The sequence below is a fragment of the Streptomyces sp. NPDC030245 genome, from assembly GCF_055572995.1.
On the sequence record NZ_JBVICF010000011.1, the window covers coordinates 214,934 to 271,323 of the forward strand.

Below are 56,390 nucleotides of genomic sequence, written 5' to 3' on the forward strand. Positions count from 1 at the left end.
TCACAGCTCGCCCATCCGCCGGATGACGGGGGCCACGCGCTGCACTCCGTGGCGGTAGGCGCCCCGGGCCGCGCGGCGCACTATCTGCCGTACGGGGCCGGGGTCCTTGCCGGCCGCGGGGGCGCCCGGCAGCGGGGCGCCGTCGGGGCCGAGGTGGTGGCGGGCGAGGATGCCGGGCAGATAGCCGCGGGCGGTGGTGAGGCTGTAGTAGGGCCGGATGGGCGGCAGGCCACCGGCGGCCGCGTCGGCGAGCAGCTCGGTGACGCGCTCGCGTGCCGCGTCGAAGGCGTTCTCGTACGCCCCGTCGGCGGCGACGCCCTGCCGGGCCAGCCACCTCTCGTCGGGCTCGGGCAGGTGGCCCGCGTCCAGCTGGTCCCAGGAGGCGAGGCAGCCGGAGCCCGTGAAGTGGTGGTTGCCGAGCGCCTCGCGCACCCCGAGGTCGGTGAGGACGGCGGTGGGGATGCGGCGGTGCAGGGATTCGAGCGCGGCCGTGGAGCTGACGGTGACGAGGAGGTCGGTGCGGTCGAGGACCTCGCCCATGTGCCCGTAGACGAGGCGGCAGTTGGCGGGCAGGCCGCCTTCGACGCGCTGCGCCAGCTTCTGGTAGGGCAGCTCCTCGATGTGCGTGGTGTGCTCGCCGGGCTTGCTGCGCAGCTTGAGCAGGACTTCACGGTCGGGGTGGAGCCGGGCGTGCTCGGCGAGGCGGCGCAGCAGGTAGGTGCGGTGCGCTGCGGTCTCGGGCACGGAGGGCTGGGCGGCGAAGACGACGGTGTACGGGTCGTGCTTGGCGTAGGGCGCTCCGCCGAGGAACGGCAGTGCGGCCTCCGTCACCGCCGACGCGTCGGCGCCCACTCCTTCGTACACCGCGCGGAAGCGTTCGGCGTCCTGGCGGGAGTTGGCGAGGACGACGTCCGCGCCGTGCCGCAGGAGGAGGCCGTCGGCGAGCTTCTCGTAGACGACGCCGACGTAGCCGGTGACGACGACGGGCCGCTTCCTGGTGGCGCCGGTGAGGAGGGCGTCCTGCGTGACGCGGGCGAGTCCGTGCAGCACCGCCTGGACCGCCCCGCCCACCAGGGCGAGCACGATCACGTCGGGTGCGTCCCGCTCGGTCTCGCGCAGGAACTCGACGGCGGTGACCTCGCGCAGTGAGTCCGCGCGCACGCCGACCTCGTCGAGCTGCCGGGGGGTGGGAGTGGCCCGGCCGCGGAGCAGGAAGCCGCTGAGCCGAGCCTCCGGCACGATGCGGTGCGCTGTGAGAGCGCCCCATTTCCATCGTGTGTCGGAGTCGGCGAGCACGGCGACCCGCAGCGGGTTTCGATGACTTCCTTGCACGTCCCAGACGCTAGGAAGGCATTCCGATTCGCGGCCCAACTCAGGTGCAACAAACGGTTAACAGCATGCCGACGAATGGCGAATCGGCCCGGGAAAAGCCTGTCCGGCAGCCTGGTTAACCATTCCGCCACGCGTCGTTCACCTGGCATACCGCTGCGGGTCGACACGAATCACGGGCCGACACCTAACGTCACCCACGTGGTTAAGCTCTCCGTCATCGTGCCGTTCTACAACGTGCAGCAATACGCGCCCGACACCTTGAGGAGTCTGCGTGCGAACGCACGTGACGACTTCGAATTCATTCTCGTCGACGACTGCTCGCGCGACGAGACTCCGGACATCCTGGAGCGTGCGGCGCGCGAGCTTCCCGGCGCCGTCCACCTCAGACATGAGAAGAACGGCGGGCTCGCGACTGCCCGCAACACGGGCCTCGACGCGGCGCGCGGCGAGTACCTCACCTTCCTGGACGGTGACGACTGGCTCGCGCCCGGCTACTTCTCCCAACTGGTCGCCGCCATCGAGCAGTTGGGCTGCGACTTCGTACGCACCGATCATGTGCAGTGCACCGCGCGGGCCCGCAGCGTGCACCGCGTCCCGCACGGCAGGCGCGGCGTCGTGCTCAATCCGCGCGACGTGATACTGCCCGCCGACCGGTCGACGTCCGTCGACTACGCGTACGCGTGGGCCGGCATCTACCACCGCAGGCTCGCCGACGCGGGGCTGCTGCACTTCACCGACGGTCTGCGCACCGCGGAGGACCGGCCCTGGATCTGGCGGCTGCACCGGGAGGCGGAATCCTTCGCCGCGGTCGGCCTTCTCGGGGTGTTCTACCGGCGCGGGGTCGCCTCCTCTTTGACACAGATCGGCGACGTACGCCAGCTCGATTTCATCAAGGCATTCGACCAGGTCGTACGGGAAACAGCGGCCGACCGGGACGCGGACCGACTCCTGCCGAAGGCCGTGCGCACTTACTGTGCGATCATCTCCCACCATTTGGGATCCATCGAAAGGTTCGAGCCATCCGTGGCGCGGAAATTGAAGTCAATGAGTGCGGCCGCGCTGAAGCGGATGCCGCAGGGCGTTCTCGACGACGCGCTCGACTCCATGGACGTCCAGCGGGCGACCCGCCTGCGCAGGCTGCGCCGGCGTCCGGTGGCGGCGGAGGTGGCCGCGTAATGGCCACGACGCAGATCTTCCTGGCGTCCACCCTGTACGGCGCCGCGACGCTGGCCGCGGCCCTGGACGCCGACCGGTTCGGCCCCGCCGACCGCCGCATCCTCCTGGTCAGCAACAACGCGGCGACGCCCGAGACGACGACGCCCCTCGACGGGATGCCCGGGTTCGAGCGGCTGCGCGGCCGGTTCGACGAGGTGCGCTCCTGGAACGAGGCCATCGCCCCCTTCCACCCGGGCGGCTGGGCCCCGCGCGGCGACGACGTCGTGCTGTGGGAGCGGTACATCCGGATGCTCTGGGGCCTCGGTGACGACGCCGTCGAGCTGGCCGTCGAGTCGATCCAGGTCAACCCCGCGCTCGCCCTCTCGCAGATCTTCACCGGCGTCCCCGTCGACGTCTACGCCGACGGCCTGATGAGCTACGGCCCGACCCGCAACAAGATCGACCCGCTGATCGGCACCCGCGTGCGGCGCCTGCTCCACCTGGACCTGGTGCCGGGCCTCACCCCGCTGCTCCTCACCGAGTTCGGGGTCGCCCCCGAGGTCGTACCGACCGAGGCGTTCCTGAAGGTCCTCGGCGAACTCGCCGAGGAGGACACGGAGTTGGCCGGGCTGCCGGAGTTCCCGGAGAGCGAGGCGCCCGCCCTCGTCCTCGGCCAGTACCTCTCCGCCCTCTCCATCCTCACCCCCGAGGAAGAGGAGGAGCTGCACATTCGCATGGTGCGCGACGCCGCCCAACTCGGCCACACCCGCGTCGTGTTCAAGCCGCACCCGACCGCGCCCGCCCGCTGGTCGCGCGCCCTGGAGAAGGAGGCGCAGGCGATCGGCGTCGAGCTGACGGTGCTCGACAGCCCCGTGCTCGCCGAGGTCCTCTACCAGCGCATGCGGCCCGCGCTCGTCGTCGGCTGCTTCTCCACCGCGCTGCTCACGGCGTCCGCGCTCTACGGCCTGCCCGCCGCCCGCACCGGCACGGACCTCCTCCTCGAACGCCTCGCGCCCTACCAGAACAGCAACCGCGTCCCGGTCACGATCGTCGACGCCCTGCTGCCCGAGCTCACCGACCGGGCCGCCGTCACCGCACAGGAGCCGGGCCTCGGCACCGGCGAGCTGACGAACCTCCTCAAGGCCGTCGGCTTCGCGATGCAGCCGCAGATCTACCCCCGGCTGCGCCCCGAGGCCGAGCGCTATCTCGCCCGGAACCTGTCGGACGCCACCTGGCGCTACTTCAAGCGGCGCCGCCTCACCGCGCTCGCGCTGCCCGGCGCCCTCCCCGCGCAGCTCGCCTTCATCCCGCGCAACGCGGCCGTCCGCAAGGTCGCCCGCCGCGCACGCTCCGTACAGCGCTCGCTCAAGCGGACCGCGCTCGGATGACCTCTCCCGACATAACGCTCCCGAAGCTCTCACCGGGGGCGGAATCCGCCGCGCCGCACGCCCTCGCGGCCCCGCGGCCCGCTCGCGGGAAGCCCCGGCTGCGCGCCCTGGACGGGTTGCGGCTCGTCGCCGCGCTCATGGTCGCCGCGTACCACTACGGCGGCCGCGACGGCGAGATAGCCGAGGCCTGGGGCAGCTCGCCGAAGCAGCAGTTCCCCACGGCCAGCGAGTGGTTCGCCTACGGCTGCCTGGGCGTGCAGATCTTCTTCGTGATCAGCGGCTTCGTCATCTGCATGAGCGGCTGGGGCAGGCCCATGCGCTCGTTCTTCGCCTCCCGGGCGTCACGCCTGCTGCCCTCGTACTGGGCGGCGATCATCCTGGTGACGGCGGTCTTCGCGCTGCCGGCCGTCGCCTACGAGGCCGTCTCGCCCAGTGACGCGCTGGTGAACCTCACCATGCTTCAGCAGCCGCTCGGCGCGGACCGGGTGCTCGGCGTGTGCTGGACGCTCTGGGCCGAGCTGCGCTTCTACGCCCTGTTCGCGCTCTGCGTGGTCATGCCGGGCGTGACCCGTGCGCGCGTCGTGCTGTTCTGCGCGGTGTGGACCCTGGCCGCGGCCGTCGCCGAGGCCGCCGACCAGCCGCTGCTCGACCTCGTCCTGATGCCGGAGTACGCGCCGTTCTTCGTCGGCGGCATCGGCATCTACCTGATCCACCGCGACCGCCGCGACCTCACCGCGTGGGGCATCACGGGCGTGAGCTGGCTGATCGGCCAGCACTACGCCGTCGACCAGCTGTGGCACGCGCCGAACCCGGACTTCTTCTCCTACCGCTCATCGGCCGGGATCATGGCGGTGGTGACGGCGGGATTCGTGGGGGTGCTGCTGATCGCGCTCGGGCACCTGCACTGGGCGAACTGGCGCTGGCTGACCGTGGCCGGCGCGCTGACGTACCCCTTCTACCTGGTGCACGAGCACCTCGGCTGGGTGACGGTGGAGGTGCTGCACCGCCGCCTGGGACTGCCGTCGTACGCGACGCTCGGCCTGACGATCGCCGCGATGCTGGTCCTCGCCCGGCTCCTGAACCGGTACGTGGAGGAGCGGCTGACCCCGTTGATCCGCAACGGCCTCAACCGGAGCCTCACCCCCCGGAACTGACGAGCGTCGCCCCGATCCCCGCCACGACCGCGGCGAGCCCCTCCTCGAAGCCGCGGTCGTGCGACCGGAACATCTCCTCGCCCGCCGCGGCGGCCAGCGGATACGCGGCGAGACGCTCGGCACGCGCCACGAGATCGTAGCCGCCGCCACCCTCGCGGCCGTCGCCGCCGGCCGGGGCCGGGCCCGTGGCCTGCTCCTCGATGACGTACCCGATCGTGTAGCTGTACACGGTGAACCAGGCACGGGCCGCCGCGGCCGGCGCGAAGCCCGCCTCGCCGAGCGCCCGCAGGTGGTTTTCGAGGGGTGCCGCGTACGACAGGTCCGTGTAGCGCGTACCGCTGAACACCTTGGCGCCGTCGCGATAGCGCAGCAGGTGGGCGCGGAGGCCGCGCATCGCGCCGGTGAGCGCCGCGCGCCAGTCGGGGTCCGGGGCGGAGAGGAAGTCCTCGCCCATGCGCCGCATCATCTCGGTCGCCATCTCGTCGAGCAGCGCCTGCTTGTCCTTGAAGTGCCAGTACAGGGCGGGTGCCTTCACGTCGAGGCGCTGGGCGATGGCACGCAGCGTCAGCCCTTCGAGCCCGGTCTCGTTCAGCAGGTCGAGCGCGGTGCGCGCCACGCGGGTCCGGTCCAGTTTCGTCGTAGCCACCTTGACAATTTAACACCGTTAAGCGCACCCTCGTCCGCATGGCACTTAACGACGTTAAGGAAATCGACACCACCGGTGTGCTCATCGTGGGCGCGGGCCCCACCGGTCTCGCCCTCGCCTGCGACCTCGCGCGGCGCGGCGTGCCCGCCCTCGTCGTCGAGCGGGCCCCGGGCCTCTTCCCCGGCTCGCGCGGCAAGGGTCTCCAGCCCCGCACCATGGAGGTCTTCGACGACCTCGGCGTGGTCCGCGCGGTGCTCGCGGCGGGCGGCCCCATCCCCGTCGGGATGGTGTGGCGGGACGGAGAACGGCAGGGCGAACACCGGATGTTCGACGAACCGGAGCCCACGGAGACCGCCCCGTACACCACCCCGTGGATGCTCCCCCAGTGGCGCACGCAGGAGATCCTGCTGACACGCCTGCGGGAGCTCGGCGGCGACGTCGCCTTCGGCGCGGAGGTAACGGAGCTGACGCAGGACGCCGAGGGGGTCACCGCCCGGCTGTCGACGGGCGCGGCGGTACGGGCGGCGTACGCGGTGGCGGCCGACGGCGGCCGCTCCACCCTCCGCGGGGCGCTCGGCATCCCGATGACGGGCGAGACCGTGGACCCGAACCCGGTCCTGGTCGCGGACATCCGCGTCCCCGCGCTCGACCGCGCCAACTGGCACATGTTCCCGCCCGCCGACGACAGCGGCCTCCACACGGCGATCTGCCCGCTGGCCGGCACCGAGGACTTCCAGCTGACGGCCCAGCTGCCCGCCGGGGCGACACCCGACCTCTCCCTTCGGGGCGTACGCGAACTCGTCGCCGCCCGGACGCACCTGAGCGCCGACGAGGTGACGGCGATCCGCTGGTCCTCGGACTTCCGGCCGCGCGCGGCGCTGGCGGACCGCTTCCGCGAGGGCCGCGTCCTCCTGGCGGGCGACGCGGCGCACATCCACTCGCCCGCGGGCGGCCAGGGCCTGAACACCAGCGTCCAGGACGCCTACAACCTGGGCTGGAAGCTGGCCGCGGTGCTCCGGCGCGGCGCGCCCGCGGCGCTCCTCGACACGTACGAGGAGGAGCGGCGGCCCAACGCCGCGCGGATGCTCGGCCTGTCCACCCGCATCCACCGCGGCGAGGCGCGGCGCGGGGCGGACACGCGGCAGCTCGGCATCGGCTACCGCGACGCGTCACTGGCGGTGGAGACGCGCGAGGGACTGCCGGAGGAGGCACTGCGGGCGGGTGACCGGGCGCCGGACGGGCCGTGCGGCGCGGGGACGCTGTTCGACGTGTTCCGCGGCCCGCACTGGACGCTGCTCGCGGTGGGCACGGACGCGGAACTTCCGCCGTTCGACGAGGAGTTGGTCCGCGTGCACGGCATTCCCGCGTACGAGCCGTACGGGAAGGGGCTCTTCCTCGTCCGGCCCGACGGGTACGTGGGCTGGGCGGGCGCGGACGCGCGGGACGGCCTCGCCGCGTACCTGGCGCGGTGCGGCGCCCCCGTCCGAGCCGACTTCCCGGCTTGACCTCAAGCGGACTTGAGGTTTTACGTTCAAGCGCATGTCAGCTTTCACGTATTCACACAGCGACCAGGACCTCGTCGACCAGCCCGTGGGCTACTGGAGTTCGGCGGCGGGCGCGGCCGTCGTCAACCACATCCGCACCATGCTCGCCGAGATGGGCCTCACCCAGCCCCAGTGGTGGGTCCTCAACCAGCTCGTACCGGCGCCGGAGGGCCGTCCGCGGGACGAGGTCGTGGCGGTCCTGAAGGGCTACCTGGAGATCGGCGAGGGCGCCCTGCACCACAACATCGGCGCCCTCCACGACCGGGGCCTGATCACCGAGGACCCCGCGGGCCGCATCGCCCTCACCGACGAGGGCCGCACGCTCCGCGCCCGCGTGGCCGAGCGCCAGAAGGCCGTCCGCGCGGAGATCCACGAGGGCATCACCGACGAGGAGTACGTGCGCGCGCTGAAGGTCCTCCAGCGGATGATCCACAACGTGGGCGGCTCGGCCTGGCACCACTGACGGTCAGGCGGCGCGGGGCCTGCTGAACTCCTCGATCAGGACGGGGTACTGCTCCGCGCCGTGCCCGGCGGCGATCGCGCGGGCGGCCATCGCCTGGATCAGCTTCGGCAGTTCGGCGTTGACGCCCGCGGCCTCGCTCTCCTCGACCATGTGCGCCATGGACCGCGCGTCGGTCTCCAGGGACGCCACCTCCGCGGGGAAGGAGCCGGCGTCGATCTGCTCGGCGTATCCGGGCAGCCACTCGGCCACACCGGCGGCGATCCGCCGTGCGAACGGCGCGTACGTCGCGGCGTCGACGCCGACCGTCCTGAGCAGGGCGGTGCCCTGGAGCCAGGCGTTCAGGACGCTCCACATCATGGCGAGCCCGGCCACGTCGTACAGGGACGCGAGGCCGTGGTCCTCGCCGAGGTGGGTGACGGTGCCGAGCGCGGCGAGGGCCGGCTCGTGCGCCGCGAAGTCCGCCGCGGGGCCGCTGTGCAGGATCACCGCGTCGGCGGTGCCGATGACCGGCGGGACGGCCATGACGGCGCCGTCGAGGTAGCGGGCGCCCCACTTCGCGGCCCACCGCGCGGTCTCCCTGGCCCGGGCCGAGTCGCCCGAGGTCAGGTTGACCAACGTCGTGTCTCGGAGGGCGGTTTCGGCGGGGCCGAGCAGTTCGCGCACGGCGTCGTAGTCGGTCAGACAGACGACCGTCAGGGGACTCGCCCTGAGCGCTTCTTCGACGGTCGGCGCCAAGTGGGCTCCTGCCGCGACGAGTTGGTCCGCCTTGGCGGCGGTGCGGTTCCACACCGTGGTGGGGTGCCCGGCCCTCAGGAACGCCGCGGCGAGTGCGTGGCCCATGAGGCCGAGCCCGATGACGGTCACGGGAAGCTGAGATTTCTTGATCTCGGGTTCGTTGTTCATGACAGCATCGTCAACGTTGATACCGGTATGAAGGTCAAGCGAGGTGCGATGCGGATCGGGGAACTGGCGCGCCGGACGGGCGTCAACGCCCACCAGTTGCGCTACTACGAGGCCCAGGGCCTCCTGGAGGCGGAGCGCGGCACGAACGGGTACCGCGAGTACGACGAGAGCGCCGTGCTGCGGGTGACGCAGATCCGGCACCTGCTGGGCGCCGGACTGTCCTCCGAGGACATCGCGTACGTACTGCCCTGCGCGGACGGAGAGGTCCCGGAGCTGCCCGCGTGCCCCGAACTCCTGGCCGCGATGCGGACGCGGCTGCGCCGCCTCGACGACCAGATGGAGAAGATCGCACGGTCCCGCGCGGCCCTCGCCACGTACATCGACGCGGCCGACCGGATGGGCGGCGACAGCTACGCGCCCCTGACGGGAGCCGCCGTCACACGCTGCTGACCGACAGCTTCACCGCGAAGCCGAGGAACAGCGCGCCCGCCGCCGACGTGGCCCCGGCCGAGAGCCGCTTGCGGCGGCGGAAGGCGGCCGCCAGCTTGGTGCCGCTGAAGATCAGGGCCGTCAGATAGAGGAAGCTCGCCAGCTGGGCCAGGGTGCCGAGCACGACGAAGGACAGGGCGGGATAGGCGTACCCCGGATCCACGAACTGCACGAAGAAGGCGATGAAGAAGAGGATCGCCTTGGGATTGAGCAGACTGATCACCAGGGCCCTGCGGAACGGCCGCTCCCCCGCGGCCGCCTCCCCGGCGTCCGCCGCCCGGCCCCCGTCGGCCCCCTGCTCCCCGCGCGCCCGCCACATGCTCCACGCCGCCCGCAGCATGCCGACCGCGAGCCAGGTCAGATATCCGGCACCGGCGTACTTCACGATCCCGAACAGCACGGCGTTGGCCTGGAGGAGCGAGGCGACGCCGGCCGCCGACAGCGTCATCAGGACGGCGTCGCCGCACCAGACGCCGGCGGCCGCGGTGTAGCCGGTGCGGACGCCGCGGCGTGCGGCGACGGAGAGCACGTACAGCGAGTTCGGCCCCGGCAGGAGAATGATCAGGACGAGGCCCGCGAGATAGGTCGGAAGATCGGTGACACCCAGCATGCCGGGAGTCTCGCACGGGTGTGCGGGATGGGGGCAGGGGTGTCCGTGTGCCGGACGGCAACGATTCCGCCTCCACAACGCGCCCGCATGCCAGAGGTTCGTACGTCAGAACGCGTCCGTACGTCAGAACGCGTCCGTCGGGACATACACCCCCCACACCTCCCGCAGCGCGTCGCACACCTCGCCCACGGTGGCCCGCGCCCGGAGCGCCTCCTTCATCGGGTACAGCACATTGGCGCCCTCCCCCTTCGCCGCCTCCTGGAGCGCGGCCAGGGCGGCGCTCACCGCGGCGCCGTCCCGCTCCGCGCGGAGCCGGGCCAGGCGGGCGGCCTGCCGGGCCTCGATGGCGGGGTCGACGCGCAGCGGTTCGTACGGCTCCTCCTCGTCGAGCCGGAAGCGGTTGACGCCGACCACGACGCGGTCGCCGCTGTCCGTCTCCTGCGCGATGCGGTAGGCGTTCCGCTCGATCTCACCTTTCTGGAAGCCCTGCTCGATGGCGTGCACCGCGCCGCCGAGGTCCTCGACGCGCCGCATCAGGGCGAGCGCCGCCTCCTCCACGTCGTCGGTCATCCTCTCCATGACGTACGACCCGGCGAAGGGGTCGACGGTCGCCGTCACGTCCGTCTCGTACGCGAGGACCTGCTGGGTGCGCAGCGCGAGCCGGGCCGACTTGTCGGTGGGCAGGGCGATGGCCTCGTCGAAGGAATTGGTGTGGAGCGACTGGGTGCCGCCGAGGACCGCGCCGAGGCCCTGGAGGGCGACCCGGACGAGGTTCAGCTCCGGCTGCTGGGCGGTGAGCTGGACACCGGCCGTCTGCGTGTGGAAGCGGAGCATCAGCGACTTGGGGTTCCGCGCGCCGAACTCCTCCCGCATGAGACGGGCCCACATGCGCCTGGCCGCGCGGAACTTGGCGACCTCCTCCAGGAGCGTCGTACGCGCCACGAAGAAGAAGGAGAGGCGCGGCGCGAAGTCGTCCACGTCCATGCCGGCCGCGACCGCCGTACGGACGTACTCGATGCCGTCGGCGAGGGTGAAGGCGATCTCCTGCGCGGGCGAGGCGCCCGCCTCGGCCATGTGGTAGCCGGAGATGGAGATGGTGTTCCACTTCGGGATCTCGGCCCCGCAGTACCGGAAGGTGTCCGCGACCAGGCGCAGCGAGGGACGCGGCGGGAAGATGTACGTGCCGCGTGCGATGTACTCCTTCAGGATGTCGTTCTGGATCGTGCCGGTCAGCCTGCCGGCCGGGACGCCCTGCTCCTCGGCGACCAGTTGGTACAGGAGGAGCAGCACCGCGGCGGGGGCGTTGATCGTCATCGAGGTGGAGACCTTGTCCAGCGGGATCCCGTCGAACAGGACGCGCATGTCCTCGACCGAGTCGACCGCGACACCGACCTTGCCGACCTCGCCGCTCGCGATCGGGGCGTCGGAGTCGTGGCCCATCTGTGTCGGCAGGTCGAAGGCGACGGAGAGGCCGGTCGTGCCGTGCTCGATCAGCTGCCGGTAGCGGGCGTTGGACTCGGCGGCGGTGCCGAAGCCCGCGTACTGGCGCATCGTCCAGGGGCGGCCGGTGTACATCGTGGGGTAGACGCCGCGCGTGTAGGGGTACGCGCCGGGGGCGCCGAGCCGCTCCGCCGGGTCCCAGCCCGACAGGGCCTCGGGGCCGTACACGGGTTCGATGGGCAGTCCTGACTCCGACTCGTGTGTCATGCCTCCAGCTTGCGCCCGCGCACGGGACGCGTCACTCGCGGCAAACCGGGAAACACTTCCAGAGTCGTGAGTTGTCTGGGAGCGCGGGGGGCGTGATGGGCAGGAGCGCGATATCGGCGGGGGCCGTGGCGGTGCTGGTGCTGACGGCGGGGTGCAAGGCGGTGGCGGTGGATCCGGACGGGAAGCCGGGCGGCGCGGACGCCGGAGCGGGCAGGCCGACGGCGGGGCAGCCGGCGCCGTCCTCGACGTCCCGCACCCCGGCGCCACCCACCGCGCCCACCGCGCCGGCCGCGCCCGCCTCTCCAGCCGTGCCGCCCAGGACGCTCATGCGGGCGGGCGACAGTTCGGAGCAGGTGCGGGAACTTCAGGCCAGGCTGCGGCAGATCGCCTGGCTCCACGTGAACCCGACGGGGACGTACGGGGCCGCCACGGTCGCCGCGGTCAAGGGCTTCCAGGCCAAGCGGGGGCTGCCCCGCACGGGTGACACGGACACGGTCACCTGGCAGCGGCTGCTCGGCATGACGCGCGAGCCGACGCGGTACGAGCGGTACGCGGGCGGCGGCATCCCGGCGGCCGCGCCGGACAAGCGGTGCCTGACCGGGCGGGTCCTGTGCATCGCCAAGAGCAGCCGCACGCTGACGTGGATGATCGACGGCAGGGCGGTGTCGACGATGGACGTGCGGTTCGGCTCGCAGTACACGCCGACCCGCGAGGGCGCCTTCACCGTCTACTGGAAGTCACGGCACCACGTCTCGACGCTCTACGACAGGGCCATGCCGTACGCCATGTTCTTCAGCGGCGGCCAGGCCGTCCACTACTCGTCGGACTTCGCGGCCACGGGATACGCGGGCGCGTCGCACGGCTGCGTGAACGTCCGGGACGAGAAGAAGATCGCGAGCCTGTTCGCCCAGGTACGGACCGGCGATCGAGTCGTCATCTACAAGTGACGCGAGTCCGGCTGCGTGGGGACTGGTGACCCCGCGGCACGGTGGCGGAAAAGCGGCGTGGGCGGGATCGGGGGAACGTATCCCGCCCACGCCGAGGGCACGGAGCCGAAGGTACGGGGGGAACCCCCGGCTCGTGCGTGGGCCGATGACCAGTCGGCTCATTACTTACTGCGTCTCCTGCTCCAAAAACGTCACACCCCACGCCGTCGCCCCCGGTTACGAAGGGGGCCGGGCCATGGGAGGCCCGGGTTGCGGGAGGTGGGAGAGGCCCGCGTCAGGGGAGGTGGGGGTGGGCGCTGCGGGACGGCTTGGACGGCTGGGAGGGCTGGTGAGGGGCTGACGGAGTGGACATGGGAGGCGGGACCGGGGCGCCCCCGGTGTCACCGCCCGAGCTGCCGTCCTCGTCGCCGCCCGAGCCGTTCTCCCCGTCGCCGTTCTCTCCGTCGCCACCGCCCTGGCCGCCGCCACCGTTCTGGCCGCCACCCTTGCCACCGCCGCCGTCGCCGTCGCCGTTCCCGTCGCCCTGATGGCCGCCGCCACCCGGACCGCCACCCGGACCGCCGCCCAGGACCCGCCCACAGAACGCCTCCACGCGCGCAGGACCCCTGGCGGCCTCCTCCAAGCGGCGGCGCTTGTCGCCCTGGAGCTCACCGCTGCGGTAGGCGCGGCAGGCGGTGACCACCGTGCGGTACCACGTCCTCGCCTCGTCGCCGCGAGGCGTCCTGTCATCGCTCGGCTGCCGCGGGACGTCGGTGTGCGCGCCGCCCGCCTCGGCCTCCGGCGGCGAGCTCGACTCCGGCTCCCGTGCCGTCGGCTCGTCGCCGGGCGCCGTGCTCGCGTCCGGGACCATGTCCTCGGAGGGCTCACCCGCGTCGTCCGACGGGGAGGGCGAGGCCGTCGACTCCTCCGGTGTGGTGGCCGGGGACGCGGAGCCGGCGGGGCCCGGGTCACCGTGCGTACCGAACGGCGAGGGCAGCACGCCCGTCCCCGCGGCCACGGCGACACCGCCGACCATGCAGGCCGCGAGGGCCGCGGCGATCCCGAACCGGAAGGGGCGGCCCCAGCGGCTGGGGAGCGGCCGACTCCCGGCACGCCCCAGACGTACGGTCTCGCCCGCGGCCGCCTCGTGGGCGGCCGTCGCGTACGGCGCGGTCCTGGAACCGCCGCCCCGCACGGCCCCCGCACGCTCCTCGCGCGCGTCCCGGGCGACCCGGAAGGCAGCCAAGGCCGCGGCCTCGCCCGGGAGTTCCCCGTCCGCGGCAACGATGTCGGGGTCGAGGTGGGCACGGGCACCGGAACCGGCCTCCGCGCCGAACCCTCCGCCGGCTTCCGCCGTCGGTCCCGCCTCGTCGATGTGCCCCTGCGCGGCCAGCGCGGCGAGTGCCCGGGCCAGCCGCTCGGCCTCCGCGCGGTCGTGAGGGCCGATGCCTTCGAGGGGCTCCCCGCGCAGCAAACGCTCCGCCGCGTCGCGGTCCAGCCACTGGTGCTGCTCGTCGGCCATCACATGTCCTTCTGCGTCCGCGTACGCCATTGCGTCACACCGGCGGACGTCACCGCGCAGCCGCGCGGCTCTCTCTGAGGCGGTACGGCGTCGAGCGCGTCCTTGGGGTCCGCGCCCTCCGAACCGAGCAGCTCGGCGAGGCGCTTGAGGCCGCGGTGCGCCGCCGTACGGACGGCTCCGGGGCGCTTGCCGAGGGTCTGCGCGGCGCTCTTCGCGTCGAGACCGACGACGACGCGGAGCACGACGGCCTCCGCCTGGTCCTGCGGGAGCCTGGCTATCAGGGCGAGCGCGTCGCCGGTGGCGAGGGACTCCATCGCCTCGCCCGCGGTGTCCGCGTCGCCCGGCTTCCCGGTCAGCTCCGACTCGTCGCCGCCGACGGCGGGGCGGCGGCCCCGCATGCGTATGTGGTCGAGGGCGCGGTTGCGCGCGATGCGCGCCGCCCACCCTCGGAACCGGTCCGCGTCGCCGCTGAACCGGTCGAGGTCGCGCGCTATCTGCAACCAGGCCTCGGAGGCGACGTCCTCCGCGTCCGGGTCGGCGACCAGCGTGCGTACGTATCCCAACAGCCTCGGGTGCACGGCGCGGTACACAGTCCGGAAAGCGGTCTCGTCCCCGTCCTGCGCCGCAAGCACCGCGGCGGTCAGCTCCGCGTCGTCCCCCAGCACTCTCTCAATCCTGCCACTCGGAGATCTGCGCCCGGCCCCGGCGCGAAGCAGCACGCTACGGGCTCGGACAGGCCTACGTCCATGTTTGTACAACGTGCAACTACCGGGTGACGGAACGCGGTGTGACAGAAAACGCACGCGAGGCGCTGAAGGAAGTACGGACCGCACGCGGTTCGTACCGTGTGCCGGCCGGGGCCTCTCCTGTGGGGGGTGGCGGCCCCGGCCGGGCACGTCCCTCCCGTGGGGGCAGCGAGTACGTTCGCCGTAGGACAGCGCGGACGCGCGCCCAGTGAGCACCCCGCGCCGCCATGTGCCACCGCGGCGCCGACCGGCCCAGGCTCTGCCGGTCGACCCGCCACGCCCCGGCCTACCTCTTGCCTTTGGCCCCGTGCTTCTTCACAGCGTCGGCTTGCGCCTTGCTCTTGGCCTTGCCTCCGGCCTTCTCCCCGCCCCGCGGTTCGCCTTGCGGGCCGCTCTCCTTCTTGTTCTTGCCCCCGGCGCCCGGCTCGGCGGGCTTCTTTTGCTTCTTGTCGGCGTGCTCCTTGCCGAGACCCTTACCGGAGTCCTTGCCGGAGTTCTTGTCCTTGCCCTTGCCTGTGCCGGGGGTCTTGACCATGTCCTCGCCCTTGTCCTCCTCCCGACCCCCTCGTTCCGCCCCGGCCCCGGGGCTCTCCCCCGCGTCAGCCGTGCCGTCCGGCCGGGCGCCGCCCTTGGAGGGTGGGGAGAGTGGGGACGACGGGGCCGGGCGTGGGTGTTCGTTCGGGGGTGGGGGGTCGGCGATTGTGCCTGCGCCTGCCAGGGCCACGCCGCCGAGGAGGCCGCCCGCCAGGACCACGCCCCCGGCCGCCCGCAGCGACACCCGGCCCCGGCGGGTCTCGCGGGGACGCCAGTCGTCCCGGCGCCGCGTCCTCGCCCGGTCATGGGCGCCCTCGTCGCGGGCCGCCCGGAACGCCGCGACCGCCTCCCGCTGCGCGTCCGCGTCCACCTCGGCGTACGCGCCGGCCCGCACGGCCGCCTCGAGCAGCTCGTGCGTGGCCGTCAGGGGAGGGTTCTGCTTGCCGCCGGGTCCGGAGGCGTCGTCAGCGTTCATCTCGACTCCCCCAGCGTGCCGGCGCCGTCATCCGTCACACCGTCGAGGCCGAGCCGCTCCCCCAGCTTCCGCAGCCCGCGGTACGCGGCCGTCCGCACCGCCCCCGGGCGCTTGCCGAGGACGCGCGCCGCCGTCGGGCCGTCCAGGCCGACGACCACCCGCAGCAGCACCGCCTCCGCCTGGTCGCGCGGCAGCGTGGCGACCAGGGCGAGCACCCGTTCCGTCGAGATCGCCTCCAGGGCCGACGCCGGTGTGCTGTGCGGGCCCGGCAGTTCGAGCACGTCCTGTTCGAGCGCGGTGGGGCGCGGTCGCGCCCGCTGGCGGCGCAGGTGGTCGAAGGCCCGGTGCCGGGCGATCGTCGCGGTCCAGCCGCGGAACCCCGCCCCGTCCCCGCGGAACCGCCCGAGGTCCCTGGCGATCTCCAGCCACGCCTCGGCGGCGACGTCCTCCGCGGTCTCGCCGTCCGTGCCGACGAGGCCGCGCAGATAGCCCACGAGCCCTGGCTGGACAAGGCGGTACGCGACCGCGAACGCGGCCTCGTCGCCCTCCTGGGCCGCTGCTACGGCCCTGCCCAGCTCCTCGTCGTGCGCCTGTGCTCGACGGGGTCCCCCACCCTGGCCCAACCCGCTCCCATCCGGCCGTCTCGGCACGGTGCACCGCGCCCGTGCCCCCCACGGTCACCAGCGTCACCGGGCGCGGAAATGTCACAGCGCGTCGGCGAACGGCCGTCCGCCGGCGATCTCACACCTCGAAGAGGCCTCCGCCGCCCTCGGGGCGGATCTCCGAGATGTCGATGGTCTGTGCCGGCGCCGGGGCCACCGCGGAGACCGGCTCGCCGTACTCGGACAGCCGCATCCGCATGGTCTCGCCGTCCTCCTCCGTTTCGAGCCCGACGAGGTACGGCCTGCCCGCCGCGGCCACGTACACGGACGTCTCGCTGCCCTCCTTGTGCTCGACGAGCGGGGTGACGTCCTCGCCGTAACGCCGCGTCTTGGGCAGGGCCTTGACGACGTCGTCCGGGCCGGGGCTGCCGGGCATCGCGCTGGTGATCTCGTCGAGGTCGCAGCTGTTCACCGGCATCGAGGGACCGGCGGAGGCGCCCGTCGGGATCCTCAGGTACTTGCCGCGCACCAGCGCCGTCCGCTCCTGGACCCGCGCCGCGGTCTCGGGGTCCCGGCCCGCCGCCATGTCGCGGATCGCCTGAAGCGACTCGTCGCTGAAGCGGACGTAGGTCGAACCGCCCCCGATCATGATGAGGTCGCCGCGCTGCATCGGGCCCGCGTCGAAGGTGCCCGTGCAGTTGTTGTCGCGGTCCATGTGCAGCGACACCTTCTGCCGGCCCTTCGGGGTGGGCATGTCGAGGGCGATGCGCACCGATTCCGCGTCGCGGAGCAGCTTCAGGGCCTCGACGGAGAGCTCCTTGCCGCGCGCCTCGTCGGCGGGCACGACGTCTTCCAAGGTGCCGCCGGCGTACGTCACTTCGCGCTCCGTGCCGCAGGACGTGAGCCCGCCCGCGACCGCGCCCACGGCGACGCAGAGCGCGGCGCCCCGCACCCACCGTCCGCCGGCCCCGGCACGGCCCGCCGCACGACCCGTCACGCGTTCCCCCACCCGATCCCCCGCCCGAATACCCATGCCACAACTGTCACATCCCCCAGCGCGCCCGCCCGCCCCGGTGTCACACCCTCCGCATGCGGGATACATCACGCGACAAATCGCCCGCCCCACTACAACCCTTTGCCCTCGCGACCAGTCATACGGACTTGGTTCATCTGCGATTCGTTGAGGAGTGGCGCAATTGATCCCGCGCAAACCGCGTCAAAAGGCGCGTGAGAAGGCGCGTTCCACGCATGCGTACAGGCCGTTGAGTCACAAACGCAGGGCATGGCTGACGCTCGGGGCCGTCGTACTGGGCGGCGCGGGTGCGGTGACGTACGCGACAGCCGGCCCGAGCAACGGGGAGGGCCCCGGCGCCGACCCGCGCGCCCAGCGCCCGGCGAGCGTGCACGACCTCCCGCTGAACGCCGACGGCGCGACGAAGAGCGCACTGCCCCGCACGTCGACCGAGCAGTTCTCGCTCCTCGGCGTCTCCTGGAGCGGTGCCGCCGCGGAGTGGGACGGCACGGCGCAGGTGCGCACGCGCGCCATCGGCTCCGGCGCGTGGAGCGGCTGGCGGTCGCTCGATCTGGAGCCGCACTCTCCGGAGAAGGCCGAGAAGGCCGAGAAGGCCCTGCGGGGCGCGTCCCGTCCCCTCTGGGTCGGCCCGTCGGACGGCGTGGAGGTCCGCGTCGTCGCCGCCGACGGTACGGCAAGCAACGCGCTGCCCAAGGGAGTTGAGGTCAACCTCGTGGACCCGGGCGTGACGCCCAAGGAGGCGCGGAACCCGTCACTCGGTGGCCGCACCGCGGCGAAGGGCGCCGCCACCGCGATGACCCCCGCGGCCTTCGCGGCCGACGGCGACACCCCCGCCCCCACCACCCGGCCGACGCCCCCGCCGTCCACGGTCACCCGGCCGCCCGTGATCGGCCGGGCGGCCTGGGGCGCCGACGAGTCCGCCGTCAAGGGACCTGCGGAGTACAACGACAAGGTCAAGGCCGTCTTCGTCCACCACACGGCCGGCACGAACGACTACAGCTGCGCCCAGTCCGCGTCGCTGGTCCGCGGTCTCATGACGTACCAGGTGGAGACCGAGGGCCACAACGACCTCGGCTACAACTTCCTCGTGGACAAATGCGGCCAGATCTTCGAGGGCCGCGGCGGCGGCGTCGACGTGCCCGTCCGCGGCGAGCACACCGTCGGCTTCGACGGCGACTCCACGGGCATCGCCGTCCTCGGTGACTTCGAGGGCGACCCGGCGACGGGCCGGCCCGCGGGCAGGCCGTCCCGCGCCGCCCTGGAGTCGGTGGCCCGCGTGGCGGCCTGGAAGCTCGGCCAGTACGGGGGCGACCCGGCCGGCAAGGTCACGCTGACCGCGTCCGACGACACCGGCGTGTGGAAGAAGGGCGAGCAGGCCTCGATCGACACGATATCCGGCCACCGCGACGGCGCCACGAGCGTCTGCCCCGGCAAGAACCTGTACGCCAAGCTCGGTGAGATACGCCGGTACGCGGGCAGCGCGGGCCGCAACGCGGCCATACCGACGGGCGACTACAACCGCGACGGCATCACGGACCTGATCGCCGGCACCCCGAAGGCGTCATCGGGCCGCGGCCGCGTGACGGTCGTGCCCGGCGGCCTCGACGGCCCGGTCGGCGCCTCCAGGATCTCGCTGACGCAGACCAGTCCGGGCGTCCCCGGCAACTCCGAGGCCGGCGACGACTGGGGCACGGCCACCGCGTGGGGCGACCTGAACGGCGACGGTCACGCGGACCTCGTCATCGGCGCCCCCGGCGAGGACGACTCGTCGGGCAACAAGAACCGCGGCGCCGTCACGATGCTGTACGGCCCGGAGTTCACGTCCGGCACGGACATGCAGCTCTCCGCCGACTTCCACTACCCCGGCGCCCGGTTCGGCGCGGCGGTCGCGTCCGGCGACTTCAACGCCGACGGCAGGGCGGACGTGTTCGCGGCGGCGACCGGCACCGGCGGCTCGTGGGCCGCGCGGCTCGACGCCGACCACGCCTCGGGCGGCAGCCTCACCCCGGGCGACACCGCGATCGCCTATCCGGACGCGACGTCCGGCGACTTCAACCGCGACGGCTACGCGGACGTGGCGCTGACCTACCGCGACCAGGCGGGCAAGGGCAAGGTCGCCTGGTTCCGCGGCGGCCGGTCGGGGCTGAGCCGGGTCGGCGTGCTCTCCGTCCCGGGCGGCCGCTCGGTCGCCGCGGGCGACGTCAACGGCAACGGCTACGACGACCTCGTCATCGGCCAGCCGTACACCTCCGAGTCCGGCGCCCACGCGGGCGGCCAGGTCACGGTGGTTCCCGGCACCTCGACGGGGTTCACGACGACCGGCATGAAGACGGTCCACCAGGCGACGTCCGGTGTCGTCGGCGCGGCCGAGGCGGGCGACGCGATGGGCTGGTCGGTCGCGGCCGGCGACTACAACGCCGACGGTTACGCGGACGTCCTGACCGGCGCCCCCGGCGAGGACATCACCCGCTCAGGCACCAACCGCAAGGACGCGGGCACCTCGCTGCTCCTGAAGGGCTCCTCGTCCGGCCTCACCGGCACGGGTGCGCAGGCCTTCTCCCAGGACGAGCCCGACGTGCCGGGCTCCACGGAGACGGGCGACCGGCTCGGCACCTCGGTGACGCTGGCCGACCTGTCCGGCTCCGGCCGGGCGGACCTGGCCGTCGGCGCCGAGGGCGAGGACACCGGCGACGGCACGATCCTCCAGCTGGACAGCACCGCGACGGGCGTCCACGGTGGCAGCGGCGTCTATTACGGGCGTGCGCTGCTCGGGACCCCGGCGGGCGCCGGGCTTGGCCAGGCCCTGACGCCGTAGCGGTCCCGTGCACGGCGGCGTGGCGCCGCTCCCCGGCCGGTCCGGGGAGCGGCGCCTCACGTCTCGCTGGGCACCCTGCACCCCTCGGGCTGCGCCTTGTCCTCGGGCCAGCCGATGCCGACGTACTCCAGCTTCTCGGTACGGGGGTTCAGCTCCACCACGGCCACGGGCTTGTTGTAGGCGTTCCCCGCGTTGGTCAGACAGATCCAGCCGCTGGTCCCGCGGACGCGGTTGACGGCTTCGAGGCGCTGCCACATGTCGGAGACCCGTTTCAGCGGGGACACCGCGCCCTCGGTCTGGGCGTTGGCCAGCAGCACGGCCTTGGCGATGGTGCGTACGCCGTCGTGCACCAGCATGGTGCGGGAGTCCTCCAGGCGGACGTCGCCGATCTCCCCCGCGCGCCCGCTCCGGATCAGCGCGCGCAGCGCCTCCATCTCCGCCCGCGGCTCGGTGAGATGGGCCTTGCGCTCCCTGGCCCCGCCCTGTCTCGCCAGCTCCCGGTCCCAGGCGTCGGGGTGGCCCGGAGCGGCGTACTGCACCTTGACGACGGGTTCCTTCCCGCCGCCGCGCAGCCGCTCCCAGTCGTCGTCCTTCATGTACCGGTTGAGCGTGGCCGCGCCCGATCCGCTGACGATCGTGTACTTCTTCCCCTCGCACTGCACGTCCGCCAGTTTGAGGGCGAAGAGCCGCAGGTGGACGGGGCGGCCCGCGAAGTAGACGTACCGCGCGGTGGACTGGCAGATGTTCTGGGCGATGAGGGTGAAGTCGTTGCCGGTGTCCCCGGGGTCGGTGATCGAGGGGGACTCGAAGGGCTGCTCCTTGGGTCCCGGCGGGCCCTTCTCGTCACGGCTGAAGGCCGCGGCGAGCGAGTCGTTGTAGATGTCGTGCGGACGCTTGTCCCTGACCAGGACGGTCTGTGCGTCCGTGAGCTCGCCGTGGAAGTTGGCCAGGGCGGCCGCCTGCTGGCGGTTGGTCGGGATGATGCGGGCGAGGCCGGGATAGGGGTCCTTGCCGGTGCTCTTCTCGGGGTTGGCGAGTTCGTCCGCGCTGACGCGGGCGGCGAGGACGGGGATGTGCAGCTCCTCGGTGAGGCGGGTGATGGCCTTCTTCGTGGCGTCCAGGCTGAGGTTGAAGCCCGTGACGGCCCGGAGGTTGTCGCGCTTGTCGGCCGCCATGGCCGCCAGCTGGTCGACGACCCTCTCCTGCTGGGCGTATCCGTCGCCGGGGTTGGCGAGGACGAGGCGCAGCAGCGGGGTGGTCTCGTCGCGGTTGGCCCGGTACTGGGCGAGATACGCGCCCTGCACCTCGCTGCGGAGCTGTACGCGCTCGGCGGCGAGGTCGGGCTGGAGCGGCAGCATCAGCGCGACGGTGACGTGCGGCTTGTCGCCGACGAACTCCTCGTTCTCCTTGGCGATGGCCCGGGCCACCGCGTCGATCTCCGGCGTGCCGAAGGCGTACCCCGTGCCGTTGACGCCGATGCACTCGCCGCCGTGGCTCTCGACGCCCTTGGCGCAGCTCTCGGGTTCGCCGATCGGCGGCATCAGCCAGTACAGGAGCGCGGCCGCGGCCGCGAGGCCGGCCAGCGTGAGGATCCTGCGCATCCAGTTGGCCAGGAACGTGTTGTACAGCCAGTTTCCGAACCGTCTCACCGCTGCCCTCCCTCTAGAGCCTGTGTCGACCGGACCCGTGTCGGCCGGAGCCGTGTCAGCCGAACCCGATGTGCTCCGTGCACACGCACCGCTTCAGCGGCTGCTTGTCCTCGGCCCTGTCCCCCCAGTCGCGTGCCATGCGGATGAGGTGGGCGGCCCCCTCCGCCGCCCTGGCCACGTCGGCGCCCTCGGGCCCCTGGTCGCGCACCGCCTCGTCGGCGATCTTCGCCAGTTCCTCGCTGAGCTCCCGCAGGGGTCCGCGCAGGACGCCGGGCACGGTCTCCTCCAGGGGCCGCGTCCGGTCCTCGGTCAGCCACACCGCGTGCAGCAGCCGGTCGATCCGGCGCCGCAGGGTGTCGCCGCGCACGTGCGTCTCGCCGAGGGCGCGGGCGTACCGGTCGTCGTCGGCGCCGATCAGTGGCGCGTCCGCGATGGCGAGCAGTTCCTCGCACCACTCGGCGGCGGGCCGGGTGCGGAAGGAGTCGGCCAGGTAGCGGGTGACGAGCTCCGCGCCGTCGGAGGCGAGGAGGTGGTGCGTCCGGTGCGCGCCGGCGGTGACGAACAGCGGGTCGGGGTGGCGGTCGCCGAGGTCCCGGTAGTGGCCCTGCAACAGCGCGTGGTCGGCGTGCCAGGCGGCGCCGTCCGGGCGCAGCCGGTGGAGGCGGCGCGTCAGCAGGCGGCGCAGGCCGAGGTCGCCGATGAAGTGCCGCGGGCAGCGGGGCCAGCCGGTGTCCTCCAGGAGCTCGACGATGCGGTACGCGTTGAGCTGCTCGGTCCGCCCTTCCTGCACCGCGCGCATCAGGGTCTGGGCGCACTCCACGTCGTGTGCGACCGACAGGTGGGTGAGCAGGTCGAGCCAGTGGCCGCGGTGCTCGGGCGGCAGCTCCTCGGGCCGCTCGCGCACGACGAGTTCGTCGATCAGCACGTCGGCCACCGGGTGGTCGGCGACGGGGCGGCCCTGCTCGTCCTCGGCGGCGGGCACCCGGGCGTCGAGGAGCGCCCAGTCGGTGCACTCCTCGGGCGTCGGGAAGGCCGTCGACACCGCCGCCGCGGTCGCCTCGCCGAGCCGGGTCACGAACAGCGGGCGCCCGCCGCTCAGCCGGTGCACACCGCTGTGGATGCGGAGCCGGACCGCGTTGTCCGGCTGCTCGTGGCCGCCCCGCAACCGGCTGAGCTCGTCCTTCTGCCGGTCGCGGGTGAGCACGGGCATGCGTACGAGGAGGACGCCGCGCCACAGGGGCGCGTGGTCGGGGACTCCGCCCGGCGGGCGGTGCCACGCGGGGAGCACGCCCGTGAAGGGCTGCCAGCTCACCATGCCGTCGTGGCTGCTGCCCGCCCGGTGGAGGAACCGGCCGCCGTCCTCGCGCCGCGCCGTCGCGAAGATCATCAGCCGGTCGTGGTGCCCCCGCTCCCGGTCCTCCAGGGCCGGTTTCAGCAGCCGTCTGCCGAGGGCGCCGTCCGCGTGGTCGAGGAGCAGCGCGGGCCGCCCCACCCGCGACATGCGCCCGCGCACCCCGTGGTAGGCGGCGTCGATGTCCTGCCGCAGCGCCCGGAAGAGGAAGCCCTCGGCGATCCGCCGGGCCTCGCCGCCCTGCTGGAAGTCCTCGCCGAGCGCGCGCAGCCCGGCCTGCGCGCCGCCGCCGGCGCCCGGGTACTCGCCGTAGCAGGCCGCGAGGGCGGCCCTGCCCTCCGTCGAGAGGCGGGCGAACAGCCCTTCGAGGAGGGCGTTGAGGAAGGGTCCGGCCAGCGGGCTGGTGACGAGGCCCGCCAGATATCCCAGGTAGTTCCTGGCCGTGCCCTTCAGCACTCCGCGCCAGAAGGAGCCGGGCGGCAGGATGCCGTCGAGCCGGCCCACCTCGTCGACCAGCGGTGCCGCCCGGGCGAGCCGGTCGCTGGCCGCCACGGCCGCGAGGCCCGCGTACAGGCGTGGCACGGTGATCCCGCCGCCGTCGCCGCTCCAGTCGCCGTACTGAAGGGCGATCTTGCGCAGCACCTCGGTCGCTTCCGAACGGCTGCCGGGCCGCTCCTCGGCCTGCTCGCGGCAGTCGGTCAGGGCGCAGTCCACGTGGGCGACGGGGACCCGCGGCCCGAACTGCGCGCGTATGCACCGCAGGAGGCGGCCTTTGCCCATGCCGGGTCCGCCGACGAGGAGGACGACGGGAAGGTCGGGGCCGTAGAGCAGGTCCCGTTTCCGCCCGGCCGCGGTCCTCCCGAGCAGCCGGGCGATCAGGCCGTCGTCGTCCAGGAGCTCGTCGAATCCGAGTTCGTCAGGCACGGGCCTCCCCGCGGCCGGCACGGCCGGGTCTGCGAATGATGGCTCGTCAGGTTAGCTGTGCGGCACGGGTTTTGGGGAGAGTCCGCCACCGGCCACCGGCCACCGGCCGCCGGATTCCGGAAGACCCCGACGTTCCGACGAGCGGCGCTCCGCGCCCGCCGCCCCGGTGACGTACCGCGTCACCGGCGCGGCCCCCGCGCCCTGCGCGACACCACCGCCCGCAGCACCCGGCGGCCCTCCGTGGAGACGTCGAGCGCCTGGCGCAGGCCCCCCGCGGGGCCCGCGCCCTTGTTGGCGAGGAGTTCCAGGATGCGTATCTGGCGGCGGAGCTCGGCCGCGACCAGGGGGGACATGCCGTCCGTGCGGCCCTCGCGGCGTGCCGCCACCGAGCCGGTGCCGGTGGGCTCGGTGTCCAGCAGGCGGTGGACCTGGAGCGCGGCGACGGAGCAGCCGTCGGCCCACTCGCGGACATCGGCCCCCGCGTGGGCCTCCGGGACCGCGTCGAGCATGCGCCGGGCGAGCGCGGCCGCCTCGCCGGACATGCCGGGCAGCTGTTCCGCCGTACCGGCCGCGGCGTCGAGTGCCGAGCGCGCGTCGGCCAGCGGCCCGCGCCAGTCGCCGCCGTCGGCGAGCCTCGCCCACAGGGGGCGCAGCAGGTCGTCGTCCCCGCCGAGCACGGGAACGCACCGGTCCAGGCAGGCGAGCCCGCTCGCCGCCAGACCTCTCCCGTCGGCCTGCGCGATCAGCTCCACCAGGCTCATGCTGTACGTCTCCCCCGTCACGGACCCTGCACTGCCCCTTACTGCGTGCACCGGCCCGGGAACGTCACTGGGGGACGACGCCCAGTCGGTCGAGGAAGCGGAAGAAGAGCTCTTCCGCGGAGGGCTCCGCCTTCGCGTTCAGTACGTCGAGGAGGGGGCCCGCCGGCACCGTCCTGCCCGATTCCGCGGCCCAGGCGACGGCTCGGTGCGCGGCGTCGCGCGGCTCAAGGAAGTAGTCCTCGACGGTCAGCTCCGTGTCGCCCAGGTACCCGGCCATCGCGCGCCGCGCCAGGCACGTGGTCCACGCGCCGCTCTCGGGCGCCGCCGCCTCGACGATCACGCAGGCGCTGTCCAGCACATATCCGAAGAGGGCGGGGGCGCCCGTCTCCCGGGCCAGCGCGTTCATGCTCCCGACGTCCCGGGCGCCGTCGCCGCCCGGCACCTCCCACACCTGCCAGCCGTCGGGCCGCCGGTCGAGGAGGGTCAGCTCGTCCCGCAGGCCCTCCGCCGTCGCGAACACGGAGAGCTCCGCGAGCGGCCGCTCACTCCTGCCGACGACGTAGTACCCCCAGTAGCCCATGCCCGTCCCCCCACCGCGTTCCGCCCGCCCCGTACCGCAATTCTGCCGTTCGTGGCCGAATACTCCACAGCGATCGACAAGTTCGCCACCGGAAAGCAGCATCGCGGCCGCCGGGTCGGCTAACCGACCGTATCGGCGAGTTTCACGAAGTCGGACCAGGCCATGGCGGGTTTCCTGGCGTCCCAGAGCTTCTGCGCGGTGGCCCGCAGCGGCATGCGGATGCCTTGGGCGACCTGCTCCTGGTTCTGCGCCCCCGCGAGGTCGCCCCACACCGCGAACGAACCGCCGAGGATCTGGTCGTCGTACTTCTCGCTCACCGGCCGTGTGCCGCGGACGACCAGCGGGGTCCACTCCTCGTAGATCCGCTGCCCGGTCGGGTAACGGAAGGTGTTGGGCTGCCCGAGGACGTAGTAGAGGTACTCGTCGTTGTAGTTGACGAGCTTGCGGCCGGCCTTCAGGTACTCGTCGGGCTCGCGCGCGCCGATCTCCTTGCCCGTCCAGTAGGCGACCTCCAGATCGGCGGCGGCCTGTGCGGTCCCGCCGCGGAAGAACCCGTCGTTCCAGGCCTTCGGCTTCTTCTCGTGCTTGCGCACCGTGCCGGCCCGGTCGTTCAGCCAGCCCGTCGCCAGGTCCTGCACGCGGCCGCCGGGGCCGTACCGCTCGCGGGCGGCGGCGGCGAGCTGCGGGTAGGAGGCCTCGGGGTCCTTGACCGTGAGGGCCTGGTATTCGTCGGCGCCGAGGTGCCAGTACGCGCCGGGGAACAACTCCGCGTACTCGTCGAGCAGCTCATCGACGATCTTCGCCGCCGCCGGCTTCGAGATGTCGACGGCGCCGCGCGTGGCGACACCGCGCGCGTTCCGGAGCTGGAGGGAGGGGTGCTCGCGGATGACCGCGCCGAGGTGTCCCGGCGAGTCGATCTCGGGCACGACGGTGATGTGCCGGCTCGCCGCCAGCTTCAGGACGCGGCGGACCTGGTCCTTGGTGAGGTGGTCGGAGGAGACGACCTCCGGGTGCGAGTCCGACTCGATGCGGAACGCCTGGTCGTCGGAGAAGTGCAGGCCGAGCTGGTTGTACTTCAGGTCGCCGAGCTCGCGTATACGGTCCTCGATCCACTCCACGTCGAAGTGCTTGCGGGCGATGTCGAGCATGAAGCCGCGCTGCGGCTTGGCCGGACGGTCCCGCACGACGCCCTCGGGAGCGGTCCTGCCGCCGCTCACCTCCTGCTTGAGGGTGCGGGTCCCGTAGAAGACGCCGGCCTCGGCGGGCGCGGCTATCCGGACCCGCTCCCCTTCGACGGAGAGGGCGTACGACTCGGGGCCGCCCCCGTCCTCGCTCTTGCCCTGGTCCTTGTTCTTGTCCTCATCCGTGAGCGCCAGCTCCACGTCGCCCTTGCCGGGCCGCGCGTCTCCCCCGTACCGCAGCTTCAGCTCACCGGCGAGCAGCCGCGCCTCGTCGGCGAGGCCGTCGTCCCGTATGACGACGCGGCCCTTGCCCTCGGCCGGGCGCCAGCCGGGGCCGCGCGCCGCGGTGCGCTCGCGCACGGCGGGGATGGTGGCCGGGGCCTTGGAGAGTTCGTAGCTCTTGGTGGGGCTCGGAGCGACGGAGGGGGCGGTCCTCCTGTCCGGCGACGGGCGGTCCGCGGCCCCGTCGCTCTCACCGCCCGGCCAGACCGCTACGGTCAGCACGACGGCCCCGGCGACCGCCGCGCCGCCCGCCGCGGCTATCGGCCCGCGCCTCACCGGTCACCTCGCGGCGCCACCGTCCCCGCACCACGTGGAGGTGTACCCGCACCTCGCGGCGCAGTTCCCGGTGCCGTACCTGAAGTCAGCGTCAGAACCAGAGCCATAGATCCACGCTACGACGCGTTCTCACACCCGGCTCGTCCACACTGTGAAGCGAAACTCTCCCATTCGGGTGAAATTCGCTCATCCTTCGGACACCTCTCCGCATATCTCGATAGCGTTACGACACCCCCACGCCCTTCCCCTGCCGCCCCCTGCCCAGGAGCGCACCCTGCCCCCGCACCAGCCGACCCGGCTCGACCTGCTCAACACCGCCACGCCCACAGCCGCCGAGGCCGCGCTCCTCACCTGCTGCGGCAGCCGGCGCTGGGCCCGCCGGGTCGCCGCCCACCGGCCGTACCCGGACGTGGACGCGCTGCTCGCCGCGTCCGACGAGGCGGCGTACGACTTGTCGCCCGCCGACCTCACCGAGGCCCTGGCCTGCGAACCCCTCGATCCGGAGCTCCCGGGCCAGGCCGTGGGACACGCCACGGCCGCCGGACACGCCACGTACACCGCGGCCCACACCGCCCTGCGCGCCGCCCGCGCCGCGTACGAGAGCCGCTTCGGGCACACCTTCGTGATCTGCCTCGACGACGTCGCCCCGGACGAGGCCCTCGACCACCTGCTCGCCGGCATCCGGTCACGCCTCGGCAACGATCCGGAGGACGAGCGCGCCGTCGCCGCCGAGGAGACACGCCGGCTCGCCCGGGGCCGCCTGGCCCGCCTGGCCCGGGAAAGAGCCACCTCACACGCCGCCCGGGGCAGTCGCCCGCAAACGCACCCCGATAGCCCGTACGTGCCTGTTTGATTGCCTGTTTGATCACACCTGCGGACCCGGGGCAGGGCTACCGACAACTCGTCGATACGATGACGGGCGGCCGGTGGACCGTACCCGGCCGGGCTCGTCCGACACCGAAGCCGGCCGGCCCCAACCCCCGCTCCCGGAGGAACTTCCGTGCCGGCTGGAACGCTGTACCGCGGCCGGGAAGGAATGTGGTCCTGGGTGGCTCATCGAGTCACCGGCGTCCTCATCTTCTTCTTCCTGTTCGTGCATGTGCTCGACACCGCTCTCGTCCGCGTCTCCCCGGAGGCGTACGACGATGTCGTCAGCACCTACAAGACGCCGATCGTCGCACTCCTTGAGTACGGCCTGGTCGCCGCCATCCTCTTCCACGCCCTCAACGGCCTGCGCGTCATCGCCGTCGACTTCTGGTCGAAGGGTCCCCGCTACCAGAAGCAGATGCTCTGGACCGTCGTCGGCATCTGGCTCGTCCTGATGGTGGGGGCGCTCTACCCCGTCCTCGGCCACGCCGTCCGCGAAGTCTTCGGGAGCTGACGCCAGACATGTCTGCTGACACCACGCTCGACAAGTCCGCGACGTCCGGAGTGGGCCCCGTCGAGGGCGCCTCCCTCTACGACGTCGACAACCCGGCCCCGGTCATCGAGGCGCCCCGCAAGCGCACCGCCAAGACCCCGCGCTCGACCCGCGGCAACTTCGAGATGGCCGCATGGCTCTTCATGCGCCTGTCCGGCGTCGTCCTGGTCGTCCTCGTCCTCGGCCACCTGCTGATCCAGCTGGTGCTCGACGGCGGTGTCTCGAAGATCGGCTTCGCGTTCGTCGCCGGCCGCTGGGCCTCGCCGTTCTGGCAGGTCTGGGACCTGCTGATGCTGTGGCTCGCGATGCTGCACGGCGCCAACGGCCTGCGCACGGTCATCAACGACTACGCGGAGCGCCCGAACACGCGTCTGTGGCTCAAGGGCCTGCTGTACACCGCCACGGTGTTCACCATCCTTCTGGGCACGCTGGTGATCTTCACCTTCGACCCGAACATCCGCTAAAGCCGAGGCGACTTCCGTGAAGATTCACAAGTACGACACCGTCATCGTCGGCGCGGGCGGCGCCGGCATGCGCGCCGCCATCGAGGCGACGAAGCGCAGCCGCACCGCCGTGCTCACCAAGCTCTACCCCACGCGTTCCCACACGGGCGCCGCGCAGGGCGGCATGGCCGCCGCGCTCGCCAACGTGGAGGAGGACAACTGGGAGTGGCACACCTTCGACACGATCAAGGGCGGCGACTACCTGGTCGACCAGGACGCCGCCGAGATCCTGGCGAAGGAGGCCATCGACGCGGTCCTCGACCTGGAGAAGATGGGCCTGCCGTTCAACCGCACCCCGGACGGCACCATCGACCAGCGCCGCTTCGGCGGTCACACCCGTAACCACGGCGAGGCCGCCGTGCGCCGCTCCTGCTACGCCGCGGACCGCACCGGCCACATGATCCTCCAGACCCTCTACCAGAACTGCGTCAAGGAGGGTGTGGAGTTCTTCAACGAGTTCTACGTCCTCGACCAGCTCATCGTCGAGGTCGACGGCGTCAAGAAGAGCGCGGGCGTCGTCGCGTACGAACTGGCGACCGGCGAGATCCACGTCTTCCAGGCGAAGTCCGTGATCTACGCGTCCGGCGGCACCGGCAAGTTCTTCAAGGTGACCTCGAACGCGCACACCCTCACCGGTGACGGCCAGGCGGCCTGCTACCGGCGCGGTCTGCCGCTGGAGGACATGGAGTTCTTCCAGTTCCACCCGACCGGCATCTGGCGCATGGGCATCCTGCTCACGGAGGGCGCCCGCGGTGAGGGCGGCATCCTCCGCAACAAGGACGGCGAGCGCTTCATGGAGAAGTACGCGCCGGTCATGAAGGACCTCGCGTCCCGTGACGTCGTGTCCCGCTCCATCTACACGGAGATCCGTGAGGGCCGCGGCTGCGGTCCCGAGGGCGACCACGTCTACCTCGACCTCACGCACCTCCCGCCGGAGCAGCTGGACGCGAAGCTCCCGGACATCACGGAGTTCGCCCGCACCTACCTCGGCATCGAGCCCTACACGGACCCGATCCCGATCCAGCCGACCGCGCACTACGCCATGGGCGGCATCCCGACGAACGTCGAGGGCGAGGTCCTGGCGGACAACACCACGGTCGTCCCGGGTCTGTACGCCGCCGGTGAGGTCGCCTGCGTCTCCGTGCACGGCGCCAACCGCCTCGGCACCAACTCGCTCCTCGACATCAACGTCTTCGGCAAGCGCGCGGGCATCGCCGCCGCCGAGTACGCGGCGAAGAACGACTTCGTCGAGCTCCCGGAGAACCCGGAGGAGCTGGTCGTCTCCCAGGTCGAGCGGCTGCGCGACGCCACGGGCACCGAGCGGGTCGCCGAGCTCCGCAAGGAGCTCCAGGAGACCATGGACGCCAACGTCATGGTGTTCCGCACCGAGCAGACGATCAAGACGGCGGTGGAGAAGATCGCGGAGCTCCGCGAGCGCTACCTCAACGTCTCGATCCAGGACAAGGGCAAGCGGTTCAACACCGACCTCCTGGAGGCCATCGAGCTGGGCAACCTGCTCGACCTCGCCGAGGTCATGGCGCAGTCCGCGCTCGCCCGCAAGGAGTCCCGCGGCGGTCACTACCGCGAGGACTTCCCGAACCGCGACGACGTCAACTTCATGCGCCACACCATGGCGTACCGCGAGGTCGGCGACGACGGCACGGAGACGATCCGTCTCGACTACAAGCCGGTCGTCCAGACCCGCTACCAGCCGATGGAGCGTAAGTACTGATGGCTACCCCGACCCTCGACAAGGTAGACGCCAAGCCCGAGGCGGGCTTCGCCGACTCCCCGTACATCACGATCACCCTGCGCGTCCGCCGCTTCAACCCCGAGGTCTCCGCGGACGCCACCTGGGAAGACTTCCAGCTGGAGATCGACCCCAAGGAGCGTGTCCTCGACGCCCTCCACAAGGTCAAGTGGGACCTGGACGGCACGCTGACGTTCCGCCGCTCCTGCGCGCACGGCATCTGCGGCTCGGACGCCATGCGGATCAACGGCAAGAACCGTCTCGCCTGCAAGACCCTGATCAAGGACATCAACCCGGACAAGCCGATCACGGTCGAGCCCATCAAGGGTCTGACGGTCCTGAAGGACCTGGTCGTCGACATGGACCCGTTCTTCCAGGCGTACCGCGACGTCATGCCGTTCCTGGTCACGACGGGCAACGAGCCGACGCGTGAGCGTCTTCAGTCGGCCGAGGACCGCGAGCGCTTCGACGACACGACGAAGTGCATCCTCTGCGCGGCGTGCACGTCCTCGTGCCCGGTGTTCTGGAACGACGGCCAGTACTTCGGCCCGGCCGCGATCGTCAACGCCCATCGCTTCATCTTCGACTCGCGTGACGAGGCGGGCGAGCAGCGCCTTGAGATCCTGAACGACAAGGACGGCGTGTGGCGCTGCCGCACGACGTTCAACTGCACGGACGCATGCCCGCGTGGCATCGAGGTGACGAAGGCGATCCAGGAGGTCAAGCGCGCGCTGATCACGCGTCGCTACTGACGTCACCCTGATCTTCCTGGTCCGACCGGGCCCCGCTCCTTTCCGGGAGCGGGGCCCGGCTGCGTTCCGGCGCCTCCGACAAGATCGAAGGGGCCGACGGCGGCAAGGAGCCCAAGGCGTCGGCGAGTGCTCGGCCGGACGGCGTGAAGCGGCCGGAGGTGAGGCTTCCCGGGTCGTTCGAGGCCGACTTCGTGGGGTGGCACAACAGCGACCCGAAGAAGCAGGCGATCCTCGACGACGGCAGGGAACGCCTGAAGGCGGAGTACGCGGCCGTCATCGACGCCGACCCGCAGGCCGGAGCGGTGAGCTTCTACACGTCGCAGCAGGCGCTGAAGTCCTCCAGGACGTACATCAAGGGGTACGTGGACAACAACCACACGCTGGTCGGCAGCGCGAGGGTGTTCAACCCGCAGGTGAGCCTCTCCGACGCCGGTGGCGTGCTCTTCTACTGCGTGGACGAGAGCAAGGGCTACACCGAGGACCGCGGGACGAAGAAGCGGACCGGCACCCCCGACGACGTGAACCCCGTCCTCCAGTACCGCACCACTCTGAAGAAGACGCCCGAAGGGGTCTGGAGCACCGTTTCCCTGGAGACGGAGCGCGGAGGGTGCGACAAGTGACGGGGGTGCTGAAGCGGTCCCTCCCGCTGCTGGTCACGGCGGCTCTGGCGCTCGGCGCCTGCCCGGCCACCGCGTACGCGTTCGGCGAGGACGCGGACCACCCGCCCGCCGGGCGTCCCACCGGCCCGTCCGGCGGCGCTTCCGGCAACTCGCTCACCGCGGGCGTCGGCACCAACGTCACGGTGAAGCAGGTCAGCGGCGGCAAGGGCGGTGCGTCGCACAAACCCGTCATGGCGGTCGACCCGAACTGGAAGCCGCCGTCCTGCTGGTACGAACCGGTGGCGTCCCCGGCGCAGTTGAAGGACAGCGTCGAGAAGCTCAAGAAGGGCGGCGACCTGGTCCATGTGACGCCCTCGCTCAGCTGGGGCGAGCAGCTCATGGTGGACCACTACGAAAAGGGCAAGGACCAGTCCGACGGCGCCAAGGGCTACAAGAACTTCAACATGGGCAAGGACGGCAGGTTCTGGCGCGGGGTCATGAACCCCGACGTCGAGGACACCTTCGAGGCGCGGCAGTGCGAGACGAACCTGTTCTGGCAGGACGCCGCCACGATCCCCGACATCGAGAACGCGCCCACCCCGGAGATCCTGGCCGGCTACGCCTACAACAAGGTCAAGGTGCCCGACACCAAGGTCGAACTGAAGCCCGCGGCCAAGTCGACCGTGAACCTGCCGACCTGGGTGTGGCTGGACAAGGGCGCGTTCGAACCGGTGAAGGTCCGCGCCGAACTGCCGGGCACGGGCCTGTGGGCCGAGACCACCGCCAAGCCCGTGAGCCTGCATCTGGACCCCGGCACGTCGGACGCCGAGACCTTCCCCGCCGACGGCGAGTGCGCGGTCGACGACGACGGCAGCATCGGCACCCCGTACACGAAGGGCTCCTCGAAGGAGGACCCGCCGTGCGGCATCAGGTATCTGCGGCCCACGGGCGGCGAGCCGTTCCGGATGAAGGCCTCCATCACCTGGCGGATCACCTGGGAGGGCAACGGCGGCGCGGGCGGCGACCTGCCCGACGGCACGTTCGACGGCACGCAGGACGTCACCGTCCAGGAGGTGCAGTCGATCAACCGCTAGTACCGACGGCTGGACATTGGGCGCCGGGGGGCGCGCCTGCGCCGGTGTGGCGTCCGCCGACCTACCCTGACGGAATGTCAGACAACCAGTCGGTCGGCCAGTCCGCTGACCAGCCCGCAGACCCGTCCGCCCAGCTGCTCGGCTTCGACAACGTCCTGTTCCCCGTCGGCGACCTGGGCGAGGCCGTCGGCTTCTACGAGCGGGCCGGTTTCCCCGTCGCCTTCCGGCTCGACGAGATCGGGCTCGCCATCCTGAAGGTGGGCAAGGAGACACCGGGCGTGCTGCTGCGCGTGGAGGACGGCATCGTCCCGCGTACGCCGGCGTGGCCTGCGCCCCGCCTCTGGCTGGAGGTCGGGGACGCCCGCGCGAAGGGCCGGGCGCTCGCGGCCGCGGGGGTGCCCCTGCTCGCCGAGCCGTTCTCCGTCGCCACGGGATGGACCGTGGAGATCGCCGACCCGTGGGGCAACGTCGTCGGCTTCGCCGACTACCTCAAGCGCCCGGAACTCGCGCGGAGCTTCTGAGACGGCGGGGACGGCACCGTCAGAGCGGGGGCGGCGCCGTCAGCGCCGGGACGGCGCCGTCAGAGCTGGCTCAGGATCGTCGGGTCCGTGATCTTGTCGTCCCTGGCCAGCAGCATCGCCTTGCTGAGGATGACCGCCAGCGTCCGGTCGCCCTCGAAGGGCAGATATCCGGTGCCGTTCACGGACGCCGTCGCCCCCGCCGGCGAGGGCACTATGCAGACGTATTGGTCCGAGGGCGTCCGCAGGATGTTGCCCGACCCCAGGTGGATCTTGTACGTGTGCAGCTCGCCCCGCACGTGCAGGAACCGGCCCTCGACCGTGCACCGGTCGCCTATCGCGAGCCGCGGCACCAGGCGGGCGACCAGTTCCCGGCGCGTCTGTGCGCCCGGCCCGAGTTCCCCGAATCCGTACGCCGTCCAGTACTCGCGGAAGCGGCCCGCGGGGCCGCCGTCCTGCCACGTGGGGTCGTTGCCCACGCTGGCGACGCCCACGAACAGGTCGACGTCGCGCAGGACCTCGCTCAGGACCAGCTCCGGTATCTCCGCCAGGGGCAGCGGGCCGACCGGTTCCTGTCCGTCGGAGAGCCACATGCGGTACTCGCCGCCGCCCGCGTGCGCGGAGTTCCCCGGGGCGTCGATCGGGTAGAAGCGGACCTGGTCGGTGCGGACCCGCAGATAGCTGCCCGCGTCGGTGAGGTCCTCGGTCCAGTCGTTCCCGCCGATGCCCTCGATCCAGTACTCGGCGCGCAGCCCCCACCGCGGCAGCTCCCGTACGGCGGGCGGGTACTCGTCGTCCACACACAGGCGCAGCTTGTTCCGCCAGCCCCGCGCCGCGGCCAGCGAGTTGAACTGGTGCTGGCGCAGGACGTGCGCGGCGAAGCGGTTCGAGTACGTCCCCGTGGCGCGCTCGGCGTCGGTGAGGAGGTACACCTCGCGGTGGGCCTGCTTGAAGGGCTGGGTGATGCCGTGCCGCTCCAGCCAGTCGCGCCAGGCGACGATCTTGGCGGGCTCGTGGCCGACGGGGTGCCAGAGCCCGACCGTCGAACCGCCCTTCACCGGGGTGTCGGTGAGGGTGCGGAGCTCCCCGTCGGCGTACCCGCAGGGGGTGCCGTCGACGGTCCACAGGAGGCGGCGGGCGACCGTGCCGACCAGGGGATGGTCGAGGAGTCGCTCGCGCCACGCGTCGTACGTCCACTCGCGGCGGGCCAGGAACTGCCGGTCGAGCCGCTCCGCCTGCGCCGAGAGCATCTTGTCGATGTCCTTGACGGCGGTCTTCAGCTCCTTGAGGTCGTCCGCGTGGTCGCGCCTGACGGCGGCGGGTGCCGCCTTGACCTGCTTGCCCGCGCCGTTGCGCCACCGGAGTACGGCCTTCGTCCCGGTGACCGTCAGCTCGGCCTCGCAGTCGCCGAGTCTGCGCAGGGTGCGTCCGACCTCCGTCAGGCCGTACGCCGGGACGGCCAGCTCCTCGACCTCGTCACGGCTCAGCCCGAGCGCCTCGGCGCGCGCCTCCAGGCCGGTGTTGATCACCTTGAGCGTGGTCTTGTAGGTGACCCGGGAGGCGAGGCGGGACAGCTCGGCGAGGGACGCCTCCCCCTCGGCGCGGGCGAGCGCGACCACGCCGGCGTTGGCGACCTTGGGGCTGCGCGGGCCGAGGCCCTGGACCTTGCGCAGGGACGTCTCGACGAGGGCGCCGAGGGTGCGGGCCGACTCCGGGTGGGGCGGGAGCAGCGCGAGGGTCCAGGCCAGGCCGCGGATCGCGTCGGCGTTGAACGGGTCGTACTCGTCGTTCGGCGCGATGCCGTAGCCGTAGGTCAGGAGTGGTTGGGTGCGCGGCGCGCCGACCAGCGCGAGCCACGTCACCAGCGTGTGCCGCACCTTGTCGGGGTCCAGGGCATCGATCAGATCGCGGGCCGTCTGCTCCCACTTGGTGCTGGGCTTGCCGGTCTTGGCGGTGAGCGCGTGCCGCACGAGCGCGTGCCAGGTGTCGTCGAGGCCGGTCAGGTCCTCCAGGACCCGGTCGGACCAGGGCTCGCCCGGGTTGAGCAGCGGCTCCGACAGCGCAGCGACCACCCGCTTCAGGCGGGCATCGCCATGCCAGTACTGGACGAGGAGGGTGCGCCGCAGGGCCGCGACGGCGAGCGCGGGCGGGGTGCGGCCCGCCGCCGTCTCGGCCTCGACGAGCGCGAGTGCCTCACGCGTCGACCGCACGCAGTGCGCCGAACCGAGCTCCTCCAGGCGCCGGGCGCGCTCCGCCGAGAGCGGGTCGCCCGGCAGGTCCTTGCCGATGATCGCGAGCAGCGTGAGGGCGTTGGTCCGCGTCGGCGACTCCAGGTGGTACGGATTGCTGAGCTCTATGAGGGAGTCCGTGATCCGGCGGCGCTGTTCCCGCGGCAGCCCCTGGACGGCGGCGAGGACCTTCTCGCCGTCGTGGCTCCACTCGTTGCCGTTGGTGATCGCCGTCTTGAGGAGCTCCTCGGCGAGGCCCCGCATGTCGCCGTCGGCGACGAGCCGCTCCACGTTCCGCACCCGGTCCGGGTAGTTCCTGGCCATCAGCCACCCGCCAGCGGGACGAGCTTGAGGAAGGTGACCTCCGTGCCGGGCGCCAGGTCGACCTCCGCGTCAAGGTCCTCCACCTGCCGCTCACCGACCAGCACCAGGAAGCCGTTGCGCCCGAACGCCTCGACGGCCTGCCGGAACTGCCGCTCGGGGTCTATGCGGCGCGGGGTGCGCAGCGCGTATCCGTTCAGTGTCTGTTCCGCGTCCGTGGGCCGGACCAGGCCGCGGAAGACGCCGGGCGTACGCGCGTTGTACTCCGCGACCTCCTGGAACACCCTGCGCCGGATCACCTCGCGCAGCGCGAGCCGCTCCTCCGCCACCTCGATTCCCCCGCCGGTACGGCGCTCCCCCGCTGTCGTCTCATCGACGAACGTCACCATTCCCATGCCCTCGACAGTAGGGCCGACCACTGACAACGGCCGCCCGCTCAGCCCCGCACCAGCGCCCACACCGTCTTGCCGTACCTGCCGCGCCGCCACACGCCCCACGCCTCCGCGATCCCGTCGAGGAGCCGCATGCCGCGGCCGCTCTCGTCCTCCCAGGCGTCCGACGTGCTCAGCTCGGGCTCCGACGGGCTCTCGTCGGACACCTCGATGAAGCACGAGCCGTCGGCGAGCACCGTCACCGCGACCTCGAACTCCCCCTCGGTCACGCACCCGTGCAGAATCGCGTTGGTTGCCAGCTCCGACACGAGGAGCACGGTGTCGTCGAGCGCCCCGCGGCCCGCTGTCTGCCCCCAGGCCGACAGGTGGTCGCGCACGCGTGTACGGGCGAGCGGCACCGACGCGGGGTGCGGCGGCAGCCTGAAGGCATGACGTCTCAGCAAGTCCCCGCTCCCCCATCCGCCTCCGTGTCCCCTCCGACGCCTCAATGCTGCGCGGCGGAACCGCACGGTGTCACTGCGGCACCTCAGGGCTCACCCACCTTTGGCCAGTTCTGCACCCCGCGCTCCGGGAAGGAGGCGTGCCGGGGATGTCGTGCGCGGCTCAGGCCTGCCTGGACGCCAGTTCCACGACCGTGATGTCCGAGGGCGCCCCGACGCGTACGGGCGGCCCCCAGGCGCCCGCGCCGCGCGTCACGTAGAGCTGCGTGTCGCCGTACCGCTCCAGGCCCGCGAGTGTCGGATTGGCCAGGTCCGCGACGAGGTTGCCCGGCCACAGCTGGCCGCCGTGGGTGTGGCCGGAGAGTTGCAGGTCCACGCCGTGCTCGACGGCGTCGTGGATGACGACGGGCTGGTGGGCGAGGAGCACGGAGGCCCGCGAACGGTCCCGGTCGCCGAGCGCCTTGGCGAAGTCGGGGCCCTTGCCCTCGTCCTCGCCCGCCACGTCGTCGACGCCCGCGAGGTCGAACCCGGGGAGTTCGGTACGGGCGTTCCGCAGCGGGCGCAGACCGAGGTCGCGTACGTGGTCGACCCACTGCTCGGCCCCGGAGAAGTACTCGTGGTTGCCCGTGACGAAGTACGCGCCGTGCTTCGCCCGCAGGCCGGCGAGCGGCGCGGCGGCGGGGCCCAGGTCCTCGACGCTGCCGTCCACCAGGTCGCCGACCACGGCGATCAGATCGGGCTGCGTGGCGTTGACGGTGTCCACCACGCGCTGCGAGAAGCCGCGGCCGAGGATCGGCCCGAGGTGGATGTCGCTGACGACGGCGATCCGGAACCCGTGCGCCCCGCGCGGCAGTTTCGCCAGCGGCACGGTGACCCGCTTCACCTTGGGGCCGCGGAGCACGCCGTACGTTCCGTGGCCGACGGTTCCGGCCGCCACGGCCGCGGCGGTGCCGCCGACGACGCGGGAGACGAAGAGACGGCGGGAGGGGGCGGGAGCGGCGCGCGCTGGTTCGGGTTCCGGTTCCGGTTCGGGCCCCGGCTCGGGCTCGGGCTCGGGCTCGGGCTCGGGAACGCTTTCGCGTTCCGCCCACCGCCGCAGCAAGGGACGTACCAGCTCCCCCACGAGCAGCGCGAGCAGCAGGTAGAGCGAGACGGCCAGCCACATGAACCCGGGCCAGGCCAGCACCCGCTGGAGCAGGAACGGCGCTCCGGAGCGCTCGGCCACGAGCGCGCCGAACATCAGCAGGGGCCCCGCGACGAAGAGCACCGTGCCGGCGCGCCGGGCGGGTCCGGGCCCGGCCGTGGTGTCCCGCACCAGGCGGCGCCACGCGTACCAGTGGAGGGCGGCGAAGGCCGCGAGGACGGCGAGGCCCACGAGGACCGTGAGGACGACCACGGCTATGACGTTCTCCGCAGAGCACGGACTCCACGGAACCCGATGACCCCTACCACCGTCCCCAAGACAAAGGAGACAACGGCAAGCGTCAGGTGCACCCAGAAGTACCCGGTCGGGTTGTCCGCGTCGTCGAAGGCGAGCCCGCTGCCGTCCTTCCACAGGTTCTTGACGAAAGTGATCCAGATGAACCAGCTCCACACCCCGAAGGCGAGCAGGAACCAGGAGACAGGGCGGCTGAGCTTCATGCGTTCAGTATCGCCAGCTCTCCTTCCGAACCGCCGCCGGGGTGGGGACGACGGGACACAGCACACCTCGGGAGCGGCCCCCACAGCCCCGCCCTGTACGTTCTCGTCCGTGCCTGCCGTAAAAAAGACCGCCATGTTGGTCGCTTCCGCCGCATTGCTGACCCTGTCGACCGCGGCGCCCGCGCTGGCGGACGGAAAGCCGGGAGACGACAAGGACCAGCCGAAGCCGCCCGCCAAGATGTCCACCGTGGGTGGTGAGCTGCTCGGCGAGCCGGGCACCCAGGTGAAGCTCAAGCCGGGCGCCCCGGTGCTGCCCAAGGACCTGACGGGGCGTTCCTGGATCGTCTCGGACGCCGAGTCCGGTGAGGTGCTTGCCGCGCACAACGCACACTGGCGGCTGCCTCCGGCGAGCACCCTCAAGATGCTCTTCGCGGACACGGTCCTGCCGAAGTTCCCCAAGTCGCAGAAGCACAAGGTCGCGCTCTCCGACCTGGAGGGCATCGGCTCGGGCAGCAGCATGGTCGGCATCAAGGAGAACGAGACGTACTCCGTCCACGACCTGTGGCTGGGCGTCTTCCTGCGGTCCGGCAACGACGCGGTGCACGTGCTGTCCGCGATGAACGACGGCATCCCGCAGACCGTCAAGGACATGCAGAAGCACGCCGAGGAGTTGCAGGCCCTCGACACGCACGTGGTCTCCCCGGACGGTTACGACGCCAAGGGGCAGGTCTCCTCTGCGTACGACCTGTCGCTGTTCGCGCGCTCCGGACTTCAGAAGAAGGACTTCCGCGAGTACTGCTCGACGGCCACGGCCCAGTTCCCCGGCGAGACGAAGAAGATCAAGAAGGGCAAGGACAAGGGCAGGACGAAGCGTGAGTCCTTCGGCATCCAGAACACCAACAAGCTGCTGACCGGTGCCCCCGGAGTCGAGCCCTACAAGGGCATCGCGGGCGTCAAGAACGGCTACACGTCGAACGCGGGCAACACCTTCACCGGTGTCGCCGAGCGCGACGGCAAGGTGCTCCTCGTCACCGTCATGAACCCCTCCTCCGGAGAGGCCCACGCGGTCTACAACGAAACGGCGCGCCTCTTCGACTGGGGCTTCCAGGCCGTGGGCAAGGTCGACCCGGTGGGTGAGCTCGTCGCTCCGAGGGGCGCCGCCACGGGTGGCGCAGGCAAGGGCGCCCCGGGCAGCGGCGGCGAGGGTGCCGTCGAGAAGGCGGCGCACTCCTCCGAGAGCGGGTCGAGCGGGATGGGCATCGCGCTCGGCATCGCCGGTGGTGTGCTCGCGGTGCTCGCCGCGGGTGCCTTCGTGCTCAGGCGCCGGATGCCGCTGCCGGGGCAGGCGGGCCGGCGGGCGTCTCAGGACTGACGCAGGGGTTCGGTCGTGGAGGCAGCTTCTACGGAGGCTGCCTCTTCGTCGTTCTCGCCCGCTGTACGTGCCGCTTTCCGCGTCGCCGTCCAGGCGGCGCAGAACAGCAGCAGCTTGGCGGTGAAGTTGATCCACAGGAGGAGTGCGACGGGCACTCCGAAGGCGCCGTACATGTTCTTCGCGGCGACGCCCTTCATGTAGCCGCCGAGCAGCAGCTTGAGCAGTTCGAAGCCGGCCGCGCCGATCAGTCCGGCGGTGACGAGCTCGCGCCGGTGCGGCTGCACGCCGGGCAGCAGCGTCAGGACGTAGAGCAGCAGCAGGAAGTCCGCGAGGACGGCGATGGCGAACGCGACGACCTGGAGCAGCACGGTGCCCCAGCCCTTCTCGTCGATGCCGAGGAGGTCGGCGGCCCAGCCGACGGCGGTCGAGGCGAGCCCGGACGCGGCGAACGACGCGAGGCCGACACCCCCGAGCCCGATGAGCACTCCGGCGTCCTTGGCCTTGCGCAGGACGGGGTTCTCCTCCTCGTCCGGCAGCTCCCAGACGGCCCGCAGGCACTCCCTGATCGAGCCGACCCAGCCGATGCCGGTGAAGAGCAGCAGGGCGCCCGCGACGAGGCCGACGGTGCCCGCGTTGGCGACGAGCCCGTCCAAATTCAGCTGGTCGGAAATGCCGGGGACCTGTTCGGAGAGCTTGTCCTCCAGCGTGTTCTGCTGCTTCTTCGACAGTGTGGCCGCGGCGATCGCGGCGGCGACGGTGAGCAGGGGGAAGAGCGCCAGGAAGCTGATGAACGTCATGGCGGCGGCGAGGCGCGTCCAGTGCACGTGGTCGAGCCGGTCGTACGCCTGCCACGCGTGCGTGCGCATGCCCTTCTCGACGAGGGGCCCGATGCCGGGGAGTTTCTTCAGCCAGTCCATGACGCCTCCGTGCCTGTGGTTCTGCCTGTTGTCCTGCCCGGTGAGCGGAAGACCAAGGTCCGGGTACCCCAGAACCGCAGGACAGTGGCGAGTGCCATCCCGATTCCGGCGCCCGAGACGGTGTCCGCCCGCTGCGAGGTGAGACCGAGGCCGTAGTGGGAGACGGCGATGCACAGCAGCTGGACGAGGGCGCCCGCGATGTTGACGGCGAAGAACACCCCGTACTGGCGCAGCCGCGAGACCCCCGCGGTCCTGCTCCGGTAGGTGCCGAGCGCGTTGCCGGCGTACGCGACCGAGCAGCCCGCCACGAAGGAGAGGGCTTTGGCGGTCAGCGGGTCGAGGCCCACGGGTCCGCGCAGCCAGACGAACAGGCCGAGGTCGGCGGCGTACGCGCAGAGCCCGACGGCGGCGAAGCCGAGCAGTTCGGGTCCGAGCGCCCGCAGCCGTCCGCGCGGGGAGTGGGCTGCCGCGCGCGAGGAGTGTGCTTTTGCGCGTAGGGAATTCAAACTCACCAGTCCGCGACCGCGAGCCCGTACATCGCCAGCCACACCAGGCCGATCACGGCGAGCGCCCGGTCCCGCAGGACGACGTCCTCGGGTTCGCCCGCCGTGCCCCGGTCGGCGAAGACGGCGTAGCGCAGGATCGCGAGGATGAAGGCCGCCATGGACAGCTGGCGCCAGGGCAGCAGGCTGCCGTTGGCGGTGCCGCCCTCCTCCATGGCCCACAGGCAGTAGGCGAGAACGGCGACGCCCGCGGCCAGTTGCCAGACGAAGCGCAGGTAGCCGGTGGTGTATTCGGTGAGCAACGCGCGTGTGGCGCCCAGTTTCGCCGAGCTCGCCGACATCTGGACGGCTTCGGAGTAGCGCTTGGCGGAGACCATGAAGAGCGCGCCGAAGCCGGTGGTGATCAGGAACCAGCGCGAGAGCGGGATCTCCAGTGCGAGGCCGCCGATCATGGCGCGCATCAGGAAGCCGGTCGTGACGATCGTGAGGTCGACGACGAGGACGTGCTTGAGGCTGACGCAGTAGGCGAGTTGCATGCCGACGTACGCGGCCAGGAGCGCCGCTGTGAGCGGCGTGCACAGGACGGCGGCGGCCACGGGTGCCAGGACGGCCAGGAGCCCTCCCACGGCGTAGGCGACGGGCACCGGGACCTGCCCGGCGGCGACCGGCCTGCGGCACTTGGTGGGGTGCGCGCGGTCGGCGTCCGCGTCGCGCGCGTCGTTGATCAGGTAGACGGCGGAGGCGGCCGCCGTGAACAGGGCGAAGACGGTGGCGACTTGGATGAGGGCGTGCCGCGAGAAGAGCTCGCCGGCGGCCGCGGGAGCCGCGACGACCAGGACGTTCTTCACCCACTGCCGGGGGCGCGCGGTCTTCAGCAGGCCGAGCGGCAGGCCGATGGTGGTCGGGCGCTGGACCGGGCGGGGCCGCTCGAGGACGGTGGAGATACGTTCAGGCATCGCTGCCTCCGTTCATCCAGGCGGCGCCCACGCGCGCGGTGAGCGCGCCGAGCGCCGCGCCCGCGGCGACGTCCGAGGGGTAGTGGACGCCGACGACCAGCCGGGAGACGCACATCGCGGCGGCCAGGGGCGGTACGAGGCGGGCGCCGACGGGGCGCAGGGCGCCGTACGCGACGGTGGCCGCGGCGGCCGACGTGGCGTGCGAGCTGGGGAAGGAGTGCCGGCCCGCGGTGCGCACGAGGGGCTCGACGCCGTGGTGGCCACCGGGGCGCGGGCGGCGGACGAGCCGCTTGACGCCCATGCTGGCCAGGTGTGCGGTGGCGGTGAGCGCCGTGCCGCGCAACCACGCGCCGCGGCGCTCCCGGTCGACGGCGGCGCCCGCGAGGCCGGCCGCGATCCAGAGCGCGCCGTGCTCGCCGGCGCGCGACAGGGCGCGGGCGGCGGCCGCCACGCGCGGGTCGGTGCCGCAGTCGTGGAGGGCCGCCAGCAACCGGTGGTCCATGTCGTGCATGTCGCCTCTATTTCGAAGACGTTCGAGAGCCGGGCATCTCAACTCTTATAAACAACATGCTCATAATCGGGTCAATGTAGGATGACACTCCCTCAATCACCCATTTCGGTGAGGACCGGGACTGTTGGAACGAACCGTTCGCATACCGGCGATACGGTCACCTTCATGCCTGCCGACTCACCCGCCGATTCCCCCGCCCGCGCCTCGGTCCCCACGGCGCCCGACGTCTCCGTCTCCGGCTGGGGCCGCACCGCGCCGACCACCGCCCGGCTGGTGCGCCCCCGCACCATGGAGGAGGCGGCGGCCGCGGTGCGCGACTGCGGGGAGCGCGGCGGCATCGCCCGCGGCCTGGGCCGGGCCTACGGGGACGCCGCGCAGAACGCGGGCGGCGCCGTCTTCGACATGACGGGCCTCGACCGGGTGCGCCTCATCGACACCACGGGGACGTCGAGCACCGGCGCCCCGGTGGCCACGGTCGTCTGCGACGCGGGCGTCTCACTGCACCACCTGATGGAAGTCCTGCTCCCCCTCGGCTGGTTCGTGCCGGTGACCCCGGGGACCCGCTACGTGACGGTGGGCGGGGCGATCGGCGCCGACATCCACGGCAAGAACCACCACGTCTCGGGCTCCTTCTCCCGGCACGTCCTGTCGATGGACCTGCTGACCGCCGACGGCACGGTCCGCACGGTCGAACCCGGCAGCGCGCTGTTCGACGCGACGGCCGGCGGCATGGGCCTCACCGGCGTGATCCTGTCGGCGACCGTGCAATTCCTGCCGGTGGAGACGTCCTTGATGACGGTCGACACGGAACGCGCCACGGACCTCGACGACTTGATGGCCCGCCTGACCGCCACCGACCACCGCTACCGCTACTCGGTCGCCTGGATCGACCTCCTCGCGCGCGGCGCCTCCATGGGCCGCTCGGTCCTCACCCGCGGCGACCACGCCCCCCTGGAGGCCCTGCCGGAGCGGGCACGCGCGCGTAGAGCCCCTCTCGCGTTCCGTCCGGGCCGGCTGCCCGCCGCCCCTTCCTTCCTGCCGGAGGGGCTCCTCGGCAAGGCCTCGGTGGGGCTCTTCAACGAACTCTGGTACCGCAAGGCGCCCCGCTCCCGCACCGGCGAGCTCCAGAAGATCTCCACCTTCTTCCACCCCTTGGACGGCGTCCCGCACTGGAACCGCGTCTACGGCCGCGGCGGCTTCGTGCAGTACCAGTTCGTCGTCGGCTACGGCAAGGAGGAGGCCCTGCGCCGGATCGTGCAGCGCATCTCGGAGCGCGGCTGTCCGTCCTTCCTCGCCGTACTGAAGCGCTTCGGAGAGGGCGATCCCGGCTGGCTCTCCTTCCCGATGCCCGGCTGGACCCTCGCCCTGGACATCCCGGCGAACCTCCCCGGGCTCGGCGCCTTCCTCGACGAGCTCGACGAGGAGGTGGCCGCCGCCGACGGGCGCATCTACCTCGCCAAGGACTCACGCCTGCGGCCCGAGATGCTCGCCGCGATGTACCCCCGGCTCGACGACTTCCGCGCCCTGCGGGCCGAGCTCGACCCGCGTGGGGTGTTCCGCTCGGACCTCTCCCGCCGCCTCGCCCTCTGAGCTCTCCGAGCCCTCTGAGCCCCTCTGTGCCCCTTAGGAGACCGGTACTCATGAAAGACGCCTTCGGCACCCCCCAGTCCCTGCTCGTCCTCGGCGGCACCTCCGAGATCGGCCTCGCCACCGCGCGGCGCCTCGTCGCCCGCCGCACCCGCACGGTGTGGCTGGCCGGGCGCCCCTCCCCGGACCTGGAGAAGGCCGCGGCCGGCCTGCGCGACATGGGCGCGGACGTGCGGACCGTCGCCTTCGACGCGCTCGACCCCGAGTCCCACGAAACGACCCTCGGCAAGGTCTTCACCGAGGGCGACATCGACATGGTGCTACTCGCCTTCGGCATCCTCGGCGACCAGGCACGCGACGAGGACGAGCCCGTCGCGGCGGTACGCGTCGCCCAGACGAACTACACGGGCGCGGTCTCCGCGGGGCTGGTCTGCGCGCGGGCGCTCCAGTCCCAGGGGCACGGCTCCCTGGTGGTGCTCTCCTCGGTGGCGGGCGAGCGCGCCCGCCGGTCGAACTTCATCTACGGCTCCAGCAAGGCCGGGCTCGACGCGTTCGCCCAGGGTCTGGGCGACGCGCTGCACGGCACCGGCGTGCACGTGATGGTCGTCCGCCCCGGCTTCGTCCGCTCCAAGATGACCGCGGGCCTGGAGGAGGCGCCCATGGCGACCACCCCCGATGCGGTGGCGGAGGCCATCGAACACGGCCTGCGGCGGCGCTCGGAGACGGTGTGGGTGCCCGGGGCGCTGCGGCTGGTCATGTCGGCCCTGCGGCACGCGCCGCGGCCCGTGTTCCGGCGACTGCCCCTCTAGGAGCTCTTCGGCGGTTCGTACGTGGCGATGGTGGGCAGGGTCTGCGGGTTGCCCCACTGCGTCACGTAGACCTTGCCCACGCCGACGAACTTCCTCGTGCCCGGCACCGGCACGATCGGGTCGAGCCAGAGCTGCTGCTTGGCACCGGACTTGATCTCACCCTTGGCGGGCAGGCGCGGCCAGGACAGCTTGGTGCACCTTCCCTCCGGAGTGCGGTACCTGCGTACTCCGAAGAGGAGCCCTCCGTCCTTCCCGTGCGCGGCGACACTCCTGGAGAGGCACGGGTCCTGGCCGGCGCCCTTCTGCTCGTGCCAGCGGGAGCCGTCCCAACGCAGCAGGATGTGCTCGATGGCCGGCTCCTCCTCGCCCTCTCCGTGGTTGAAGTCGTGCGAGCCGTAGGCCCACGCTTCTTTGGGAGAGACCGCCTCCACGCCGTCGAGGGAGGCGCCCGGCTCGGGCGGCACGGGCTCGGGGAAGCGGTACTCGGGCGTCCGCGTGAGCGTCCAGGTCCTGCCGTCCCAGCGCATCGCCGCGGGCTGATTGAGTTCGCCGCCCTCGCCGCCCACTCCCGGACCGCTCGTGCGGAAGCCGACCGCCCACAGGTCGTCCCCCGACGTGCCGTCGAGCGCGTTCGCGACGGCGGGCAGCGCGTGACTGGTCCAGCGGCTGCCGTCCCAGTGCTGTGCCTGCTTCTCGCCGAGCAGCACCCACACGTCGTCGGGGCCGAACACCTTGGTCTCGCTGAGCATGCCGCTCCCCGGCGGCCGTGGCACGCGCCGCCAGCGGGTGCCGTCCCAACGGGCCGCGCCCACCGCGAAGTCGTCACCCGCGCCGAACAGCCACACGTTGTCCGGGCCCGACGAGTCGAGCCGCGGATGGAAGATGTTCCCGTCGAGCTCGGCCGGTGGCTTCCGCCGCCGCCACTCGCCGCCTTCGTAGTGCAGCAGGTACTGGCCCTCGGGGTCGCTCATGTCGCCGTTGCGCGACTCCCAGCCCGCCGCCCAGATGTCGTCCTCGGAGGCCGCGGTGACGGTGGTCACTTCGCCCCTGGTGGTCTTGTCGACGTAGGCGAGCTTCCAGGCGTCGCTCTTGGCGCCGCCGGTCCGGGCAGGCTCCCTGTCATCGCCGGCACAGCCCGCCGCGGCGAGAGCCAGCACGGTCAGGATCACGGCGGTCCTCTTCATGACTTCTCCTGGCGCTTCAGGGTGACGATGACGGCTTTGGACGGGGCGAAACCGCTCTGGAGGACGTCCACCGTGCCGAAGCCCAGCACCTCGTCCGAGCCGGGCACCGTGATGATCCGCTTCAGCCAGAGCTGCTGCTGCGCCTCGGGGCGTACGCCTCCGCCCTCGGGCAGCCTCGGTTTCCTGATCCTGGTGCAGGCGCCGCCGGTGGTCAGGTGCCGGTTGCCGTTCATGAAGAAGCCGCGGTCGCCGTCCCGTGCCACGGGTTTCCGGTACGCGCACGCTCCGGGGAAGGGCTTCGCGTCCTTCCAGCGGGAGCCGTCCCAGCTCAACTCGACGTCCTCCGCCGCCGGGTCGCGGACCTCCTCGCCGTCGTACCCGCGGTAGGAGTGCCTTCCGTAGGCACGCACGTACGTCCTGGACGCGGCGTCGACCCCGGTGAACTCGGCGAACGGCTCGGGCGGCACCGGGTCGGGGAAGCGGTACGTCGGCGTCCTGGTGAGCGACCACTTCTCGCCGTCGAAGTGCATCGCGGCGAGCTGCCCGACCTCGCCGCCCGGCCCGCCGACACCCCGCCCCGCCGTGCGCGAGCCGACCGCCCATACGTCGTCCCGCGCCGACCCGGCGAGGGCGGCGACCCTCTCCGCGGGCATCGGCGTCGCCCTCCACCGGTTGCCGTCCCAGTGCGTGACCTCGCCGTCGCCCCGGAGCACCCACACGTCATCCGCGGTGATGACCTCGATGTCCTCGATCGGCCCGGCGGGGGCGTCCTTCACGGGGCCCCAGCGAGTGCCGTCCCAGAGCGCGTATCGCGGCCTCTTCGGCTCCGGCCCGCCGCCTGCCACGGTGTGCAGCCGGATCCCCGCCGACCCGAGGTACTCCAGCCGGGAGAGGTGGGGAGCGCCGTCGACCGGCATCGGCTCCCGCGTCCACTTCTCGCCGTCGAAGTGCAGCAGATGGCCCTTCGCGGACCGCCCGTCGGTGTGGGCGCCGTCACTCCCGAGAGCCCATATGTCGTCCGGAGCCATGGCTGCCCCGTCGATCAGCTCGCCGGGTTCGTCGTCGATGCGCTCGTACGTCCAGGAGAGCCCGGCCGCACGGGGCGCGGACGGCCGCGTGTCAGCGGCCCCTTCGGACTCCTGTGCCCCACAGCCGGCCGCCACGAAGGCGAGCACGGCGACTGCTGCCGCTGCGTTGCGCATGATCCCCCAGCACGGTCGGCCGGGGCACCCCGGTCAGCGAGCGGGCAGCGTACCCCGCGCCGACGGGGCCGAGGCCTGAGGGGGCACTACGGGGCCGCCGAAGACGAAGTCGCGCAGCTTGCGCCAGACACCGTCGGAACCCTGCTCGTACAGGGCGAAGCCGGTGCACGGCCACTCGGCCTCGTACTCCGAGAGCTCCTCGTACGCCCGGTCCATGGCCTCTTCGGAGATGCCGTGCGCCACCGTGACATGCGGGTGGTACGGGAACTGTAGTTCGCGTGCCATCGGCCCTGACGCGTCCCGGACCCGCTCCTGGAGCCAGGAGCAGGCCGAGGCGCCCGACACCACCTGCACGAAGACGACGGGCGACAGCGGACGGAAGGTGCCCGTCCCCGAAAGGCGCATCGGGAAGGGGCGGCCCGCCGCCGCGACCGAGAGCAGATGCGCCTCGACCGCGGGCAGCGCCGACGCGTCCACCTCGGTGGGCGGCAGCAGGGTCACATGGGTGGGGATGCCGTGCGCCGCGGGGTCCCCGAAGCCCGCGCGCCGCTCCTGGAGCAGGCTGCCGTGAGGCTCCGGGACCGCGATCGAAACACCGATCGTTACGGTCCCCACGTCGTACTCCTGTCGTCGTGTCCATGGGCAGGGGACGCCGCCCGGTGGGCAGCGCGGTGCAAACTGTGGTGCTCGGTCGTCCGGTGACTCAGTGCTTGGCGGGCAGGAAGCCCACCTTGTCGTACGCCTGCGCGAGGGTCTCGGCGGCGACGGCGCGAGCCTTCTCCGCGCCCTTGGCCAGGATCGAGTCGAGCGTCTCCGGGTCGTCCAGGTACTGCTGGGTGCGGTCCCGGAAGGGGGTCACGAACTCGACCATGACCTCGGCGAGGTCGGTCTTCAGCGCACCGTAGCCCTTGCCGGCGTACTTCTGCTCCAGTTCGGCGATACCGGTGCCGGTGAGCGTGGAGTAGATGCTGAGGAGGTTGCTGACGCCCGGCTTCTCCGCCACGTCGTAGCGGATCACCGTGTCGGTGTCGGTGACGGCGCTCTTGACCTTCTTGGCGGTGGCCTTCGGCTCGTCCAGGAGGTTGATCAGGCCCTTCGGCGTGGACGCCGACTTGCTCATCTTGATCGACGGGTCCTGGAGGTCGTAGATCTTCGCCGTCTCCTTGAGGATGTACGCCGACGGCACGGTGAACGTCTGACCGAAGCGGCCGTTGAAACGCTCCGCGAGGTCACGGGTGAGCTCGATGTGCTGGCGCTGGTCCTCGCCGACCGGGACCTCGTTGGCCTGGTACAGCAGGATGTCCGCGACCTGGAGGACCGGGTACGTGAAGAGGCCGACGGACGCGCGGTCGGCGCCCTGCTTGGCGGACTTGTCCTTGAACTGCGTCATGCGGGAGGCCTCGCCGAAGCCGGTGAGGCAGTTCATCACCCAGGCGAGCTGGGCGTGCTCGGGGACGTGGCTCTGGACGAAGAGCGTGCAGCGCTCCGGGTCGAGGCCCGCGGCGAGGAGCTGGGCGGCGGCGAGCCGGGTGTTGGCGCGCAGCTCGGCGGGGTCCTGCGGGATCGTGATCGCGTGCAGGTCCACCACCATGTAGAAGGCGTCGTGGGACTCCTGGAGCGCCACCCACTGGCGGACCGCGCCGAGGTAATTGCCGAGGTGGAACGAGCCGGCGGTGGGCTGGATTCCGGAGAGCACACGAGGTCGTTCAGAGGCCATGGCGCCCATTCTCTCAGGTGACTCTCATAGCTCGGAAACAGGTGTGTGACGGGTGGGGTCCGATCGGCCCCGGCCGATGCGGCAAAGGAGTTACCGAGGGCGACCAGGGGTGACCCTCTGTCATCGGCCGGGCCGGGTGGCTCAGGCGGTGGGCAGGCCCGGTGCCGGGTGGACGGACATGAGGTCGGCGACCTCGGACCTGATCTTCGTCAGGGCGTCCTCGTCACCGGAGCGCGCCGCGGCGACACCGCGGTCGATCCATTCGGCGACGGTCGTCATGTGCTCCGTGCCGAGCCCGCGCGAGGTGAGGGAGGGGGTGCCGATGCGGATGCCCGACGGGTCGAACGGCTTCCTGGGGTCGTACGGCACGGTGTTGTGGTTCACGACGATCCCGGCCCGGTCGAGGGCCTTCGCGGCGGTCTTGCCCGGGACGTCCTTGGCGGTGAGGTCCATCAGGATCAGGTGGTTGTCCGTGCCGCCGGAGACCAGGTCGAAGCCGCGGGCGAGGAGGGCCTCGGCGAGCGCCTTGGCGTTGTCGACGATCGCGTGGGCGTAGGCGCGGAAGGAGGGGCGGGACGCCTCGTGGAGGGCGACCGCGATGGCGGCGGTGGTCTGGTTGTGCGGGCCGCCCTGGAGGCCGGGGAAGACCGCCTTGTCGATGGCCTTGGCGTGCTCCTCGCGGGCCATCAGCATCGCGCCGCGCGGGCCGCGCAGGGTCTTGTGGGTGGTCGTGGAGATCACGTCGGCGTGCGGCACCGGCGAGGGGTGAGCGCCGCCCGCGATCAGACCGGCGATGTGCGCGATGTCGGCCACCAGGACGGAGCCCGCCTCGCGGGCGATCCCGGCGAAGGCGGCGAAGTCGATGGTGCGCGGGAGGGCGGTGCCACCGCAGAAGATCAGCTTGGGGCGCTCCTTGAGCGCGAGGTCGCGGACCTCGTCGAGGTCGACGAGGCCGGTGTCCTGGCGCACGCCGTACTGCACGCCGCGGAACCACTTGCCGGTGGCGGAGACGCCCCAGCCGTGCGTGAGGTGGCCGCCCATCGGCAGGGCCATGCCCATCACGGTGTCGCCGGGCTCGGCGAAGGCGAGGTAGACGGCGAGGTTGGCCGGGGAGCCGGAGTAGGGCTGGACGTTGGCGTGGTCGACGCCGAAGACGGCCTTGGCGCGGGCGACGGCCAGGCGTTCGACGGGGTCGATGTTCTGCTGGCCCTCGTAGTAGCGGCGGCCGGGGTAGCCCTCGCTGTACTTGTTCTGAAGGACGGTGCCGGAGGCCTCAAGGACCGCGGTGGAGACGTAGTTCTCGCTGGGGATCAGCCGCAGGGTGTCGGCCTGGAGCTGCTCCTCGGCGCCGATCAGCGCGGCGAGTTCGGGGTCCTCGGCGGCGAGGGCGGGGTGGTGCGAGGCGGAAGCGGAAGGGGGAGTCATGGCGTCCTCCGGGGCGAGCGGTCGGTGTCCGGTCGTGGTCCCGGGGTGCCCAGGCGGGCGGCACCTCGAAGGTTCTGCCTGGCACGGCTTCATCGGGGTCGGTTCCCCGTGCGCCAGTCACCGTGCTGTCAGGGCCAGCCTAGCGGGCACGCCGATCCGGCAGGTTTCTTCGTCCGCGATGCGAGCGACGATAGGAATTGGGCGCCACATCCGCCCCACGCCGCAAGACGAACGGAGACCCCGTGTCGAGTACGCCATCTCCCCGCACGTCATCGTCGTCATCGCCGTCGCCCTCGTCCCCCGCGTCGGCCGCCGGTTCCGGCCTCGGACCGACGAGCGAGCGGCTCATCGCCTCGGCCGAGGCGCACAGCGCGCACAACTACCATCCGCTGCCCATCGTGGTCGCCTCCGCCGAGGGCGCGTGGATGACCGATGTCGAGGGGCGCCGCTGTCTCGACATGCTCGCCGGGTACTCCGCGCTCAACTTCGGGCACGGCAACCGCCGGCTGATCGACGCCGCCAAGGCGCAGCTGGACCGGGTGACGCTGACGTCGCGGGCGTTCCACCACGACCGGTTCGCCGAGTTCTGTACGCGCCTTGCCGAGCTCTGCGGCAAGGAGATGGTGCTGCCGATGAACACGGGCGCGGAGGCCGTGGAGACGGCCGTGAAGACCGCGCGGAAGTGGGGGTACCAGGTCAAGGGCGTGCCGGACGGGCGGGCGAGGATCGTCGTCGCCGCCGGCAACTTCCACGGCCGCACCACCACCGTCATCAGCTTCTCCACGGACGAGGAGGCGCGGGCGGACTTCGGTCCGTACACACCGGGCTTCGACATCGTGCCGTACGGCGACCTGGAGGCGCTGCGGGCCGCGGTCACCGACGACACCGTCGCCGTGCTGATCGAGCCGATCCAGGGCGAGGCCGGGGTGCTCGTGCCGCCGGCCGGATATCTGCCGGGGGTGCGGGAGTTGACCCGTGAGCGCGGGGTCCTCTTCATCGCGGACGAGATCCAGTCGGGGCTCGGCAGAACGGGACGTACGTTCGCCTGTGAGCACGAGGGCGTGGTGCCGGACGTGTATCTGCTGGGCAAGGCGCTCGGGGGCGGCGTGGTGCCGGTGTCGGCCGTGGTGGCGGATGCCGATGTGCTGGGGGTGTTCAGGCCGGGTGAGCACGGTTCGACGTTCGGCGGCAACCCTCTCGCCTGCGCGGTGGGGCTTGAGGTGGTCGACATGCTGTCGACGGGTGAGTACCAGCAGCGCGCCACGGAGCTGGGTGAGCACCTGCACGCCGAGCTGGGGCTGCTGACCGGCGCGGGCAAGGTGACGGAGGTGCGGGGGCGCGGCTTGTGGGCGGGCGTCGACATCGCCCCGTCGTACGGCACGGGACGGGAGATCTCCGAGAGGTTGCTGGAGCGGGGGGTGCTGGTGAAGGACACGCACGGGTCGACGATCCGCATCGCTCCGCCGCTCGTGATCAGCAAGGAGGACCTGGACTGGGGGCTGGACCAGTTGCGGGCCGTGTTGAGCTAGCTGCCGGGCGGGGCGGGGGTTACCCCCACCTGGACTGGGCGGTTGGCAGGATCGTCGCGGGTGTTCTCATCCGGAAGTGTGGAGTCCGGCGGGTGCCGCCGGATTCCCCACGCTTCCACAGGAGTTGACTCGTGCGTGAGCAGGCATGGCAGAGGTTCCGTTCTTCCGGTCGACAGCAGGGCGGTGGGTGGCAGGGTGGTCGGCGCAGAGCCGTGTCGACCGCGACCGCGGTGGCCATCAGTGTGGGTGTGGGCGCCATGACGGTGGGGGCTGCGGCTCCGGTGCCGTCCGCGGCACCCGCCGCATCCGCGCCCGTCGCCTCCAGGCCGGACCCGGTCCAGCAGGGCCTCAATGCGCTGGTGCGCGACGACGGCCTGCCCGGAGCGCTGGCGAGCGTCGAGGGACGCGACGGACGCAGCCGTGCCTACACGGCAGGGGTCGGTGATCTGGCCACCGGCGCGAAGGTGCCCCGGGACGGTCGGGTGCGGATCGGCAGCAACACCAAGGCGTTCACCGCGGTGGTCATGCTCCAGCTGGTCGGTGAGGGGAAGGCCGGCCTCGACGACCCGGTCGACACCTATCTGCCGGGCGTCGTGCGCGGGGAGGGGATCGACGGCGACCGGATCACGATCCGGCACCTGCTCCAGCAGACGAGCGGGCTGCCCAATTACACGAAGCACGACCTCCAGCCGCGCTACTACGAGCCGCGGGAACTGCTCGACATCGCGCTTCAGTACAAGGCCGACTTCGAGCCGGGGAAGGGCTGGGCGTACAGCAACACGAACTACGTACTGGCCGGGATGATCATCGAAAAGGTCACCCATCGCACCATGGCGGAGGAGATCGACCGGCGCATCGTCAAGAAGATCGGGTTGCGTCACACCTATTTCCCCGCCCCTCACGACGCGACCATCCGCGGACCTCACCCGAAGGGTTATCTACAGGAAGCGGTGGGTGCACCTCTGCGTGACATCACGGAGCTGGAACCCTCCTGGGCCTGGGCGGCGGGACAGATGATCTCCACCAACTCCGACCTCAACCGGTTCTACGGCGAGCTCCTGCGCGGCCGTCTCATCCACAAGGAACAGCTCGACCAGATGCGCACCACCGTCCGCGCCGACTACTTCGGCCGTGGCGCCCGCTACGGCCTGGGACTGGTGAGCAGGCCGCTGTCGTGCGGCGGCGTCTACTGGGGTCACGGCGGCAGCTACCCGGGCTACGAGACCCGGGGCGGCGTCACCGACAAGGGCCGCGCCGCGAACGTCGCGGTGACCATGCAGCCGAACGACAAGACGGTCATGACCCGGGTGGACGGTGTCGTGGACAAGGCTCTGTGCCGTTGACCCGCGCGGGCGGCCGGAGCTCTCCCCCGGGCTGCCCCGCCCGGTTCAGGGGTGGGCTCCCTGGTCGTATGCCGTGCGGAACGCGGTCTCACCGAGGGCGGTGCGGGCGCGGTGGGCGGCGCGGGTGACGTCCGTGCGTTCCGCGGGAGGCAGGGGTGCGCCCTCCGCCTCGCGGATGCGGGCGGCCGTGCCGAGGAGGCCTGCGGCGTGGGTGTGGTCGCCGGCCAGGGAGCGGGCGCCCGCGAGGCCCTCCAGTGCCAGGGCCACCGCCCGCTCGTCGCCCGTCGTGCGGGCCACGGCCAGGCCCTCGCGGTGGAGGGTCTCCGCGCGCGCCGCGTCGCCGCGCTGTTCGGCGACGTAGCCGAGCTGGGCCAGGATCAGGGCCGTGCCGGAGTCGACGCCGAAGCGGCGGTTGAAGTCCAGCCACGGCAGGAGGAGTTTCTCGGCCGCGTCGAGGTCACCGCGGCGGCGGGCGCCGATGGCGAGGCCGGTCTCGGCGAACTGCTGGGCGGGCCGGTGCGACTGCTGGGCGGCTAGGTCGGCGGCTCGTTCGTGGAAGGCGGTGGCGGCGGGGTCGTCACCGGTGAGGAGGGCGATGCGGCCGAGGCGGGAGAGACGGAAGGAGAGGTCGGTCCAGAGCTGGAGCTCCTCGGCGCCGCGCAGCCCGTCGCGCTGGAACCGGGCGGCTTCCTCGTAGTCGGCGGCGATCTCGGCGAGGATGCCGAGCTGTTCGGACGCCTGCAACTGTCCCCAGCGGTCGCCCAGTTCGTGGAACAGCTCGGCGCTGCGCAGGGCGTCGCGGCGCAGGGCCGCGAGGTCGCCGCGGTAGAGGGCGCGGGTGGCCCGGGTGGACAGGGTGGCGGCCTCGCCCCAGCGGTCGCCCGCGGCCCGGAACTCCGCGAGGAGTGCGTCGACCCGGGCGGCCTCGTGAGGCGTGTGGTCGAACCCGCACCGCGCGAAGGCGAGCAGCCAGCGGGACCGGGCGTCGGCGAGGGTGGTCTCCGCGCGCTCGCACGCGTCGTGGTGCGCGCACTCCGGCTCCCCGGCCAGCAGGGCGAAGGCGGCGTGGGCCGAGGCGGCGGCGGTGCGGGCCGGGAGCAGGGGGTCCGTCTCGTCGTGCCGGGGCGTCGTGGGCAGGCGCAAGGCCCGGTCCAGGGAGCGCATCGCTTCGCGGAGGCGGCCCCGGAGGAACCAGTACCAGGTCAGGGCGTTCACCAGGCGCAGGGCCGTCACGGTGTCGGAGTCCGTGGCCGCCCAGTTCAGGGCGGCACGCAGGTTGACGGTCTCGTGGTCGAGCCGGCGCAGCCGGCTCCGCTGGTCGGGGCCGCGCAGGGCCGCGGCGGCGCGTTCGGCGAAGGCGGCGAAGTGGCGGGCGTGCCGACGGCGGAGCTCGGTGGTCTCGACCGCGTCGTCGAGGCGTTCGAGGCCGTACGCGGTGACGGATTCGAGCATGCGGTAGCGCATCTCGGGGGCGTCGGTCGCCGTCGGCGCGAGGAGCGAACGGTCCACGAGGCGGGTCACCAGGTCGAGGACGTCGTCCTCCACCTCCGGCGGGGCCTCCGGGGTGGTCTCCGCCTCCCTCTCCGCCTCCGTCCGCGTCAGAACGGCTTCCGCGTGCGTGAGGGTGAAGCCGCCGTCGAAGACGGCGAGTTGCCGCAGTGCGCGCTGCTCCGGGGCCGTCAGGAGTTCCCAGCTCCAGTCGATCGTCGCGCGCAGGGTGCGCTGGCGGGCGGGGGCGTCGCGGCGTGCCTGGTTGAGGAGGCGGAAGCGGTCGTGCAGGCGGTCGGCGAGTGCGTGCACGCCGAGGGCGCGTACGCGGGTGGCGGCGAGTTCGACGGCGAGCGGGATGCCGTCGAGGCGGCGGCAGATGAGGGCGACGGACTCGCGGTTCCCGTCGTCCAGGGCGAAGCCCGGGGCGGTGGCCGCGGCGCGGGCGGCGAAGAGCCGCACCGCGTCCTCCTCGCCGAGCGGGCCGACAGCCTCCACGGTCTCGCCGGTGAGGGCGAGGGGTTCCTGGCCGGTGGCGAGGATGTGCAGGTGGGGGGCTTGGCGCAGGAGTTCGGCGGTCAGCTCGGCGACGGGGCCGAGGACGTGTTCGCAGTTGTCGAGGACGAGGAGGAGACGGCGACCGGCGAGGGCTTGCGCGAGTCGTACGACTGGAGTGTGCGGGGCATCGGACGGTGCGGCGGCGATCGATACGTCCGTCGGTGCGTCGTCGCGGATGTCCAGTGCGGCTGCGACCGTTGGGGCCACCTCGTCCCGGGTGCCGGCGAGTTCGGCCAGCCAGATGCCGTCGGGGAAGTCGGCCGCCAGGCCTGACGCCGAGGCCAGGGCGAGCCGTGTCTTCCCCACGCCGCCGGGGCCCGTGAGGGTGACCAGGCGTCCGGCGGTGATCAGGTCGCGTATGCGCGCGATCGCCTGGTCGCGGCCGATGAGAGGCGTGACCTGCGCGGGCAGGTTGGTGAGCGGGCGACTCACGGGCGTGGCCTCTGCGCTCGGTACCGCGACCGCGCCTTGGGGCCCCTGCTCCGCTTCCTGCCGCAGTATCGCCTCGTGCAGATCGGCCAGTTCGGGGCTCGGGTCGATGCCGAGTTCGTCGGCGAGACGCACTCTGAGGTCGCGGTAGGAC

The 56,390-nt window shown here is 72.1% G+C and carries 51 protein-coding genes and 1 riboswitch (1 of these 52 cut by a window edge); of the genes, 21 read left to right on the top strand and 30 right to left on the bottom strand.

Features of this window, described 5'->3' with window-relative positions; translation table 11 throughout:
• On the bottom strand, positions 1-1,332 hold the full coding sequence (locus ACZ4Z4_RS28370; RefSeq protein WP_468333245.1) for a DUF6716 putative glycosyltransferase: 1,332 nt from the start codon (positions 1,330-1,332) through the stop codon (positions 1-3).
• A gap of 198 nt (positions 1,333-1,530) precedes the next feature.
• Between ACZ4Z4_RS28370 and ACZ4Z4_RS28375 the strand changes: the two genes are divergently transcribed.
• Genes ACZ4Z4_RS28375 through ACZ4Z4_RS28385 form a run of 3 tightly spaced genes read left to right on the top strand, consistent with a single transcriptional unit; the run spans position 1,531 to position 5,029 of the window.
• Entirely contained in the window at positions 1,531-2,508 is a 978-nt protein-coding gene (locus ACZ4Z4_RS28375; protein ID WP_468333248.1) for a glycosyltransferase family 2 protein, read from the top strand.
• Entirely contained in the window at positions 2,508-3,875 is a 1,368-nt protein-coding gene (locus ACZ4Z4_RS28380; RefSeq protein WP_468333251.1) for a polysialyltransferase family glycosyltransferase, read from the top strand. The genes ACZ4Z4_RS28375 and ACZ4Z4_RS28380 overlap by 1 nt, the downstream gene beginning before the upstream one ends.
• Complete coding sequence (locus ACZ4Z4_RS28385) at positions 3,872-5,029, top strand: acyltransferase family protein (protein ID WP_468333254.1); 1,158 nt, start codon at positions 3,872-3,874, stop codon at positions 5,027-5,029. The genes ACZ4Z4_RS28380 and ACZ4Z4_RS28385 overlap by 4 nt, the downstream gene beginning before the upstream one ends.
• Here ACZ4Z4_RS28385 and ACZ4Z4_RS28390 read toward each other — a convergent pair.
• The gene (locus ACZ4Z4_RS28390; protein ID WP_468333501.1) at positions 5,013-5,684 is read right to left on the bottom strand and encodes a TetR/AcrR family transcriptional regulator C-terminal domain-containing protein; all 672 of its coding nucleotides are present in this window, start codon (positions 5,682-5,684) and stop codon (positions 5,013-5,015) included. The genes ACZ4Z4_RS28385 and ACZ4Z4_RS28390 overlap by 17 nt on opposite strands.
• A gap of 29 nt (positions 5,685-5,713) precedes the next feature.
• On the opposite strand from ACZ4Z4_RS28390, the gene ACZ4Z4_RS28395 reads away from it, so the two are divergent.
• Together ACZ4Z4_RS28395 and ACZ4Z4_RS28400 are read left to right on the top strand one after the other, a co-directional pair.
• On the top strand, positions 5,714-7,180 hold the full coding sequence (locus tag ACZ4Z4_RS28395) for an FAD-dependent monooxygenase (RefSeq protein ID WP_468333257.1): 1,467 nt from the start codon (positions 5,714-5,716) through the stop codon (positions 7,178-7,180).
• Positions 7,181-7,214: 34 nt separating this feature from the next.
• Positions 7,215-7,682 (top strand): MarR family winged helix-turn-helix transcriptional regulator, encoded by a 468-nt coding sequence (locus ACZ4Z4_RS28400; protein WP_468333260.1) that lies wholly within the window; start codon positions 7,215-7,217, stop codon positions 7,680-7,682.
• A 3-nt stretch (positions 7,683-7,685) separates the two neighbouring features.
• Here the strand turns inward: ACZ4Z4_RS28400 and ACZ4Z4_RS28405 are convergent, their stop codons facing one another.
• Complete coding sequence (locus tag ACZ4Z4_RS28405; RefSeq protein ID WP_468333263.1) at positions 7,686-8,585, bottom strand: NAD(P)-dependent oxidoreductase; 900 nt, start codon at positions 8,583-8,585, stop codon at positions 7,686-7,688.
• 48 nt (positions 8,586-8,633) lie between these two features.
• Between ACZ4Z4_RS28405 and ACZ4Z4_RS28410 the strand changes: the two genes are divergently transcribed.
• Positions 8,634-9,035 carry a MerR family transcriptional regulator gene (locus ACZ4Z4_RS28410; protein WP_468333504.1) on the top strand — a complete coding sequence of 134 codons (402 nt, stop codon included), beginning with the start codon at positions 8,634-8,636 and terminating at the stop codon, positions 9,033-9,035.
• Here ACZ4Z4_RS28410 and leuE read toward each other — a convergent pair.
• Complete coding sequence (leuE, locus tag ACZ4Z4_RS28415; protein WP_468333265.1) at positions 9,022-9,684, bottom strand: leucine efflux protein LeuE; 663 nt, start codon at positions 9,682-9,684, stop codon at positions 9,022-9,024. The two genes, ACZ4Z4_RS28410 and leuE, sit on opposite strands and share 14 nt — an antisense overlap.
• A gap of 123 nt (positions 9,685-9,807) precedes the next feature.
• Positions 9,808-11,391, bottom strand: coding sequence for an acyl-CoA mutase large subunit family protein (locus ACZ4Z4_RS28420; RefSeq protein WP_468333268.1), 1,584 nt, complete (start codon positions 11,389-11,391; stop codon positions 9,808-9,810).
• 95 nt (positions 11,392-11,486) lie between these two features.
• Here ACZ4Z4_RS28420 and ACZ4Z4_RS28425 point away from each other — a divergent pair, with 95 nt between their 5' ends.
• Positions 11,487-12,338, top strand: a complete 852-nt coding sequence (locus ACZ4Z4_RS28425) for a L,D-transpeptidase family protein (RefSeq protein WP_468333507.1) — start codon at positions 11,487-11,489, stop codon at positions 12,336-12,338.
• 274 nt (positions 12,339-12,612) lie between these two features.
• Here ACZ4Z4_RS28425 and ACZ4Z4_RS28430 read toward each other — a convergent pair whose 3' ends face one another.
• The 5 genes from ACZ4Z4_RS28430 to ACZ4Z4_RS28450 all read right to left on the bottom strand — a co-directional run bounded on the left by ACZ4Z4_RS28430 (position 12,613) and on the right by ACZ4Z4_RS28450 (position 17,193).
• On the bottom strand, positions 12,613-13,839 hold the full coding sequence (locus ACZ4Z4_RS28430) for a hypothetical protein (protein ID WP_468333271.1): 1,227 nt from the start codon (positions 13,837-13,839) through the stop codon (positions 12,613-12,615).
• Entirely contained in the window at positions 13,839-14,504 is a 666-nt protein-coding gene (locus ACZ4Z4_RS28435) for an RNA polymerase sigma factor (RefSeq protein ID WP_468333274.1), read from the bottom strand. The genes ACZ4Z4_RS28430 and ACZ4Z4_RS28435 overlap by 1 nt, the downstream gene beginning before the upstream one ends.
• Positions 14,505-14,871: 367 nt before the next feature.
• Positions 14,872-15,594 (bottom strand): hypothetical protein, encoded by a 723-nt coding sequence (locus tag ACZ4Z4_RS28440; RefSeq protein WP_468333277.1) that lies wholly within the window; start codon positions 15,592-15,594, stop codon positions 14,872-14,874.
• Entirely contained in the window at positions 15,591-16,217 is a 627-nt protein-coding gene (locus ACZ4Z4_RS28445) for an RNA polymerase sigma factor (protein WP_468333280.1), read from the bottom strand. The genes ACZ4Z4_RS28440 and ACZ4Z4_RS28445 overlap by 4 nt, the downstream gene beginning before the upstream one ends.
• A gap of 118 nt (positions 16,218-16,335) precedes the next feature.
• On the bottom strand, positions 16,336-17,193 hold the full coding sequence (locus ACZ4Z4_RS28450; RefSeq protein ID WP_468333283.1) for a hypothetical protein: 858 nt from the start codon (positions 17,191-17,193) through the stop codon (positions 16,336-16,338).
• Positions 17,194-17,458: 265 nt separating this feature from the next.
• On the opposite strand from ACZ4Z4_RS28450, the gene ACZ4Z4_RS28455 reads away from it, so the two are divergent.
• Entirely contained in the window at positions 17,459-20,044 is a 2,586-nt protein-coding gene (locus ACZ4Z4_RS28455) for an FG-GAP-like repeat-containing protein (RefSeq protein WP_468333286.1), read from the top strand.
• Positions 20,045-20,100: 56 nt separating this feature from the next.
• Here ACZ4Z4_RS28455 and ACZ4Z4_RS28460 read toward each other — a convergent pair whose 3' ends face one another.
• The 5 genes from ACZ4Z4_RS28460 to ACZ4Z4_RS28480 form a co-directional block, all read right to left on the bottom strand.
• Positions 20,101-21,693, bottom strand: coding sequence for a type 1 periplasmic-binding domain-containing protein (locus ACZ4Z4_RS28460; protein ID WP_468333289.1), 1,593 nt, complete (start codon positions 21,691-21,693; stop codon positions 20,101-20,103).
• 55 nt (positions 21,694-21,748) lie between these two features.
• Positions 21,749-23,968 carry a hypothetical protein gene (locus ACZ4Z4_RS28465; protein WP_468333292.1) on the bottom strand — a complete coding sequence of 740 codons (2,220 nt, stop codon included), beginning with the start codon at positions 23,966-23,968 and terminating at the stop codon, positions 21,749-21,751.
• 179 nt (positions 23,969-24,147) lie between these two features.
• The gene (locus ACZ4Z4_RS28470; protein WP_468333295.1) at positions 24,148-24,729 is read right to left on the bottom strand and encodes a hypothetical protein; all 582 of its coding nucleotides are present in this window, start codon (positions 24,727-24,729) and stop codon (positions 24,148-24,150) included.
• Positions 24,730-24,793: 64 nt separating this feature from the next.
• Positions 24,794-25,309 carry a hypothetical protein gene (locus ACZ4Z4_RS28475; protein ID WP_468333297.1) on the bottom strand — a complete coding sequence of 172 codons (516 nt, stop codon included), beginning with the start codon at positions 25,307-25,309 and terminating at the stop codon, positions 24,794-24,796.
• Positions 25,310-25,428: 119 nt separating this feature from the next.
• Positions 25,429-27,048, bottom strand: coding sequence for a beta-N-acetylhexosaminidase (locus ACZ4Z4_RS28480; RefSeq protein ID WP_468333300.1), 1,620 nt, complete (start codon positions 27,046-27,048; stop codon positions 25,429-25,431).
• Positions 27,049-27,295: 247 nt separating this feature from the next.
• Between ACZ4Z4_RS28480 and ACZ4Z4_RS28485 the strand changes: the two genes are divergently transcribed.
• The 8 genes from ACZ4Z4_RS28485 (at position 27,296) to ACZ4Z4_RS28520 (ending at position 33,687) form a co-directional block, all read left to right on the top strand.
• Positions 27,296-27,901: a 2-oxo-4-hydroxy-4-carboxy-5-ureidoimidazoline decarboxylase gene (locus ACZ4Z4_RS28485; protein ID WP_468333510.1), complete on the top strand. Its 606-nt coding sequence runs from the start codon at positions 27,296-27,298 to the stop codon at positions 27,899-27,901.
• Positions 27,902-28,048: 147 nt separating this feature from the next.
• Positions 28,049-28,429 (top strand): succinate dehydrogenase, cytochrome b556 subunit, encoded by a 381-nt coding sequence (gene sdhC / locus ACZ4Z4_RS28490; RefSeq protein WP_369214962.1) that lies wholly within the window; start codon positions 28,049-28,051, stop codon positions 28,427-28,429.
• Between the two features lie 8 nt (positions 28,430-28,437).
• Positions 28,438-28,932 carry a succinate dehydrogenase hydrophobic membrane anchor subunit gene (locus ACZ4Z4_RS28495; protein ID WP_468333303.1) on the top strand — a complete coding sequence of 165 codons (495 nt, stop codon included), beginning with the start codon at positions 28,438-28,440 and terminating at the stop codon, positions 28,930-28,932.
• A gap of 16 nt (positions 28,933-28,948) precedes the next feature.
• Complete coding sequence (sdhA, locus tag ACZ4Z4_RS28500) at positions 28,949-30,703, top strand: succinate dehydrogenase flavoprotein subunit (protein WP_362993247.1); 1,755 nt, start codon at positions 28,949-28,951, stop codon at positions 30,701-30,703.
• Entirely contained in the window at positions 30,703-31,473 is a 771-nt protein-coding gene (locus ACZ4Z4_RS28505) for a succinate dehydrogenase iron-sulfur subunit (protein WP_468333306.1), read from the top strand. The genes sdhA and ACZ4Z4_RS28505 overlap by 1 nt, the downstream gene beginning before the upstream one ends.
• Positions 31,474-31,631: 158 nt before the next feature.
• On the top strand, positions 31,632-32,093 hold the full coding sequence (locus ACZ4Z4_RS28510) for a hypothetical protein (protein ID WP_468333309.1): 462 nt from the start codon (positions 31,632-31,634) through the stop codon (positions 32,091-32,093).
• Positions 32,090-33,166, top strand: a complete 1,077-nt coding sequence (locus tag ACZ4Z4_RS28515; RefSeq protein ID WP_468333312.1) for a hypothetical protein — start codon at positions 32,090-32,092, stop codon at positions 33,164-33,166. The genes ACZ4Z4_RS28510 and ACZ4Z4_RS28515 overlap by 4 nt, the downstream gene beginning before the upstream one ends.
• A gap of 74 nt (positions 33,167-33,240) precedes the next feature.
• Positions 33,241-33,687, top strand: a complete 447-nt coding sequence (locus ACZ4Z4_RS28520) for a VOC family protein (RefSeq protein ID WP_468333315.1) — start codon at positions 33,241-33,243, stop codon at positions 33,685-33,687.
• A 59-nt stretch (positions 33,688-33,746) separates the two neighbouring features.
• Here ACZ4Z4_RS28520 and ACZ4Z4_RS28525 read toward each other — a convergent pair whose 3' ends face one another.
• The 5 genes from ACZ4Z4_RS28525 to ACZ4Z4_RS28545 form a co-directional block, all read right to left on the bottom strand.
• Positions 33,747-36,236, bottom strand: coding sequence for a DUF4132 domain-containing protein (locus ACZ4Z4_RS28525; protein ID WP_468333318.1), 2,490 nt, complete (start codon positions 36,234-36,236; stop codon positions 33,747-33,749).
• Positions 36,236-36,628: a hypothetical protein gene (locus tag ACZ4Z4_RS28530; RefSeq protein ID WP_468333321.1), complete on the bottom strand. Its 393-nt coding sequence runs from the start codon at positions 36,626-36,628 to the stop codon at positions 36,236-36,238. Before ACZ4Z4_RS28530 ends, ACZ4Z4_RS28525 begins: the two co-directional genes overlap by 1 nt.
• Before the next feature lie 41 nt (positions 36,629-36,669).
• Positions 36,670-37,068, bottom strand: a complete 399-nt coding sequence (locus ACZ4Z4_RS28535) for an ATP-binding protein (protein ID WP_468333324.1) — start codon at positions 37,066-37,068, stop codon at positions 36,670-36,672.
• A 160-nt stretch (positions 37,069-37,228) separates the two neighbouring features.
• Positions 37,229-38,461 carry a metallophosphoesterase gene (locus ACZ4Z4_RS28540; protein WP_468333327.1) on the bottom strand — a complete coding sequence of 411 codons (1,233 nt, stop codon included), beginning with the start codon at positions 38,459-38,461 and terminating at the stop codon, positions 37,229-37,231.
• Between the two features lie 2 nt (positions 38,462-38,463).
• Complete coding sequence (locus ACZ4Z4_RS28545; protein ID WP_062778448.1) at positions 38,464-38,706, bottom strand: SCO4848 family membrane protein; 243 nt, start codon at positions 38,704-38,706, stop codon at positions 38,464-38,466.
• 109 nt (positions 38,707-38,815) lie between these two features.
• On the opposite strand from ACZ4Z4_RS28545, the gene ACZ4Z4_RS28550 reads away from it, so the two are divergent.
• Entirely contained in the window at positions 38,816-40,078 is a 1,263-nt protein-coding gene (locus ACZ4Z4_RS28550; protein WP_468333330.1) for a D-alanyl-D-alanine carboxypeptidase family protein, read from the top strand.
• On the opposite strand, the gene ACZ4Z4_RS28555 is transcribed toward ACZ4Z4_RS28550, so the two are convergent.
• From ACZ4Z4_RS28555 to ACZ4Z4_RS28570, 4 genes are all read right to left on the bottom strand, one after another.
• On the bottom strand, positions 40,069-40,995 hold the full coding sequence (locus ACZ4Z4_RS28555) for a YihY/virulence factor BrkB family protein (protein WP_468333333.1): 927 nt from the start codon (positions 40,993-40,995) through the stop codon (positions 40,069-40,071). The two genes, ACZ4Z4_RS28550 and ACZ4Z4_RS28555, sit on opposite strands and share 10 nt — an antisense overlap.
• Entirely contained in the window at positions 40,983-41,438 is a 456-nt protein-coding gene (locus ACZ4Z4_RS28560) for a GtrA family protein (protein ID WP_468333513.1), read from the bottom strand. Before ACZ4Z4_RS28560 ends, ACZ4Z4_RS28555 begins: the two co-directional genes overlap by 13 nt.
• Positions 41,439-41,503: 65 nt before the next feature.
• Positions 41,504-42,454: a decaprenyl-phosphate phosphoribosyltransferase gene (locus tag ACZ4Z4_RS28565; RefSeq protein ID WP_468333335.1), complete on the bottom strand. Its 951-nt coding sequence runs from the start codon at positions 42,452-42,454 to the stop codon at positions 41,504-41,506.
• On the bottom strand, positions 42,447-42,965 hold the full coding sequence (locus tag ACZ4Z4_RS28570) for a phosphatase PAP2 family protein (protein ID WP_468333338.1): 519 nt from the start codon (positions 42,963-42,965) through the stop codon (positions 42,447-42,449). The genes ACZ4Z4_RS28565 and ACZ4Z4_RS28570 overlap by 8 nt, the downstream gene beginning before the upstream one ends.
• A gap of 165 nt (positions 42,966-43,130) precedes the next feature.
• Between ACZ4Z4_RS28570 and ACZ4Z4_RS28575 the strand changes: the two genes are divergently transcribed.
• Together ACZ4Z4_RS28575 and ACZ4Z4_RS28580 are read left to right on the top strand one after the other, a co-directional pair.
• Positions 43,131-44,555, top strand: a complete 1,425-nt coding sequence (locus tag ACZ4Z4_RS28575; RefSeq protein ID WP_468333341.1) for an FAD-binding oxidoreductase — start codon at positions 43,131-43,133, stop codon at positions 44,553-44,555.
• A 50-nt stretch (positions 44,556-44,605) separates the two neighbouring features.
• Positions 44,606-45,361 (top strand): decaprenylphospho-beta-D-erythro-pentofuranosid-2-ulose 2-reductase, encoded by a 756-nt coding sequence (locus tag ACZ4Z4_RS28580; RefSeq protein WP_468333344.1) that lies wholly within the window; start codon positions 44,606-44,608, stop codon positions 45,359-45,361.
• On the opposite strand, the gene ACZ4Z4_RS28585 is transcribed toward ACZ4Z4_RS28580, so the two are convergent.
• From ACZ4Z4_RS28585 to ACZ4Z4_RS28605, 5 genes are all read right to left on the bottom strand, one after another.
• On the bottom strand, positions 45,358-46,545 hold the full coding sequence (locus ACZ4Z4_RS28585; protein ID WP_468333347.1) for a hypothetical protein: 1,188 nt from the start codon (positions 46,543-46,545) through the stop codon (positions 45,358-45,360). The two genes, ACZ4Z4_RS28580 and ACZ4Z4_RS28585, sit on opposite strands and share 4 nt — an antisense overlap.
• Positions 46,542-47,747: a hypothetical protein gene (locus tag ACZ4Z4_RS28590; RefSeq protein ID WP_468333349.1), complete on the bottom strand. Its 1,206-nt coding sequence runs from the start codon at positions 47,745-47,747 to the stop codon at positions 46,542-46,544. Before ACZ4Z4_RS28590 ends, ACZ4Z4_RS28585 begins: the two co-directional genes overlap by 4 nt.
• Before the next feature lie 33 nt (positions 47,748-47,780).
• Positions 47,781-48,362 carry a 2'-5' RNA ligase family protein gene (locus ACZ4Z4_RS28595; RefSeq protein WP_468333352.1) on the bottom strand — a complete coding sequence of 194 codons (582 nt, stop codon included), beginning with the start codon at positions 48,360-48,362 and terminating at the stop codon, positions 47,781-47,783.
• A gap of 88 nt (positions 48,363-48,450) precedes the next feature.
• Positions 48,451-49,464 (bottom strand): tryptophan--tRNA ligase, encoded by a 1,014-nt coding sequence (gene trpS / locus ACZ4Z4_RS28600; RefSeq protein ID WP_468333355.1) that lies wholly within the window; start codon positions 49,462-49,464, stop codon positions 48,451-48,453.
• A gap of 141 nt (positions 49,465-49,605) precedes the next feature.
• Positions 49,606-50,889 carry a serine hydroxymethyltransferase gene (locus ACZ4Z4_RS28605; RefSeq protein WP_468333358.1) on the bottom strand — a complete coding sequence of 428 codons (1,284 nt, stop codon included), beginning with the start codon at positions 50,887-50,889 and terminating at the stop codon, positions 49,606-49,608.
• A 40-nt stretch (positions 50,890-50,929) separates the two neighbouring features.
• Positions 50,930-51,020: riboswitch (ZMP/ZTP riboswitch) on the bottom strand.
• 216 nt (positions 51,021-51,236) lie between these two features.
• Between ACZ4Z4_RS28605 and rocD the strand changes: the two genes are divergently transcribed.
• Complete coding sequence (gene rocD / locus ACZ4Z4_RS28610; RefSeq protein ID WP_468333516.1) at positions 51,237-52,418, top strand: ornithine--oxo-acid transaminase; 1,182 nt, start codon at positions 51,237-51,239, stop codon at positions 52,416-52,418.
• A 131-nt stretch (positions 52,419-52,549) separates the two neighbouring features.
• Complete coding sequence (locus ACZ4Z4_RS28615; protein ID WP_468333361.1) at positions 52,550-53,761, top strand: serine hydrolase domain-containing protein; 1,212 nt, start codon at positions 52,550-52,552, stop codon at positions 53,759-53,761.
• Between the two features lie 45 nt (positions 53,762-53,806).
• On the opposite strand, the gene ACZ4Z4_RS28620 is transcribed toward ACZ4Z4_RS28615, so the two are convergent.
• Positions 53,807-56,390, bottom strand: partial view of an AfsR/SARP family transcriptional regulator gene (locus ACZ4Z4_RS28620; protein ID WP_468333364.1) — the 3' portion only. Its footprint extends 698 nt past the window's final position; only the last 2,584 of its 3,282 coding nucleotides appear in the window; its start codon lies off the right edge, out of view — the gene reads right to left on this strand; its stop codon occupies positions 53,807-53,809.

Bases quoted from the DNA above. Each gene is read 5' to 3' on its own strand.
- ACZ4Z4_RS28380 (WP_468333251.1), top strand. From the start codon at position 2,508: ATGGCCACGACGCAGATCTTCCTGGCGTCCACCCTGTACGGCGCCGCG.
- ACZ4Z4_RS28385 (WP_468333254.1), top strand. From the start codon at position 3,872: ATGACCTCTCCCGACATAACGCTCCCGAAGCTCTCACCGGGGGCGGAA.
- ACZ4Z4_RS28395 (WP_468333257.1), top strand. From the start codon at position 5,714: ATGGCACTTAACGACGTTAAGGAAATCGACACCACCGGTGTGCTCATC.
- ACZ4Z4_RS28400 (WP_468333260.1), top strand. From the start codon at position 7,215: ATGTCAGCTTTCACGTATTCACACAGCGACCAGGACCTCGTCGACCAG.
- ACZ4Z4_RS28405 (WP_468333263.1), bottom strand. From the start codon at position 8,585: ATGAACAACGAACCCGAGATCAAGAAATCTCAGCTTCCCGTGACCGTC.
- ACZ4Z4_RS28410 (WP_468333504.1), top strand. From the start codon at position 8,634: ATGCGGATCGGGGAACTGGCGCGCCGGACGGGCGTCAACGCCCACCAG.
- leuE (WP_468333265.1), bottom strand. From the start codon at position 9,684: ATGCTGGGTGTCACCGATCTTCCGACCTATCTCGCGGGCCTCGTCCTG.
- ACZ4Z4_RS28420 (WP_468333268.1), bottom strand. From the start codon at position 11,391: ATGACACACGAGTCGGAGTCAGGACTGCCCATCGAACCCGTGTACGGC.
- ACZ4Z4_RS28425 (WP_468333507.1), top strand. From the start codon at position 11,487: ATGGGCAGGAGCGCGATATCGGCGGGGGCCGTGGCGGTGCTGGTGCTG.
- ACZ4Z4_RS28430 (WP_468333271.1), bottom strand. From the start codon at position 13,839: ATGGCCGACGAGCAGCACCAGTGGCTGGACCGCGACGCGGCGGAGCGT.
- ACZ4Z4_RS28440 (WP_468333277.1), bottom strand. From the start codon at position 15,594: ATGAACGCTGACGACGCCTCCGGACCCGGCGGCAAGCAGAACCCTCCC.
- ACZ4Z4_RS28470 (WP_468333295.1), bottom strand. From the start codon at position 24,729: ATGAGCCTGGTGGAGCTGATCGCGCAGGCCGACGGGAGAGGTCTGGCG.
- ACZ4Z4_RS28475 (WP_468333297.1), bottom strand. From the start codon at position 25,309: ATGGGCTACTGGGGGTACTACGTCGTCGGCAGGAGTGAGCGGCCGCTC.
- ACZ4Z4_RS28495 (WP_468333303.1), top strand. From the start codon at position 28,438: ATGTCTGCTGACACCACGCTCGACAAGTCCGCGACGTCCGGAGTGGGC.
- ACZ4Z4_RS28505 (WP_468333306.1), top strand. From the start codon at position 30,703: ATGGCTACCCCGACCCTCGACAAGGTAGACGCCAAGCCCGAGGCGGGC.
- ACZ4Z4_RS28520 (WP_468333315.1), top strand. From the start codon at position 33,241: ATGTCAGACAACCAGTCGGTCGGCCAGTCCGCTGACCAGCCCGCAGAC.
- ACZ4Z4_RS28525 (WP_468333318.1), bottom strand. From the start codon at position 36,236: ATGGCCAGGAACTACCCGGACCGGGTGCGGAACGTGGAGCGGCTCGTC.
- ACZ4Z4_RS28530 (WP_468333321.1), bottom strand. From the start codon at position 36,628: ATGGGAATGGTGACGTTCGTCGATGAGACGACAGCGGGGGAGCGCCGT.
- ACZ4Z4_RS28545 (WP_062778448.1), bottom strand. From the start codon at position 38,706: ATGAAGCTCAGCCGCCCTGTCTCCTGGTTCCTGCTCGCCTTCGGGGTG.
- ACZ4Z4_RS28555 (WP_468333333.1), bottom strand. From the start codon at position 40,995: ATGGACTGGCTGAAGAAACTCCCCGGCATCGGGCCCCTCGTCGAGAAG.
- ACZ4Z4_RS28565 (WP_468333335.1), bottom strand. From the start codon at position 42,454: ATGCCTGAACGTATCTCCACCGTCCTCGAGCGGCCCCGCCCGGTCCAG.
- ACZ4Z4_RS28570 (WP_468333338.1), bottom strand. From the start codon at position 42,965: ATGCACGACATGGACCACCGGTTGCTGGCGGCCCTCCACGACTGCGGC.
- ACZ4Z4_RS28575 (WP_468333341.1), top strand. From the start codon at position 43,131: ATGCCTGCCGACTCACCCGCCGATTCCCCCGCCCGCGCCTCGGTCCCC.
- ACZ4Z4_RS28580 (WP_468333344.1), top strand. From the start codon at position 44,606: ATGAAAGACGCCTTCGGCACCCCCCAGTCCCTGCTCGTCCTCGGCGGC.
- ACZ4Z4_RS28585 (WP_468333347.1), bottom strand. From the start codon at position 46,545: ATGAAGAGGACCGCCGTGATCCTGACCGTGCTGGCTCTCGCCGCGGCG.
- ACZ4Z4_RS28590 (WP_468333349.1), bottom strand. From the start codon at position 47,747: ATGCGCAACGCAGCGGCAGCAGTCGCCGTGCTCGCCTTCGTGGCGGCC.
- trpS (WP_468333355.1), bottom strand. From the start codon at position 49,464: ATGGCCTCTGAACGACCTCGTGTGCTCTCCGGAATCCAGCCCACCGCC.
- ACZ4Z4_RS28605 (WP_468333358.1), bottom strand. From the start codon at position 50,889: ATGACTCCCCCTTCCGCTTCCGCCTCGCACCACCCCGCCCTCGCCGCC.